This is a genomic window from Aminobacter sp. MDW-2 (genome assembly GCF_014250155.1).
In the GTDB taxonomy this organism is placed as follows: Bacteria; Pseudomonadota; Alphaproteobacteria; order Rhizobiales; family Rhizobiaceae; genus Aminobacter; species Aminobacter ciceronei.
This window is the reverse complement of record NZ_CP060197.1, coordinates 5,206,122-5,260,613: the sequence shown is the minus strand read 5'-3', so window position 1 is coordinate 5,260,613 and position 54,492 is coordinate 5,206,122. Positions and strand designations below refer to the sequence as shown.

Below are 54,492 nucleotides of genomic sequence, written 5' to 3'. Positions count from 1 at the left end.
TATGTCGAATGGGCAAGTTCTGGGCATGCGCGTTCGGTGGTGCCGTGGACAAGTGTCTGTGGCCTTAAGGATGCGCAAGCCGTGGCGTCGATCATCCTGAAGGAAGGCGATAGAGGCCTCGGATGTGAACAGACGTGCGCGACCTCCATTTCCTTCGCCATCGATCTCGGCTGTATGCTGCTCGACAGTTACGTTGGATCAGCCGCCAGCAAGGTCATCGATATCTCGGCCAATGGCACCAACAATGACGGCTTGCCCGTTGCAGTGAGCCGACGGCGGGCGATTGCCAAGGGTTACACAATCAACGCAATCGCCATTCCCGAGATGATACTCAGCGTTGTTTACGATCTCACCGAATATTTCGACAACAATGTCATTGGTGGTCCGAGAGCATTTGTCATCGCGCCATCCACGACAACCGACTACGCGGCAGCGCTCCGCCGAAAACTCGTTGCTGAGATCAGTCTGTCGATCCGGCCACCCAGCAAGGAAATGGTCGTCGTCCGAGAGTAACGTCCCGGTCGCGGATCACTCCTCGCACCTCTTCTTTCGAATTCTTGTGGATGAAATTTCCGGCATTCGGTAGCAAAACCACCAGTTCTTACCCTATCCGATCCGTGTACCTGCGGCCGATAAACCATCAAGGATTCGCTCGGAAGCTCGACCAAGGAGAGAACGCTCTCGCCAGATGGAACGAGCTCCAGGCCGATTTCATCGATCTGCTGATCGACCGGAACCACCGTTCAGGGCGCTTCATGGAGGAGTACTACTTTAGCCAGTGTCTGAAGCGGGTGCTCCATTTCGGTGACGACACCCGCGTCACGCTGCTGTAGCGGAACTCTGCACCTGTTACGTTAGTTTGGGTTGCAACAAAGCCTTCCCGAAGAGCGCTGCGAATCCCAGGAACGCGACCGACCATGCCGCTCCTGCGATCTCGATCAGATGGAGTTCCGGGAGAAAGACGGCCGCAATGCGCAAACCTGCAGCCGCGATGATGGCCGCAAACAGGAAAGCTGCTCCGTGTCCTGCCTTTAGCGGCCGCCCGGTGTGACCCAGCGTGGCGCGTACCATGACGGAAAGTGTCATGGCGCCGATGGCTCCGCCGCCAAGGGCATGTATCCCCGCTGCGACAGGCAGGCTCTCGGGAAGCACGATAGAAGCCGCCAGGAGAGTGAAACCCACCGGAATGAATCCATAGGCGAGGTGGAGGACCAGGACCAGTGGATCCTTGATGGTCCGGTCACCGGCCCATCGCGCCAGGCGTACCGACTGCAAAGCGGCCGCCATCCCTAGCGCAACGGCCGTAACTACGCTGGTTGGAGCGAAGCACCATGAGGCGAGCGCAAGCGCGCCGACTGCAAGAGAGACCACGTCGAAGCGATTGAAAGGCACGGGAAGGCGTCCCGGATTCTGCCGGACAAGCCAGTTCCGCGTAAAGCTCGGTATGATCCTTCCGCCGATGATCATGACCAGCAGCACCGCGGCGCTCATGCCAAGCCGTCGGCTCGTGTCGGAAAGGCCGAGATAATGAGCTTCAAGGTGGAAACATACGTTTGCTGCCAGAAGCATAGCCAGCGGCAGCAGCACTTTCAGATTGCGCCAGTTTCGGCCCGCAACGATTTCAATGGTGGCCGCCAGAGCCACTGCGCCAAGGAATGCCGCGTCCACCATCGCCGCCACTTGCCAGCCAATGGCAGACGAGAAAAACACCGCGAGGCGGCCTGCGATCCAGATCACCACGAGACCCAAGAGGGGAAATCCCTGAACGGGCAGGCGGCCCGTCCAGTTCGGAATGGCAGTGAGCAGGAAACCAGTGACGATCGCCGCCAGATAGCCGAACAGCATCTCATGAACATGCCAGTCCAGTGGCGCCAGAAGGCTGTAGGTCTCAAGGTGGCCAGCATAAAGCGGGAGCCAGAACAGGATCGAGAGTCCCGCGTACAACGACCCGAGCAGAAAGAATGGCCTGAACCCGTACGACAGTATTGCTGGTCCTTTGTAGGACCGTAGTCTTGGAATTCCCATTCTTGCGACTTTCAAAAAAAGAACCGGGCGGTCAAGAAATGTCCGCCCGGTCGGCCTCAGCGAGGGTAATTGAGGCCAGGAGGAGAGCGTAATTACTTGGCGGCTACCGCCTGGCCGAAGAGTTCGGCGAACGCTGCCTTGGCCTTCCCGGTCTGCTTGACGGCCTTGGCCGCATCGGCGTTGACTGGCTGGCCGACAACCACGAGGGCGACCATGCCCATGCCGTAGTGGGGAGTGCACTTCACCCCGTAGACGCCTTCCTTGTCGAGGGTCACCGTGATCTCCTCGTTCATCTTACTTTTGAAATCGGCGGCGCCTTCAGGGATCATGCCCTTGATGGACTCGGCGTTGTGCGACTTATCGGTCGGCACGAACTTCACTGTGTCGCCAGGCGCTGCCTGAACGAAGTTCGGCTGAAAGACCATTGCGCCCTTTTCGCCCTTGTTGAGCATTTGGACCACGTGTTCCGCAGCATTGGCGCCGCCAGCGAATACGAAGAGCGAAACGGCAGTCGTGAGGTGGAGGAGGAATTTCATCATATGCCTTTCTAGCGATCTGTGGCTGCGTCAGCAGTTGCCTCTCACTACTCCGATTGCCGTCGAGGGAATTTGCGATTGCGCAAATTCGGCAAGAAAACCTTGGAAGTGGCGCGACCTCGGGATGGCTAACTACCGAAGACGGTTGAAGTTCGATGTTTGTGGGAGGTTTGGCCCCTCGGAGAAGGAATTCGCGGATGGTAGTTCGCGCGACGCGAACCGTCTTTCCCCCAGAGGGTAACGGGCAAGACTCCCGCAAGACGATTGACACAGATCAATCTATTTTTTCTTCTTGGGGTACACAGTGCCGTACGCACGATAGCCACAAAACCGCAGCAGTGGAGGTAGTTTTGTACACGAACATTCTCATAACCACGGATGGCTCGGAACTTGCGCAGAAGGGTGTCGACCACGGCCTGACGTTAGCGAAGAGCCTTGGCAGCAAAGCGACTGTGATAACGGTGGCGGAGCCCTACCCACTGCACAGCCCCGCTACAATCGGGTCATGGACTGAAGCTCAGCAACATCATGCTGATGCTGCCTTGAATTTGGCAAAAGAAGCGGCCGCTAAGATGGGCGTGACCATCGAAGTAGTGCTGGCGTCGCATACATCGCCCGCGGAAGCGATCGTCAAAACAGCACAAGATCGGGGATGCAACCTCATCGTTATCGCATCCCACGGCCGACGTGGTGTGAGCAGGCTTTTGCTCGGAAGCCAAACCGCGGAAGTTGTCCACCTCTCCAAGATTCCGGTGCTTGTCGTACGGTAGAGCCGTGCGAACTACCCAGGCCTGCAGTGCCGCGCCGACGCCAAGCGCCAGCGCGGTCTGCCATTGCACGGAGCGCCGAAAGATAGCTATCGCCTCTCTGAGGAGACGCGTCCAAGCGCTATTGATTTGTCGCCAAGTTTCGAGCTTCGGCGCGGGCAACAATTAGCTGTCGCAGCTGGGCTTCGTCCATCCCGCTCGCCGGAAGTTGGGCGATTATGTCAGCAACGGCCGCAACGACAGAAATTACATTCGGTGGACTGATGAGGTCGAGATAACGGTCGACCGCATCGAGGGCCTCTTTCTCATATTTGTCCATCTTTGGTCCTGTCAGCGGATCGCGCTAAGGCAGTGAACCGTAGCAGCCGCGAACTTCTGGGCGCGATTGCGTTCCGATTCAGTCGGAAGCCGTTCGCCGAAATCGAGATAGCAGTCCAGGAGCAGCTCGCAAAGTGCCGCCATCCCCAGCGAGCCTGCGCTTGGTGTGTTTTGCAGCAGGGGCGAATGGCCAAGCGGCGATCTCGCCAGGCTATCCGCGCGCATCCGTGCTTGGCGCGCAAGCTCCCGCAGCCGTGTTCCCTCGGCGGCAGTTCCGCGGGCAGCTGCGACTTCAAGCTGTTCGGAAAGGCGAAGCTCCATCTCGTCCCAAGCGAAAGCCGTCCTTCTGGATGCGGTCCGCTGCTTGTGAAACGCCAGCCTTCGCTCCCGGCGCAACGTGGCTACGTGCCCCAGCTCCTCCCTCGCCATCGTCTCCGCTGCCTCCCGCAACTCGTTTGTCGGTGCGCGCGCGGCCATGTAGGTCCAGAAGACAAAGGCGCGCTCTTCGTTGCGCACCGCCATCGAGAACGCCCGATAGCCGTTCAGCAGCTCGGGTGCGATGGTTCCCGCTCCCTCATCGTCGAAAACGTCGGAGAGCTGCCAACTGATCCGTGATTGTTCTGGCTGCTTGCCGCTGACCTGGTGGGACCAGTGCGTGACGTTGTCGATGTGTTGCCTTTCCTCCGCGGCCAATCTGTCAAAAACGCCGGCGAGATCGGTCCGGCCTTCCTTGCGCATTCTGGAAGACAGTTCTGAATAGCCCGAGGCGGCCTCCTGCTCCATCGCATAGGCGAGGGCGATTAGCTCGTCCATCGTATCGACGGACACATAGGGCTCCCATTTCAGAACCGACATGAACTTCCTCCCAGCACGAACTTTGGAACAACCTAGAACGGGATGCTGACCTTCAGTTTGCGCTGGATCAAAGACGCGCGGGCTTAAGCCGTCTTTATCGCTCTCGAGCCAGCGACCTGCATGCGGTTGCAGTCTCGTCGCGTGGGCAACCACCCCGTGGGCAAAAGACGAGCCTTGGCGAAGTCGCTAGGCCGAACCGGAATTCGATCGTGACAAGCGCATTTCTCCCCCAAGCCAAGAAGGCAGCCGCCAGAACCTTGATGGCCGCCTTGGCAGTTACTGCAATCGCCTTCGTTATTTTTGGGCAACGGGCTGACGCTTCAGCGGCGAGCCGGGTTGCCGAATTCTTGCCCAAGGCGCAGCCCGGCGAGTTCTTCCAGGGCGCCGAACGGTTCGGCGAACTTGCAGGAGAGCCGCCGCTCGCCCCTGTATATCGAGGCGACGACATCCTGGGGTACGTCTACCTCAATTCGGATTTCACCAGCGCGGTCGGCTATTCCGGCAAGCCGATCCATATCCTGGTCGGCATTGACAAGCACGGCGTTGTCCGTGGGTTCAAGCTCGTTGACCACAAGGAGCCCATCGTCCTCATTGGCATCCCCGAGAAAAAGGTGGTCGCCGCGCTGAACGCGCTCATAGGCAAGGACATGGGGCGGGTAGCAGCGGGCGCTGAGCGACCGCCCCAGGTGGACATCGTCAGCGGCGCAACGGTTACCGTGCTCGTGATGGGCGACAGCATCGTGCGGTCGGCGGTTAAGCTGATCCGAAGCAACAGACTGGGGGAAGCAGGACTGGCGTCCGCTCCCGCCCACGCTGCGACGACGAAGCTCGACCTGTCCAAACGCGAAGTCCACGATTGGGAGGCTCTCGTCGGGGACGGCTCGGTCCGAAAACTGCAGCTGTCGGTGGGCGAAGTTACCGAGGCGTTCAAGCAGGCTGGCTTGGCGCAGGCCGCCGCACGGCCTGAATCGAACACTCCAGGCGACCGTTTCATCGAACTTTACATCGCTCCAGTCAGTGTACCGTCGATAGGCCTCAGCCTGCTCGGCAAGAGCGGGTTCGAGCGGATGCAGTCGATGCTAAAGCCTGGCCAGCAGGCGATCGTTGTTGCCGGGGACGGGCTCTATTCGTTCAAGGGATCCGGATACGTCCGGGGAGGCATTTTCGACCGGATCGAACTCCTCCAGGATGGACAAGGAGTACGCTTCCGCGACCGCAATCACTCCCGCCTCGGCGATCTGGCAGCGGCCGGCGCACCGCGGCTGCGAGAGATCGCATTGTTCGTCGTGCCGCCGGAGTTTTCGCTGGACCTGACCGAGCCTTGGGAACTGCAGTTGCTGGTGCAGCGCAGCTTTGGCGCACGCGAGAAGGCGACGCTTCCCTTCAACGTCGGCTATACGCTGCCGAAACAATACCTGACCGTGAATGAGCCGCCGGCACCGCCGGTGGCTCAGTCACAGCCTTCGACAGCCGCATCGCCCGCAGCCCAGCCTGACGCCAGCGCCGGAACATTTCCAGACGAAGAGCCGCTCTGGGTCAGGATGTGGAAGATGAACACCGTGTCTATCGGCATCACGGTGTTAGGGCTTCTTGTCCTTACCGCCATTTTCTTTTTCCAGGATTGGCTTGTGCGGCGGCCGAAGCTTTTTGGCTGGGTGCGTCGCGGCTTTCTGTTGTTCACGCTCGTTTGGCTCGGCTGGTACGCCAATGCGCAGCTGTCCGTAGTCAATGTGCTGACCTTCACAAACTCCCTGATTACCAACTTCAATTGGGAGTTCTTCCTTTCCGCGCCCCTCGTTTTCGTCTTGTGGGCGTCGGTCGCGGCAGGCCTGCTGTTTTGGGGGCGCGGGCCGTTCTGCGGCTGGCTTTGTCCCTTCGGCGCCTTGCAGGAGCTAACCAACAATCTGGCCCAATGGCTGAAAGTGCCTCAGCTGAAGGTGCCTTTCGGGCTGCATGAGCGGCTGTGGCCTATCAAGTACATTATCTTCCTAGGGCTGTTCGGGCTCTCCTTCTACTCCGTCGCGCTGGCAGAAATGTTCGCGGAGGTCGAGCCGTTCAAGACGGCCATCATCCTTAAATTCGCGCGGGAATGGCCATTCGTGATCTTTGCGCTGACGATCGTGTCACTCGGACTTTTCGTCGAGCGGTTTTACTGCCGCTACCTCTGCCCGCTGGGCGCAGCGCTCGCCATCCCTGGCCGGATCAGGATGTTCGAATGGCTCAAGCGCTATCCGGATTGCGGCTCGCCGTGCCAGCGCTGTGCCAAGGAATGTCCGGTGCAGGCTATTCATCCGGAAGGCCAGATCAACGTCAACGAATGCATCTACTGCATGCATTGCCAGGAACTCTACCACGACGACCATCGCTGCCCGCACATGATCCAGGTGCGGCTGAAGCGCGAAAAGTTCCAGGCGCTTTCGTCGCCTTCCTTGCGCAGCGACAACGATCGCGGACCTGCAAAGCCTGTAATCACCCATCGGGGCGCTCCAATTCCCCCAGCGCCGGGGAAAGCCGAGCCGACGAAACAGCCATGAGCGAAAAAAGGAGGCTCAAATGTCAGACGAGCAAATCAACAGACTGAATAGGCGACAGCTGCTGGGCACTAGCGTAGCCGCGGGCGCAACCGCCGTGAGCGGAGCCCTGACGCTGGCAGGCGGAGCCGTATCGCCCGCCGCCGCTCAGTCCTCTTCTGCTGCGCCGAGCGGCGAAGGCGGAAGTTATGAGGTGAAGCCCGGCGAACTCGACGAATACTACGTCTTCTTTTCCAGCGGCCAATCGGGCGAGGTCCGTATCGTCGGCGCACCCTCGATGCGCGAAATGATGCGCATTCCGGTCTTCAACCGCTGCAGCGCCACCGGATGGGGCCAGACGAACGAGAGCCGCAAGGTGCTGACCGAAGGACTGCTTCCCAACACGAAGGAGTTCCTGAAGGACAAGGGCGGGATCTACCTCAACGGCGACCTGCACCATCCTCACCCCTCCTTCACTGACGGAACCTACGACGGCCGCTATCTGTTCGCCAACGACAAGGCCAACACCCGCGTCTGCCGCATTCGTCTCGACGTGATGAAATGCGACAAGATCATCCAACTCCCGAACCAGCACACCGTCCACGGCCTCCGCGTGCAGAAGTATCCGAAGACCGGATACGTCTTCTGCAACGGCGAAGACCGGGTGCCGATCCCCAACGACGGCAAAGTGCTCGACGACCACAAGCAGTATCACGCGATCTTCACAGCCGTTGACGGCGAGACGATGAAGGTGGCCTGGCAGGTGATGGTCGACGGCAACCTCGACAACGTTGATGCCGACTATCAGGGCAAGTACTGCTTCGCCACTTGCTACAACTCGGAAGAGGGCGTGAACCTCGCCGAGATGATGGAAAAGGAGCAGGACTGGGTCGTCATCTTCAATCTCAAGCGCATCGAGGATGCCGTCGCCAAGGGCGACTACAAGGAGATCAACGGCGTTCCGGTGATCGACGGTCGCAAGGGCTCGCCTTACACCCGCTATGTTCCAGTGCCGAACAGCCCGCATGGCATCAATACCGCGCCCGATGGAATCCATGTCGTCGCCAACGGAAAGCTGTCGCCGACTGTGACGGTCTTCGACGTGCGCAAGTTCGACGAGCTGTTCGACGATAAGATCCAGCCCCGTGACACCGTCGTCGCCGAGCCAGAACTCGGACTCGGGCCGTTGCACACTGCCTACGACGGCAAGGGCAACGCCTACACGACGCTCTTCATCGACAGCCAGGTTTGCAAGTGGAACATCGACGACGCCAAGCGGGCCTTCAAGGGGGAGGCGGTCGACCCCATCCGCCAGAAGCTGGACGTCCACTACCAGCCCGGCCACAACCACACCTCGATGGGACAGACCAAAGAGGCCGATGGCAAGTGGCTGATTTCGCTGAACAAGTTCTCGAAGGATCGCTACCTCAACGTCGGGCCGCTGAAGCCGGAGAACGACCAGCTCATCGACATCTCCGGCGACCAGATGGTCCTGGTGCATGACAACCCGACCTTCGCGGAACCGCATGACGCAACCCTGGTGCACCGCTCCAAGGTCAATCCCGTTCATGTATGGAACCGTGAAGATCCGTTCTTCGCCGATGCGGTCAAACAGGCGAAGGCTGACGGGATCGACCTGATGTCGGCGGCGGAAGTCATCCGCGATGGCAACAAGGTGCGCGTCTACATGACGTCGGCGGCGCCGGCGTTCAGCCTCGAGAGCTTCTCGGTAAAGCAGGGCGACGAGGTCACAGTCTACGTAACCAACATCGACGAAGTGGAGGATCTCACCCACGGGTTCAGCATCATCAACTACGGCATCAATATGGAGGTCGCGCCGCAGGCGACCGCGTCGGTCACCTTCACCGCGAGCCAGCCAGGCGTGTACTGGTATTACTGTTCGTGGTTCTGCCATGCCATGCACATGGAGATGAAGGGCCGCATGTTCGTCGAGCCGCAGGGCGCTTGACGGCCATGACCCGTTCGGGAGCATTCACAGCGATGGGGGCGGCGGCGATTGTCGCCGTCCTCTCTGGCCCAGCCTGGTCGGCCAGCATCGTGGTCCCGGCGGGGAACGGAAACGTACAGGCCATTGTCGACGCGGCGTCGCCGGGCGACGTCGTGACGCTCTTGAGTGGCGAGCACAAGGGACCGATCGAGATCCGGAAGGCGGTGACGCTGGAGGGCGTTCCCGGAGCTGTCTTGATGGGAAGCGGCCACGGCAGCGTCGTGACCTTGCGGGCGCCGAATTCGGCTGTGCGCGGTCTCGAGATAAAAGGTTCGGGCACGGACATGGAAGCGATGGATGCCGGAGTGTTCGTCACCAAGACGGCGAGCGCGGCCATCGTCGAGCGCAATACGATCGTCGGAAATCTCTACGGAATCTATCTCCACGGTTCCCCGGACGCGGTCGCCAAGGGCAACCGTATCGTCGGGATGCGCGAGGGCCGCACGAATGAGGCCGGGAACGGCGTCTCGGTCTGGAACGCGCCTGGAGCCAAAGTCATCGACAATGACATCAGCTTTGGCCGCGACGGCATATTCTCAGTGACAAGCAAGCGAAACGTCTTCAGCGGCAACCGCTTCCGCAGCGTGCGTTTCGCGATCCACTACATGTACACCAACGACAGCGAGATCAGCGGGAACGTCTCGCTGGGCAACGCCGTCGGCTACGCGATCATGTATTCCAGCAGGCTCAAGGTCACCTACAATCTGTCGGACGGCGACCGAGACCGGGGCCTGCTGCTCAACTACGCCAACGGCTCGCAGATATCGGGCAACGTCGTGCGTGGGCGTCCCCAATCGGAGGAACGATGGAGGACGGCTGGACAGCAGACTAGCGAGCATGGCCTGCCGGCCGCTGCCGCCGACGCGCCGTCGTCTTCCGCCATGCGAATCGGCCCGGAGAAATGCGTCTTCATCTACAATGCCAACAAGAACGTCTTCCGCGAGAACTGGTTCGAGGGCTGCGAGATCGGCATCCATTTCACGGCCGGGTCCGAAGGCAACACCATGTCCGGCAACGCCTTCGTCAGGAACCGCAATCAGGTCAAGTATGTCGGGACCCGGGATCTCGACTGGCAGGTTGACGGACGCGGCAACTATTGGAGCGACAATCCGGCCTTCGACCTCGACTCCGACGGCATCGGCGACGCTCTCTATCGTCCCAACGATTTGATCGACAAGGTCCTGTGGACGGCTCCCCAGGCGAAAGTTCTCGTCAACAGCCCGGCGATTCAAGTTATCCGATGGGCTCAGGCGCAGTTTCCGGCGCTGCTTCCGGGCGGCGTGGTGGACAGCCGACCGCTGATGGCGCCTCCAGAACTGCGGGGAGCAGCGCGATGAGCAGCGAAACCGTAAGTGTAGAACGCGTGGCAAAGTCCTATGGCCGCCATGAGGCCGTGAAATCTGTATCGCTCGCGTTGAACGCAGGCGAGACCATAGCGCTGGTGGGGCACAACGGCGCCGGCAAAACCACCCTTATCAAGCTCATGCTGGGCCTTATCCGGCCGAGCGCCGGCAATGTCCGAGTGTTGGGGGAAAACCCGGCGGCAGGCGAATTTGCCGCGCGCAAGAGCTTGGGTTACCTGCCGGAGAACGTTTCGTTCAACATGGCGCTGACAGGGCGCGAGACGCTGGCGTTTTACGCTCGGCTCAAGCGCGCGGCCCTCTGCCAGGTCCCGGAACTGCTGGATCGGGTGGGGCTGAGCGCGGCGATGGACCGACGGGTAGGGACCTACTCCAAGGGCATGCGCCAGCGGCTGGGGTTGGCGCAGGCGCTTCTCGGAAGTCCGCAAGTTCTGCTGCTCGACGAGCCGACGACGGGGCTCGATCCGTCGCTGCGGCGCAGTTTCTACGCAATCATCGATGAGCTGAAATCCCAAGGAACCACCGTCCTGCTGTCGTCGCACGCCCTCACGGAACTCGAGGGAAAGGCCGACCGCGTAATCATCGTCAACCGCGGCATCAAGATCGCGGACGGCACGATAGACGAACTGCGCCATATCGCGCGGCTGCCCACGCGCATCCGCCTGAAGCTCGCAGACCGCGAACCCGGCACGGTCGAGCGCTGGATCAGCGACACGGGCAGGTGGCAACGGGTCAACGGCCACATGCTGGAAATCGACGCGGCCCCGGAAGACAAGATCCAGCTCCTGCGCAGAGCTGCCGCAGAAGGCGCGCCCGTTGCCGATCTCGACCTGATCCCGCCGACCCTTGACGAGCTCTACGCGCATTTCTTGAGCACGCAGGACGCACTGCCATGAAAAACATACTGATCCTCGCCCGGAAAGAGGTGCAGGAGGCCCTTCGCAACCGATGGGTCCTGGCGACAACGCTGTTGCTGGCCGCGCTTGCGCTGACATTGACGTTCCTTGGCAGCGCACCGACGGGCATTGTCGCCGTCGGCGCACTTGACGTGGTCATCGTCAGCCTTTCCAGCCTGACCATCTTCCTCGTGCCGCTAATCGCTCTCCTGATCTCCCACGATGCCATCGTCGGCGAGATGGAACGGGGCACCATGCTGCTGCTGTTGAGCTATCCGGTTGGCCGCTGGCAGGTGATTATCGGGAAGTTTGTCGGGCATGTGGCGATACTGTCGTTCGCTACCCTTCTCGGCTATGGCGCGGCCGCCGCGGCGCTGGCGGCAACTGGTGCGGCCATCGACGCAGCAAGCTGGTGGGCGTTCCTGTCCATGATCGGCGCCTCGGTAATGCTTGGCGCTGGGTTCATCGCGATCGGCTACCTGGTGAGCGCGCTGGTGCGGGAGCGCGGGACAGCCGGAGGAATAGCGATCGGCGCCTGGCTGCTTTTCGTCCTCATCTACGACATGGGGCTGCTGGGGGTGCTGGTGGTGGATCAAGGCCGCAACCTGAGTGGCGGTCTGTTGGATACGCTGCTCCTGCTCAATCCAACCGATGTCTACCGCCTGCTGAATCTCGGATCCGGCAGCGCAGGATTGCTGTCTGGGATGGGTGGCATTGCACAGAGCAGCGCACTCACGCCCGCCATTTTGGTCGCGGCCCTTGCCGGATGGACGATCATCCCCTTGGCGATGGCCACGGTCGTGTTTTCGAGGAGAGAACTATGAGACTCGCCGCTGTTGCCTGCACGTTCGCTGCGGTCCTTTTTCTGGCAGGCTGCGGTGCCGAAGAACAGGCGGAGACGCCGCAGCCTTTTGCCCTGACGGAAAGCGCCATCGGCCACTATTGCGGCATGAACGTCCTGGAGCACCCAGGACCCAAGGGACAGATCGTGCTGGGTCGCATAGCTGAACCGATCTGGTTCTCGTCTGCGCGCGATGCCGTTGCGTTCACCATGCTGCCAGAAGAGCCAAAGAACGTCGCTGCTATCTTCGTCTCTGACATGGCAGCAGCTCCGACCTGGGAAGAGCCGGGCCCAGAGAACTGGATTGACGCCAGGAAGGCATTCTTTGTTATCCGCAGCTCCAAACGGGGCGGCATGGGTGCCGAAGAAACGATTCCTTTTTCGTCTGAAACCGCAGCCCGGGTTTTCGTGTCGATGCACGGCGGTGAGATCGTAGATTTCGCCAGGATTCCACCCGAATACGTGCTTGGCAAAAGCCAGGCGGGTGGCTGACATGGCCTCGTTCGTGAACCGTCGTCGCGCAATCGGGATATTGGCTGCCGCCTCGGGCTTGAGTCTAGTGCCGTTCGGTTCCGCTGTCGCAGTCCCGGCCCACGCCGTGGATTGGCGCGGGCAGGCGCTGGGTGCGCCCGCTGAATTGAGAATTCACCACCACGACCGCGCGCATGCGCAGGCGTTGGTAGAACAGGTCGCTGCAGAGGTCCGGCGCCTCGAACGAATCTTCAGCCTCTATCGCGAGGACTCGATCCTGGTTTCGCTGAATCGGCAGCACTCGCTGGTAGCTCCGCCTGAGGAACTGGTCGACCTGCTTGCCAAATGCCGCGGTTATTGGACGTTGAGCGAGGGCGCTTTCGATCCGACGATCCAGCCGCTCTGGTCAGCCTACCAAAGACACTTCTCAGTTCCCGATGCCGATGCGACAGGCCCATCGGACCGCGTTCTCCGAGAGGCGCGGAGCAAGGTCGGGTTTGACCGAGTCGTTTTCAGCCGCGACCGCATTGAACTCGCCGCTGGCATGGCGCTCACCCTCAATGGCGTTGCCCAAGGCTACATCACAGACCGCATCGTGACGCTACTGCGGGCTGGAGGCATAGGTTCCTGCCTCGTGGACATGGGCGAGTGCCGTGCCGTCGGCATGCGCCCGGATGGCAACGGCTGGCAGGTCGCGATCGCCGACCCGGATGACGCGGGCCGCCAACTCGCGGTCTTGGATGTCGTCGACCGAGCGGTAGCGACGACGAGTCCCTCTGGGTTCCATTTCGACAGCAATGGCCGCTTCAACCATCTCCTGGACCCGCGAACTGGCCTGCCGGCTCATCGCTACAGGAGCCTGACGGTGGTCGCCGTGGAAGCCGCCGACGCAGATGCCCTGTCAACGGCTTTCAGCCTGATGGACACAGCCTCCATCGCTGCGGCTGCCAAGAAGATTGGAAGGATCGACGTCCGCATCGCGCAAGTCGGCGGTCCCGAACTGGTGATGCAAACATGACGGAGCGGATATTCGAGCATGGGCCCGCCCAGTGCCCGAGATGCGTATCGGAACTTGCAGCGACATCGCTGAAGGTCAACCGCTGTTGCGGAGGTCGCGCGGAAATTTCGGGGATCGTGAGGACGGTTATGGCGTGGCCGCGTCGGATCGCAGCCCGGTCCTGAGGGGAGTTCAATGATCGGCGCATCCCTGTCGCGATGGACAGTGTCGTACTTCGCCGCCGCCTTGTTGGCATTGCTTCTGGCGCTGGCGCTGATGGCTGTCGGTTACGGTTTCCCTCACGTTCCAGTCGAATCGCCGCAGACGCTTGTGGTCGTGCATCTGGCCGTGCTCGGGTGGTTGAGCCTTCTGATGTGCGGCGCGCTTTTTCAGTTCGTGCCCGTGCTGATAGCTCGTCCTCTTTACAGCGATGCTGCACCCTTGTCGGCTCTCGTTTGCTTGGTGTCAGGCTTGGTGGCGCTCTTGCTCGGCTTTCTGGCGCTGGAGGGAAGAATAGCCGCGACGCCATCGTTTTTGGCTGCTGCGAGCCTGCTTCTGGTGATGGGATTTGGGCTGGTGCTTGGGAACCTGCTTGTCACGCTGTTGAAAGGTCGCCCACTACCCATCCCAGCACGCTTCGTGGTTGTCGGACTGGCAAGCCTCGCTCTGACTGCGGCCTTAGGCGTTACGTTCGCCCTCGTGCGGGGAGGCATTGCGGACGAGGAGCATCTCGTCGAACTCGCTTCGGCAGGCATTCCCATTCACGCTATAACCGGACTTGGAGGCTGGCTTGGATTCTGCGCGATGGGCGTGAGCTACAAGTTGCTGGCCATGTTCATGCTGGCGCCCGAGCTCGACAGGCGCGGCAGCCGCGCGGCGCTTTATCTCGGGACATGCGCCCTCCTGATTGGCATGCCTGGAGCTGTCGTTGCCGTCTGGTTTGGCGGGAGTCGCGATCTGGTGCTACTCGCAGCCGGTGCCCCAGGCCTGGGTGCCATGGCGTTCTACGGCCGGGATATTCTCCACGTCTATCGTGCGCGCAAGCGTCGAACAATCGAATTGAACGCTCGCATGGCCACCCTTGCCTTCGTTTCCTTGGCGGCCGCAGTCCTGCTCGCTGTGATCGCCACGCTCCTGTCGGAGATGCAGAGGTATTCCGCCCCGATCGCTTTTCTTTTCGCATTCGGCTGGCTTTCGGGGCTGGGGCTGGCCAAGCTTTACAAGATCGTAGCATTTCTGACGTGGCTCGAATGCTACGGCCCCGTTCTAGGCAAGATGCCGACGCCTCGTGTGCAGGATCTCGTCGTTGAACCACGGGCCGGGAAGTGGTTTCTGCTGTACTTTATTGCGGTATGGTTGGGCGCTGCGGCGCTTGTATTTGGGTACCCTGGGGCATTTCAAGCGGCTGCGGCGGCCATGCTCGTCGCGACCCTTGGCATTGTAGGCGAGCTCGTGCGCGTCAGGTATTTGGCCGACGTGCCCAAAGCTGGAATGCCATCAGGTGTTCGCAGGCCGCCCATGCTGTGGTCCGCGGCACAATGAGAGAAGGTTGACATTTATGACCACGACATTCGTAGACCTCGATGTACGGCCGCTGCTTGCGGCGGGCGACGAACCATTCGGCAAGATAATGGAGACGGTGGCATCGCTCGGGCCCGACGTTGGCCTCAGGCTTGTCGCGCCCTTCAAGCCCATTCCGCTGTTACAGGTGCTTGCTTCAAGAGGGTTCGACTACGAAGCAAGAGAGATCGGCGACGGGGACTGGGAGGTCCTGTTCAGGCCGTCTGGCGAACACGGGCCTGTCGGTTCCGCCGAGGAGGTGTCGTCGGAAAGGTGGCCGGAGCCAGTTCGTCACTTGGACAATCGCGATCTGGAGCCGCCAGAGCCGATGGTGCGCATCCTGGCCGAGGTTGAGCAAATGGCGCCAGGAGAGGTCATGTCGGCCCTGCTCGGACGTGAGCCAGTCTTCCTGTTTCCCGAGTTGGAGAAGCGGGGGCATCGTTGGAAGGGAGGCTTCGATTCCGGCGGTACTACCTATCGTCTCCTGGTTTGGATCAATGCGAAGGAGCGGGTTGGATGACGGTCGAAGCGACCGACGCGCTTGCCGGCCGGGTGAAGCAGGCGCTTCGTTTGGTGATAGATCCGGAGCTCGGTGACAATATCGTCGATCTGGGGCTTGTCTATTACGTGGCGGTTCACGAAGGAGGTGCGGCTTACATCGTGATGACGACCACCACGCGCGGATGTCCGGCGGCCGCCTACCTCAAGAACGGGGCTCGAGACAGCGCCAAAAGCGTCCCCGGCATTGGGTCGGTCGAAGTGTCTCTGACATACGAACCGGAGTGGAGTCCGTCGATGATGACCGCCGGCACAATGAGTCGGCTCGGCATTGCAGGCTAACGACCGCAGTACCTAAGGCGTAATCTCGATGCTCCCTTCGAGCTTCTCGAGCTCGAAGTCCGAGATCAGCACTTCGACCTGCACGACCCAGATTCCAGGAACGGGCAAGACCAGCCCGTCTACGCACCACTGGTCCTGGCACCTTCTCGCCCGGCGGCGCATAGGTCCGATTCCGGCTTCCGAATGTGTGGCTACGAGCTCGACTTGCCGCGGTTCAACCGGACCTGCCGCAAGAGCGATCGATACGCTGACCTGACCCGCGTGGCCGGGCGAAACGGTGACATCGGCCATGGCCGTCCCTGTGTGGACGTGCACCATCGCGATGTCCGCCGCGGCCATCGACAGTGTTCGCGGTGGCGGCGTAAAGCGCCAGACGGCGGCCACGGCAAAGATCAGAACGACAACAAGCGTCTCTGCCGCAATGGACCGTACCAGTTGGCGCGTGGCTGGCGGGACAGTCAGTTTCCAGCGATTTAGGATGGCAAGGCCGAAGAGGGCCGTAAGCAACGACAATTTGACCAAGAGCACGCGCCCATAGGCCGTGTTGACCAGTGCTGCAAGTTGCTCCAGCTGCACGCTGGCCATGACGATGCCAGACACGAGAATGGCCGCAACCAGGTACGGAATTGTCCTTGAGAACCGCAGGAGCGCATTGGCTGCCTCCGGGCGGCGACGGGCCAGCACAAGCCCGAGCGGCATGAGCGCGCCCGTCCAATACGCGATGCCGACGCCGTGCGTGAACACCATCGACCGCATGAGCCATCGGGGCTCCGCCGATGCGGCGTGGCCGCTTTGCGAAAGCGCAATTCCCACGCTAATTAACGCAGCGAGTGAAAGCACCCGCGCCTGCAGTCCAATTGACAGTACGCTGCCGAGGGCCATAGCCAAAACAATGACCGCGATGATGATTGTCGGTCCAAAAGCCGTGTTCATCGCAGCATGCCACGTGTCCGCCTCCAGCACGCGAAACATCGGGGCGCCGAGGGCATCGAGCCCCTGTGAGCCAGCGGATAGCCCGCACCCCGCGATGCCGAAGGCCGCCAGCATAACGACAGGAATGCGGCCTGACGGATCGCCTCTCGTGATCCACGATATTGCGAACGCACCTCCAGCCCCGAGAAACAGGGCTAGGTACATCACCACCTTCCCAATCCAGATGGATATACGGACGGAACGGCCACTGTCTTCGAAATTGGGCATTGAGGCAGTGCTTGGAATGCCTACCGAAAAGACAACCGAGCCTCCTATCGGGTGCCCGTCGGAGGAGACGACACGCCACGACAAGACGTAGGTGCCGTCAATAGGCGATGAAGGAAAGAAGATTCTCAAGCTTCGGTCAGTAACCTCGAAATCCGCAAGGTTGAGCGAAGTGCGATCTGGCTTGATGAGGTTGAGCAAGAGCGGCGAGACTGGTTCGCTGAACCTCAACGTCAGGAGCTCGGGCGGCCGCTCGATCACGGCGCCGTCGGACGGATTCGTCCCTACCAGGGACGCGTGAGCGAATGCAGGGACTGCGGACATGAACCCGATCAGGACGGCCAGCGTCAGAGAACGAAGCCGGCCGCTTGATATGGCCTTCCAAGCGCTGAGTGTGTGTCGGGTCATGATCGGTTTCCCGACGAAGCGAGGCGCGCCGAGCGCGCCTCGCTTTGCGTCATCAATGTCCGCCGACTTCGTGCAGCAGCTTAATGGCGGGAGCCGGCCGCTCGAGGTCGTCGGCTTTCTGCCCTGCCGCAGGAATCTCGATCCAGCGTTCAGCGGCGCCCTCAGGGCACTCTTGGACGACAGGGAAATAGAGTGGCTCGCCGGCCGCGAGGTCCGTCGTGAGGAAGGCCCGCAACGTGAATTCATCGTACTCGTCGTCAGCCAGGCTGCCGTCTGTCCAGACGACTTCCGTGATTCCTTCGCTGGTCGCTGTCCCGTGAAGGTCATACGACTTTGCGTAGGAACTTTTCACTTTCTCCAGCGTCCAGCCGGCCTTCGGCATCGGCTCGACCGCAATGACCCCCTCCGGGATCTTCACCCGTACGACATTCGTTGGCTTTCCTTCGCAGCCGTGGGGTACGCGAAGCACGGCCTTGTACGTCGAGCCGACAGCGGCCTCCTTGGTTTCGAGGCTCACGTGAGCAAGAGCATTGCATGCACCAATCGATGCCACCGCAGCGGCGACCAGAATTTGTTTCAACATCGGTTTTCTCCAGATTGCCGGGTTTCCGGCCGAGTTTCAGTAAAGGTGTTGTGTTGTGACGTATGGGGGTCGTGCGAGCGGGCTGACCTCGGAGGAGCTATCCGCCTCGGTCTGCGTGCGTCGGCCGCACGAAGGATTGACAGGGACGTAGGCTCCGTTGCCGCGTCAGTTGCGGTGCTCGCCAACCCCTTTGGCCATCGCCTCTACGAAAGATTGCTTGTTTCGTAGACTTGCCTGCAACGGCGTGCCGTTGTCGTTGCCGACGCTCTTTGCGGTAATGATTGCCGCTTCCCAACGGTTGGTACCGATCCCTCGGCCCTCCGACACGCAAAGCGAATGCGCCATCGCGAAAATCAGCGCGGCTGCAAAGCCGATGATGCCGATCCGCTCTTCCAGGCTACGGAGTCGTGAGGCTCGAGGGAGGTTGACCGGCGAACTCTTGATGGAACGGAATGGCTTGTTCATGGGCGTCTCCTCGGACACGAACACGCGGATCCATGGCCACGCCAAGGTTGTCAGGCGTGGAGGCGACATCGCAAATCGAGAGGATTGTCCGCGGCGATCAGGTCCGCAGCGGGGGCGCGCGTGGATGAACGGCTCCGTCAGCCGACAGCCGCGCCGGGCGGTACAGCCAAGGTCGGGTACCTGTGGAAACGCTGACATGTGGCTCGAAGAAAATCCAACCGCTGTCCGTCGGCACACCCGTTGGCTGCACCGACATGTTGCAGCTGATCGTGCAGCATTCCGGCCGCTGCGAATTCTCTCCGTCTGAGCCGCCCGAATGAATTCCGCCATCGCTTGTGACGCAAATCGAGTTTCCGAATGCGTCGAGCTGAGGATGCGGCCCAGCGGAGCCGATCGCGAACGCGCTGCCTATCGACTGCAGAATGAGCACGCAGGCCGCTGCTATCGCGACCCTGCAGCTCGTTTTTCTGCCCCGATGCTTCACGCTGTTTCCTTCAGGATCTTCGAGTGGCTCGTGGCCATCGATCGAACATGCGGCTGATATAGCCCGTCTCCCGTTCGCGATGTTTGTCCCCGGTCAAATTGGTGAGCGAATTGAGCTGCACACGGGTGCTCAGGCAGCGGACACGCCGCGGTATCGGCCAGGCTTGTGATTGATAGCCAAGATCATGTTGACGATCGTGGCGCCGAGAACCGAGAGCGCAAGATGGGTTGTCGTTAGGACAAAGCATGCTGCCGTCAGAATCGCCAGATCGATGGCTAGTTGGACATAGCCAGCCCTCACGCCCCAAGTCTCCTGAAGAAAGATCGCCAGGATGTTGACCCCGCCAAGTCCAGTTTTGTGACGAAACAGCATGAGAAGTCCGGTGCCGGAAAGCGCGCTTCCGATAACCGTTGCATACACCGGATCGAGGAGGGAGAAGTCGACCCATGACGTCGTAAAGCGTGAAAACACGGAAACAAGCAGCACAGCAACGAAAGTTCGTAGCGTGAATCGCCAGCCCATGCGCCTGAGCGCGAGCGCATAGAACGGTACGTTGATGAGGAAGAAAATGAGCCAAAAGCCCGTGTTGGTGACGTACTGCAAAAGCAGCGCCATGCCTGCCATTCCACCGACAAGCAGCATGGTCTTGCCGTAGATCATCATGCCCAATGCGACAAAGAGCGTGCCCAGGATCATCGCCAGCGCATCTTCGTAGAGCTTGTGCGGTTCGGCTCCTTCATCCATCGCTTCGTACCCGGGCTCTGTTGATTTCACCGTTTCCCAGAACCGGAGGCACGGTATCGCCCATCGAAGCAGGCAAATCACATTGGCGGGAACGGTTCGTTGTGCTGGCGCAAACAGCACCGACGGGGAATGAGAGGCGCGATCTCTCCTAGGGAGTTGATATAGCGCAAAGTAATTGGCCGGGTTCTGTGGCCTCGTGTTGCCTTGGAAACAACCGCGGCGCCCATGCAGACATCCCAGGACGGATCAGTGACACAAGCGGTTCGAGGCGATCGATCTGTGTCGATGTCTCGGATATCGGCCAATGGCCCCTGTCAAAAGCCAGGCAGTCTCGCGCGCGAAGTAGCCTTGGCCGTCACCAATGCCATCCTGGACCATTCTCTGAAGCCAGGCACCAAGCTCTGCGAACAAGCGCTGGCGGAAGTATTCGGTGTCAGCCGAACGGTCGTCCGCCAGGCCATCATTCTGCTCGGGACCGAAGGACTCGTCGTGATTGAACGTTACCGAGGCGCGTTCGTTTCCAAGCCCGACTTCAACGAGGCGTTGGAAGTCTGCGAGTCCTTGGTCATGATCGAACAGGCGGCAGCAGCCTATCTTGTCAGGCATCTGGGCGAGGCCGAATGGTCCGAGATCAAGCGCCGGGTTGCCGAAGCTCGGCGACCCGAGGAACCGGGCACGAGTGAGCCGTCATGTGACCAGGATTTTCATTCGCTGCTCATTGAATGGACGGGAAATGAGGTCGCTCGATCCATTCACGCCCGGCTTTTTCGCCGGATGGAGATTGTCAGATCCTTGGCTCGCCCTGATGCCGATTACCGAGTGCAGGCGGAGCAAAACTGCAAGATGGTGGATCTATTGGCGCGGGGCCAGTTCCGCCAAGCTGCCATCATGATAGAGCGGCGCCGCATGGCGCCCATCCGGAGCGGATATGCCGAACGCCTTTACGAGATGCGCCCAGACGATGCGCGGATCTGCCTCGCGGATTGGCAAAGTCGGAGCCTATCGACACCTACAATGTTGGCCGAGCGTGCCGGACCAAATCGGAACAATGCGTGACTTGCTGGCGTTCAGTATCCATCAGGCATCTCCCAACGACATCTCATTTCAAGTTCATCAGAAATTGCGCCTCGAGAGGAGCGCAACTAAAACTCAGATACTGCTGTCAGGGGAGGGGACAATGACGGAGCTAAAGTACGGTGGATTTTCGCTGGGCCGTATCAACGCGAAACGCAATCACCGCAAGGCCGAGGCCTATTGGCTAGGCTTCTTAGAAGGTGTCTTGGCAAGCGAGTCGATCGAGAACCTGGAAATCGACTCCATTCGAGCCGAAGCGGCGCAACTGCTCTGCCTGTTCGGTGACGAAGATGCCGCTGATCTCATTCAGGATCTGGACACCGCCTACAACGACTACCACGGCGAAATCTACGGCGTGATCTCCGGCATTGTCGACTATCGCTCGAGGCCTTTCGACCAAGCACCAGAGCCTAAGGACCACTGTAACCGCTTCTTTGGCTTCTGCGCGGGTATTGCCTGCGACGGCCGCCTCAAGGTCAACGAGGTCGAGAAGCTGATTGGCATGATTGACCAGGACACCGAGTTCTTGGACGACGCCAGGATAGCGGGTTTGCGGAAAGTTGCTGCCGAAGCAATCTCCGACAGGCAGCTGTCGGCGGAGGAAGAAGAAGACATCAGCGAATGGATTGCCCGGCTGGTCGGCGACAGTTGCGCCGACACGGGGCTGCCAACCTATGGAAACAGTCCATCGATTGACGGAGTTCTCAGGGACCCGGCCACGGTTGTGTTCGAGAACGCAGCATTCGTGGTGACCGGGGCGTTCAGCATGGCCCCACGCAAGGTCATCGAGAGTTGGATCGCCAGCAGGGGAGGAGTCGTCACCAAGAGCATCTCCCGCAGCACTGACTATTTGATCGTCGCTGCTGTCGCTTCGCGTGACTGGCTTCACAGCCACCAAGGAACGAAAATCATCGAGGCGAGGAAGCTCCACGAGCAGGGAGGCCGCCCTCATTTTGTCGACGAGCTGACGTTCCGAAAAGCTCTGGAGCTTTGCGGCATTCGGTAGCAAAAACCACCAAGTTTGCGGATCGAGCACCTTGCGGGCCTCAACTTCCTCGATCAGAGCTTGGAACTGGTCGAGCAAATGGGGCTGCGCGTAATTCGACTATCCGTTGATAGCGAGAGGAGCCTTAGATCGCTCGTCTCGTCTCGTCTCATTCGTCGTCGGCAGCCAGGGTTGCCTCAAGATCAACATCGACATCCCCGACCAGTGCTTGCATCCGATCATGCAGCGCCCCGTCGAACGCCTTCAGCCGCTCCGGGTGCGCTTGAATATCTGCTTCGAGAAGATTCAGAGATGCGCCCCGAGCGCCGGATCGGCGGCCTCGGGCAGCCCCTCGTCGCCCTTCCCAAGCTTCAGATGCTTTGCATCGGTGCACTCCTGGCTTCTTTTCCGGTGATTTGGGCCAACGCCTATCCCTGGCCCAGGTTTGTTATGCGGACTATGCGGGTTTGGCACTGCACCTGCAGTTTTGAGGCTCGAACAGAAATCGCGTCACAATGCACTCACACGTGTCAAAAATCCAGATTCATTGACTAGGGCCGCGGATTACCTAATGCCGAACCTTTATCCATGGAGGTGGCTTGTCGGCTGCTGCTTGATCCGGAGGCGGCCGCTCAAGCGCCCGAATCTGGCAGAGTTTCCGCTATCTTCTTGGCCCCGATCAGTTCAAGACAGTAGGGAACCGCCGGAAATACGGCGGCAAGGCAGATGCTGATCGAGGCAGGCTTGCCCGGCAGATTTATGATCAGGGAACGCCCTCGAACGCCCGCCGTTTGACGCGACAAGATGGCGGTCGGCACTTGCTCCAGACTTACCCGTCGCATCAATTCGCCGAAGCCGGGCAACTCTTTCGTCAAGACCTGCTGAGTAGCTTCCACTGTCAGGTCGCGCGGGGCAGGGCCCGTGCCGCCAGTAGTCAGGACGAGGTCGACGCCGTCTGTGTCGCATAGTTCGAGAAGCACATTTCTGACACTTTCGACCCCATCCGGAACGATCCTTCGGACGAACTCACATGGACGTGCCATCGAACGCCACAGCCATTGCTCCACGGCCGGACCGCTCAAATCTTCGTACTCGCCGCGGCTTGCCCGGTCGGAGACAGTGACGATCGCGATCCGCGCAAGGGCGTTTTCTGAATTCAACGTCATCAGGTGCTTTGGCCTTCACTGTGAAAACCCGGCTTGCCGCTGAGGTACCCGTCTACCATCCCTCCCGGAAGATCGAGGCACGACAAGGCAAATCTCGTCGAGGCCGGCGATTGGGCGCCGTCAAGCAGGCCGCGATAGGCTTCGGCGACCGCCACCATGTCGGCAGTATGGGGAGATAGGCGCAAGCGCCGGATGCCCTGCGCGCGCAAGTCCTCAGGTGTAGGACAGAAAGCCTGCACCTGGTTGGAGAGTGTCTGAACGCCGTTGACGGCAAGAAATTCCTGTCCGCCGATCGTATCGACCGCAAGGCCGTCAGGGTCCTGTTCACACGTAAACTGGCAGGAATCCTTGTGAAGATTGTTCAGCCTCGCGTGATAGCAGCGACCAGAAAGGGCCAGCGGCAGTCTCCCGAATGCGAAGATCTCAAAATCGACGTCGGAACAGTTGCGGGCAATGCTGCCGATGGCATCCAACGAAAGTTCGACCGGGGGGCAAATGGTGCGTGCGCCACGCGCAGCGAAAAACCGGGCAGTGGATTCGTTGTAGACATTCACGAACGGCCCAATCACGAAGGCCTGTCCGGAACGGGCTGGGATGGCCGTCACGTCGTTGATTTCGACTAGCCGCCCCTCGCTGCACCAATCGTTTACGGCCCTGCGCTCCCGAACCGTGGCAGGTGCGGCAAGCGTGGAGAGCACGACTTCCTTGCCGCCGCGCTCGAGCCGCTCGATTACTTCGGGCCAAATCGAATCGGAGAACGGCATTCTCTTTCCGCAGACGACTTCGCCGACATGCACCCTGTCGACGGCAGCCTGATCCGCGATCCGCCTGTAGAAATCCGCCAACCGATCGGCTGGCCAGTGGAAAAAGACCGGGCCAAGGGTCAATGCAATTCTTGGCATTACGCTCATCTCCACGTCTTCTTGTAGGCGCCTTCGGTCTGCCGTCCTCCCTCGGACATGCCAGCCAGGATCCGGTCGATCTCGGCCGCATCGCCCCCTGCCTCGACCGCGTCGACGGCCCTCCGGAAAGCACGGACCACCTCGGTGACGTATGCTTTGCCGCGCTGGCGACCCTCGATCTTCAAGGCTGTGACTCCGGCCGCTTTCAGTCCCGCAAGCACTCCGCCAGCGTTCAGGCTGACTGGGTCTTCGAACAGGTAGGATGTCTTGCCGCCGGCCGTGAAGCGGCCCTTGCACAGGGTTGGATATCCGGTCGGCTGACTCTGGGCATAGCGATCGATAGTAAAGCCGGCGAGCCGCGCCGCAGTCCCCTCGGCGTCATCCTCATAGGTGACGTGTTCCGGCGGCGAACAGACGCCGCTCAGATTGGGGGACTTTCCGGTGGCGTAGGAAGACAGGTAGCAGCGGCCTTCGACCATGACGCAAAGGCCTCCGAACACGAACGCCTCGGTCTCCACGTCGATCATGCGATTGAGCGCGGCTATCTCCTGGACTGAAAGCACTCGCGGAAGGACAACGCGCCTGACACGGAACGCGTCGACATAGAACTTGACGGCCTCTGGGGTCGATGCGGCCGCCTGCACGGACAGGTGAAGGCGTAGCCCTGGATGGCAATTCGCGGCATGGTCCAGGACAGCCAAATCCGCCGCGATGACTGCGTCCGCTCCGCATTGAGCGGCCTCGTCCACGGCCTTGTGCCATAGGTCCACGCGGCCAGGCTGAGCGAATGTGTTTATCGCGACGAGTACCTTTTTCCCGTGATCGTGGGCAAATCGCACGCCTTCTGCCAACTCGGCGGTCGAGAAGTTCAAGCCGGGAAAATTCCGGGCATTGGTCTCGTTGCGGAACCCGCAGTACACGGCATCGGCGCCTGCGACGACTGCTGCACGCAAGGTGGCTGGCGTGCCGGCTGGACAGATCAATTCCATTGGCTGATTGCTCATGGTCAGGAACGCTCCCCTTGGTCCAATCCCCGACACGCAAGCCGCCTGGCGGCACGAAGGCTGCCGAGTATGGCGTTGTCCGCGAGGCGCCCCAGGGCACCGTGGAGACCCAGCAGGTCCGCTGGCCGCAACTCGGCATCGTCAATGGCATTTCTAAGCGCCAGCACAGCTTCCGTACGGCCGCCGATTGAGACGATGCGCCTGAAGAAAAGAGCGTCGCCATCAAGACTGCCATCGAGCAACCCCAACAGCATCAAGATGGGGCCACTGATAAAGACGGCTGCGGACGATGTCTCCGACTTGCCGACGACACGGACAAGAGAGCGCTCCCCGTCCGGCACGACAAGAAAGGCAAAGGAAAGATCGGTTGGATCGACGAAGAAGCACGCGGACTTATGCTCGCCTAGTCGATCGAAGAGGTTTGGCTGCCTTTTGGCAAGGTCGCGGAGGGCCTTCGTTAGAAGGGTTCCGAGCGGCAGAGCGCCGATTTTGGGAAACAGGATTCGGGCGAGCGGCAAGGAGCCGTCCCTTTGTTCGTCGGCCATGCTGTCTCCCTCGGTGAATCCGCTTTGCTGGCGGTCTTAGGGACGAAAGCCACGGCGCTGTTTGTCGAATCTCAAAGAACAAACAGATTCCTCCTTGGTCCGCGCGATCGAGCTTAGAAGTCTCCCAAGCGAGGACGCGCAAGGAAGCCGTCTTCGATGCAGTCTGGAGCTAGGCTGCGGACATCCGCCTCGTCTCTCGGAATGAACTGAAGATCGAAACCAGTTCCCGCAATCGCCGCCGGAAGGAGGTCGGAGGCCGCCAAAGGGTGCTGCAAGGCACAAAGCAGTTCGGCCCGTGCAAAATCCCTCTCGCCCGCCCGATCAAGCCGCGGCTTCTCGAACGGCAGTCGTCCTCGCTGAATGCTTCCTTGAAAGCAAGTCGACCGCAGGGAGACGATTGCCGCTTCCAACAGTCGTGCGCAGTGCGCTCCAATGTGCATTCGCCACCCATGCTCCGTTGCAGGAAGGCATGGATACCGCCCCTCGACCGCGCGCGCTTTGTGCCAACGCAAAGAGCGTCGCCGGATGTTTGTGAAAGGTCAAAGACGGGAGCCAGTCACCGTGGCAAACGTGCGCCGTCGCCCGCGTCGCGCGACGGGATTTGTACTTATGCATCATAGATCGCTGCCGCTTTTCAATGACCTCTCCTCGTTCCTGTCGCACCTGGACGAGCGAGGAGACGTACGGCATGTCCAGGCACCTGTTTCGATGCACCTCGAAGCAACCGAGGTGCATCGGCGCACGATCGCCAAGGGCGGGCCAGTGCTGAGGTTGGAGAAGCCGATCGATGCGCAGGGAAGGGTATCGACCTTTCCTGTCGTGACGAACTTGTTTGGGACGCGAGCGCGCGTCGCCGCCGGGTTGGGCACCGACCTCAATGGCCTGGACTCGTTCGGGAAGCTTCTCGCCTGGATGAGGTCCCCGCAGGCGCCAAGGACACTGGGCGAAGCGCGAGACTTACTCCCGGCGGCTCGCAGCGCGCTCCTGGCACGGCCAAGGATCGTAAAAGCGCCTCCCAGTTGGAGCGAAATCCCGCCCGACCTGTCCCTCCTTCCAGTCCAGACATGCTGGCCAGGTGACGCGGGCCCGCTGATTACCTGGCCCGTAGTCGTGACCCGCGCACCTGGAGCTGACGATCCAGGAACGTACAACCTGGGCATTTACCGAATGCAGGTGATCGATAAGGATCGCGCAATAGTCCGTTGGTTGCCGATGCGCGGCGGTGCGGCGCACCACCGTATGTGGGCGGCCCGCTGCATCGACATGCCTGTCGCAGTGGTTATCGGCGCCGATCCAGCAACGCTGCTCGCTGCCGTAATGCCGGTGCCCGAGGGCGTGACCGAACTTGCGTTGTCCGGCATGATCGGAAACAAGCGACCACGGCTGACCGCGTGCGGCAGTATCCCGCTACACGTTCCTGCAACAGCCGAGATTGTGCTGGAAGGCACCGTATCCGCCAAGGAAACTGCTCTGGAGGGCCCGTTTGGCGACCATACCGGATACTACAATGGCGCTGAGCAATATCCGGTGTTTCGCCTCAACAGAATCCGGGTCCGTGACCAGGCCTGTTATCTGACCACCTACACCGGAAGGGCTCCTGACGAGCCCTCGGTATTGGGCGACGCTCTTACTGACGTGTTCAAGCCACTTCTTCGGCAACAGATCCCAGAAATCCGTGACGTCTGGCTTCCGCCGGAAGCCAGCTCCTACAGGATCGCCGTTCTGTCCATCGCCAAGAAGTACCCGGGGCAGGCGCGTCGTGTGATGATGGGCTTCTGGTCTCTGCTGCCGCAGTTTTCCATGACGAAAATGCTCATCGTGGTCGACGACGACATCGACATACGTTCGTGGCCGGACGTGATGTGGGCAATCGGAACGCGCATGGACCCCTCCCGTGACCTGATGACCGTGGACCGCACTCCGATCGATCACCTCGATTTCGTGTCTCCGCTTGAAGGGTTGGGAGGGAAACTCGGCATCGACGCAACGCGAAAAGTCGGATCAGAGACCATACGGGACTGGGGAAGCGAATTGCGCATGTGTCCAGAGATCGATCGGCAAGTGTCGCAGCGATGGAATGAAATCTTCCCGGAGTTCGGATAACGCCATGACCAAGCGCATCATTTTGGGAATAGCGGGGGCCTCGGGTTCTGGCCTGGCCCTCGAAACCCTCCGGCAGTTGGCCAAGGCTGGAGCTGAAACGCACCTGGTGGTTTCGATGGGCGCCAGAGCAACCATCCAGCATGAACTCGGTGATGAGGGCCTTGCCCGCATCACCGAACTGGCAAGCCGAGTTCACTCGCCTCACGACATGACAGCTCCGATCGCCAGCGGGTCTTTCCCAAACGACGGCATGATCGTCGTTCCCTGCTCCATGCGCACGTTGTCCGCGATAGCGCATGGATTAGGCGATAACCTGCTGACCAGGGCAGCCGACGTCGCCCTCAAGGAAAAACGCCGACTGGTGGTCGTTCCCCGTGAGGCGCCCCTGCACGAAGGTCACTTGCGGTCGATGCTGACGCTGGCAAGGCTGGGAGCGACGATTGCGCCTCCGATGCCACCGTTCTACGTGGGCATGCACAGCATCGACGAGATGCTCAGGGAGATCGCAGCGCGGCTGCTGAACTGGGTGGGCGTTGATCCAGGCAGCGCGATGACCCGATGGAGCGACCTGCCACAAGGTCGGCTGCCTTCACGCGAAATGGACATCTGAGACTGCCAGGGGCCTGTTGATACGCGCCGGCCTTAGCGTACCCGTTCTTCAACCTGCCGTGCAGGCGGAACTGGCCTCGTCAAGATGAACGCAGCCGCGGCCAACATAGCCGTGGCCTGCATGGTGATCGCCACCAGAGGCACGCCAGCCAGCACCGATAGAGTCAGCGCCAGCACCATGGAAAACAGAGCAAGTCTCTTCGCGCGGCGTGAGATCGCGCCGTAAGCCCGCCAATCCCTGATAGCTCGGCCAACTTGCGGATGTGCCAAAAGCCGCGAGTGGAGTTGCCGAGAACTCCTTGAGTAACAGAACGCGGCGAGAACCAGGAAAGGAGTAGTCGGAATCAGCGGAAGAATGGCGCCTATCAATCCCGCGAAGAGGGCGGAAGTGCCAGCCGCCAGCCAAATCAGCTGGCGGATACGATGAAGTGTCACGACTGCGAAGGCTCCGCTCCGTCAGCAGGCAGGATCGCCAGGCTCCTCATGCACAGCGCGCCTTCTCCCGATGTGGCAGCCACTTCGTCGAAGAGCAGCGCCAGCTCCGTATAGACGCTGCGGTCGGGCTCTGCCGCAGCCAGTTCATCGACTTCGCGGAGCAGATCTACGATGGCCTCTATCCGCTCTCGGTGCTGCCTCGCCCGTACGAGGTGTTCGCGCTGGACGCGCCTTTGCTCGAGCGCGGTAAAGCGCGTCAAAGCATCATCGAGCCGGGCACGACATTCGCAGTCCAAGTCTACGCCAGCAATGACAGTCTTTATGCGGCGCACCACCGAGCCATCTGCATGGCGATCGACGCCACCGAGTGCGTTGTAACTCATTTGTCAGCTACCTTCGCATGTTCGTTGGAGTTCTATCTGCCGCCTTTGCCGACCGGAGCTGGGCGCGGAAGCAAAGCAGCCCGCGCCACCGCTTCCTTCAATTGGGGAAAGGTCGCCTGAAGGACCTCCCGGTCGGTCGCCTCTGAAGCACGGTGGAGAATCTCGACAGTATGAACCAGGGTTTCAGACTGATCGTTGGGGCGACCTGCAATTCGGCTGGCCGCAGCCTCCAACTCGTAGCTTGCTTTGTGAATGCTCGCGTAGTCGTCCGTCGCCAGCGCCTGCTCGACCTTAGACAGTGCCCTCCGCATCATGGCGCTTGCTTCTTCCACAGTGCGGGGAATTTCCACGGCATAGTGTTTTGCGGGCTGTCCCATAGTCCCGGCGGTCGGCAAGCCGACTGCTGCCGCCAAGAGAATAGCAGCGCTGATGCCGCTTCCCAGGGTGAGCTTCTGAACCCAGGCAGTCATCTCTGCTCCTTTGATCGCTATGCGTCGTAAATCAGCAACCGAGCAACGAATTGTGCCCGGGCGATTGATATCTACACCTGGGCCGCACTTTTCCGTTTGCGCTGGCGCAAACACGATGTTGGAGTTTGAGCCGTGCCCGGTCGACGGTTGCGCCCTGCCTCGGACCGCTCACGCGGCAATATCGCTCACTGCAGCGCGGTTGCGACGCGACGCCGACTGTGAAAAAATCTGCGAGCAACTGAGGGAATGTCTTGGGCCGAGTCGACCGTTCGCTGATTGCCGGGCTCCCGCTGTTCGCAGGAATTGCGCCAGAAGGACTCGACAGAATACTGGCGGGAGCGCGATCCACGCGATATGCGAAGGATTCGGCCATCTTCGAACAAGAAGAAGAGGCCCACGCGTTCTTCCTTCTGCTGGATGGGCATATCCGAGTTGTGCGAAGCACTCCTGAGGGACAGCAGGTCATAGTTAGATACATCAGTGCTGGCGAGATATTCGGAATAGCGTCGGCGCTCGGACGCACGACTTACCCGGCCACTGCGTTCGCAGTAGTGGACTGTGTCGCGCTTTCGTGGCCCACCTCTATGTGGTCAGAGCTGTCCGCTCAGTTTCCGAGCTTTGGCGCAAATACGTACAAGACAGTTGGCACCCGACTTCAGGACACGCACACGCGCGTCGTGGAAATGGCCACGGAACAAGTCGAACAGCGCGTGGCTCATGCCCTGCTGAGGCTCCTGGAGCAGACAGGGAAGAAGACAGACGAAGGAATCCTTATCGACTTTCCGATCTCGCGGCAGGACATAGCAGAGATGACGGGCACGACGCTGCATACCGTGAGCCGGCTGCTGAGCGCGTGGGAAGACAAAGGGCTGATACGGAGCGGACGTCAGAAGGTCACAGTGGTCGACCCGCATAAGCTGATGTTGGTTACCAATGGTCGGAGCGAACGGAGCTAGCCTGCGTTTGCCTGTCGATCAATTGCAGCCGCCAGCTGATTCAGAAAAGAAGTTTCATCCAACTCGTATTCTCGACAAGCGTCGGATACGGTATGAAACGACCCGATAGGGCAACCTACACACAGCATCCGATTTGCGAGAAACACCCGGATTGTGTTGGGCCAGAGTTTCATCACGTCGTCGACCGCAAGGTCCGGGTCAAAGCGCTTGCTTGAAGCCATCTCATTTTTCCCATGCATTTCGTCTTAGCATCGCCGATCCGGCCATCCTTTCGTTGCGCTCCGTCAATCAACGCGGAAGTTCGGCGTCGGAAAAGCGGGTGACGATTCGTGCATCTTTGCGCCTTCGCAACGACATCGGCTGACGCGTGACTAGGCTGCCATTCGCTGAACGAGACGGAGAACGACTATGGCGATGGTTCGCTGGGCCCCAGACGGCCCTGAGATTGATGCGACCGTGGCTGCTCGCGGAATGAAACTGGCTGTCGAGTACTTCCTAAGGCAGATCCAGCAAGGAAACATCAGGTGCTTGGTCGAACGGGGAGTTGGCGACGATGAAGGACGGCATCGCCTGTCCTTTAAATATCGCGATCGCGAGCTGCTTCTAATCGTTGCCGATGACGGTCAAGTCCTAAGCGAGGAGCTGACTATGGCGCCTCGCAAGTTCGTCTGGAAATAAGCAAGCCGATTTGGCTAGGATCTTCCCTGAGCTGGACCGTCGCCGTCGTCATCGTCATCAGGCGCAATCAGATCGATCAAGGCGGCCACTCGGCTTCCTGGCAGCGGCCGGCCTTCACCCACCCTACGGCTGGCGCGAGCGTTTCGGCCTGGCATCATCCTGATCGAACGCGCTGGAACAGGGTTCGCGCTCCTCAAGGATCTACCCCTAGTCTACCGGGACGCGTACCTCCCCAAGAGCACTCCTCGCAGCGACAAGGTTAGCCGTGTCGCCGGTGTGTCCTCGCTCATTGAGCAAGGAAGGGTGCTCATCCCGGAAGTTGCCTTGTGGTGGAGCGCGACGAATTCCTGAAAGAGGTGTTGGCCTTTGCTCATCTCAAGACCTCAGTTCAGCCGCTTGTCGGCCGAGCTTCGGTTGTCGACGGCGATACCATCGAAATACGTGGTGAACGCGTCCGTATCAACGGAATTGACGCACCGGAATCAGCCCAAGTCTGTAAGGATGCAAAGGGCGCGAACTATCGGTGTGGCTCAGTCGCAGCTGCAGCCCTTGCAGAGTATCTCGTACGATCCTCCCCAACCCGTTGCGAGTTCGTCGACCGTGATCGCTATGGCCGCTTTATCGGCAATTGCCGCCGCGCTGATGGCAAGGACATTGCTGAATGGCTGGCCCGCAACGGCTACGCGCTGGATTGGCCGCGTTATAACAATGGAGTCTACGCATCCCATCAAGAAACCGCCAAAGCCAAGCGGATTGGCGTCTGGTCGGGCAAATTCCAAACACCATGGGATTGGCGCGCTGAGCAACGAGGCGAGACTGCTGAACCCGCGATTGTCCATGTACCAGAGGAGCCGGCCACGACGACGCCGAGCTATGGCCTGGTGTCGTCATCCTGTCGGATCAAGGGGAACATCGCAGCCAACGGCGATCGCATCTATCACATCCCAGACCAGAAATTTTACGCGAAGACAAAGGTCACTGCCTCAAAAGGCGAGCGCTGGTTCTGTTCAGAAGTGGACGCGCGGCAAGCCGGCTGGCGGCCCGCCCGCCAGTGACATGAGCTAGTCCGGTGCCTGGTTATAGTGTCCTGGGCGCTTGGGGGATTAAGGAACATTCGCCTCACCGGCAGCAAGGATGAAATCGAATACCGCGCCGAGAAGGTCAAAAAAATGTGGTGCTGCGGACAGAGTTCCTGAAGAAAGCATAGCCGGTCCAGATCAAGCCCGATTGCTAAATGTGTAGGATGATGAAGACCAGTGCAGCTATGGGTAGCGCGACACACAGGGTGAGAAGCGTGTCGCGGCCAACGGCTTCCCAATAGCGGCGGCGCGCAATCGCTCGCCACTGGCAAAGACAACCGCGGTTTTCGCTCCCGCAATCTCGCTGGACTCGGACGTACCTTGCAAATTGCGGGATCGCGGCGGCGGTCTCGCGACCCCGCACTCCGGATTGACGGCTACTTTGCCGCTACCGTGATGCGGCCTTTCATGTTGGGGTGAAAGCGGCAGTAGTAATCGATCGCCTCCGCCTTCTCGACGACGAGACTTCCCGACTTCTTGACGGGAAGCACCACCTCCCAGCCGCCCTTCACCGTGGCTGTGTGGGCAAATCTATCTTTGTTGACCCACTCGATGGTGTCGCCAATCTTCGCGCTGACCTCGGTCGGCGTGAACGCCATCTTGTCGACCGTGACGGTTATGGTTTCGGCCAGAGCCGGAACGGCACCCATGTTCAGCACCAGTGCGATAGTGACCCACGACAGCATGGCCTTATCTCCCCTATTTGAGTTCAGCCCCGACGTGCTCGGCATGCTGCTGGTGGCCCTGGAATAATTTGAGCCCGGTTTCCAGCAGGCTCTTCAGTTCGGCGTTCTCGGCTGTCGGGATCAGCAAGGTCTCAAGCGCGCCGTTGACCTGCTTGTGGTAGGCAACTTCGTTGTCGAGATAAGCCTTGTCGAACACCGCACCGTCGAGCTTCTCGAGCTTCGCGCGCTCATCGGCAGAAGCCTGGGTCAAAGCCTTGCTGGTATCGTTGTCCTCGGGCGTCACGTTGAGCTTCTTGACCAGATCGAGCGCCTGCACATTCACGGCCTCGTGATCGCGCACCATGGACTCGGCAAAGTCCACCACAGCCTTGTTCTTGGATTTCGAAATGGCGAGCTTGGCCATATCGACGTCGAGCACGCCGGCCGTGTAGGCGATATGTGCGATCTGCGGATCAGTGGGTTTGTCGGCTGCCTGCGCGAATGGCGTGGCGCCGAACAGGTGGAGCGCGGCCAACGCCGCGATCGATCGAATGTACATGCGAACCTCCTTGACCCGGGAATACCAAAGGGCGTCGGGCCTTGCTTCCAGTTGACGATCATTGGATGCTGGGCGGGGGAAAACGTTCCCGGAAAAATGCAAGTATTCCAGCATGATCGAAGGGTGGTGTTGGACGCACTTATTGCGGGAAGCCGAGTTGCTTCATCACGGCGGTGGCAAGGCGTTCGCAACGCTGGCCCGCAAAGGGGAACGCATCCATCAGGACGGGCCCGATCTGTTCGTCCAGATGCTTGCGCACGAGCGTCCGAGCGCGGTGAAGCCTCGTCTTAACCGTCTCCGGTCGTATGCCGACCAATTGAGCTGTCTCTTCGATGCTCAGACCCTCGATCACTCTTGCGACAAAAACCGTTCGATAGACATCGGGAAGGCTGTCGGTCGCCCGTTCGACGAGTTGCAGGATCTGCCGTTGCGCCATGGTCCGCTCCGGGTCGTCGGTGCTTGCGTTGAGAGGAAATTGAATGATTTGGGCCTCGGCGCTGCCCGGCTGCGAGAGGTCGGCTGCACGCCGCTTCTTGCGCAGGCGCCCCAGCGCCTCGTTGATGACGATGCGAGAAAGCCATGTCGCCAGCGTGGAATCTCCGCGAAAGTCCTGCAGATGGGCAAAGGCGCTGACGTAAGCTTCCTGGACGATGTCCTCGGCTTCGCTGTTGTTGCGGACGACACCGCGGGCGAGGCGATAAAGCCGCTGGTTGTGGGTCTTCATGATCGTGCGGAACGCGGCGTCATCGCGCGCCATCGACCGATGCGCCAATTCGAGGTCGTCAGGAGCGGCGACGATTTCAGTCAGGTCGTTGCGAGCGTGGGGCATAAGGACCTCCTTGTAGCCCGATTAGATGCTGTTCGGCGCAAAAGGTTCCCGGCAACAAGTGGCGGCAGGGCACCCGCGGCCGTCACGTCGGTCGCAAGGATCCCGTTCCGCATCTTCCGCGACTGGACGGTCATGGCAATGCGCCGCGAGCCAAGAATGGACCGGCCCTCGGGGGGACATGGTGCCGAGGCGGGCCGCGATGTTGCGGTTATGAACACCTGCTTTTCTGATCCGTCCTGTAGTGACTGCCGCCCTCGTCTGAGATCACCCCAGGTGCATGCTTCGGTCCGTGGTCAGCGCGGGGCTGCCAACATGATGCTGGTTCAATGTAGTTCCGATGCGCCCATCTCATTGGCGTGCTTGATGTGGATCGGCTCAAGTCCGGACCACCGCATCATCGGAACCGCGTCCCTGGGGGACCTCGAGGGCCTACTGTCAGGCAGGCAACGGTTGCGAACTCAAGTCTTCAGGCCGCAAGTGGCACCGTCATGTCCGACTGGAAGTCGGTGTCATCGACCCACATCCTATGAAGGATCACACCGGTGCGCCGGGCCAAGGCAACCATGGCGCGCTTCCGGCCACGGCGGCGAGCGACCTGTGCTGCTCCCCAGGTTCTCAACCATGTCGAGCGGCCTCGGTGCATCATGACGGTCGCAGCTTGACACAACGCCCGGCGCAAGTTGACGTCGCCGGCCTTGGTGATGCCGCCTGAGACGTCGCGCTCGCCTGACTGGTTGCGCGACGGGGTGAGGCCGACCCATGGCCCTACCTTCTTCGATGAAGTGAACCGGGCGGGATCATCAATTGCCGATCGTTAGGTCAACGCCACAACTGCACCGATCCTTGGCATGGACATCAGCCGACGGCATACCGGGTCATACTGAGCAAGGTTGCGGACGTGACGCTCCAGTCCTGCCAATTCATGCCGCAAGGACGCCCGCGCCCGAAGCATCGGTTCTGTCGCGGCTTCGAGCATGGGATTGCCGAGCGCCAGTTCGCGGATGCGAAGGTCGAACCTGCCGCGAGATATGGCGCCCACCTTGAGCCCGAAGTTCCGCAACACCCCACGCAGAGACATCTCCAAAGCGATCATGCTCTGCTGAACGGCCTTGCGAGCTCCGAGCACGGCGCGGACCTCTTGCGATGAGACGGATTTGCAGTGAACGGTTCGGAACCACCCGAGGTGGAGCAGCCGTGCAATTCCCTCGGCAATTCGCCGATCCGTCTTGATCGGCATTGCTTTTAGCGCTCCTCTTGCCTGGGCTTCCATCAGCACGACGTCCAAGTCGGCTTCGGTCAACCCGCGATGCAGCCACTGCGACAAGGGGCAAGCCTCAAGGCCAATGGCGGCAATGGTACTCTGCTGTTCCCTGATCCAGCACACAAGCGCTTCGGGCTCACAGGCAATCTCCGCCTCCTTTACGATGTTGCCCTGCTCGCCGACCAAACAGATCGCGGTCTTCGCCAGCGACACATCCAATCCAATGAACAGTTTCATCCCGTAATCCTCCTGTAAGATCAGATACGGGAACGTCGCCAGCTGACCGGTCAGTGCGGATTCCGATTCAAACCGGCCGGGTATTCCGATTTGAAGCCGGCCACCATTCCGGAATGAAGCCGGCCGGGATTCCGATCAATAACCGGCCACTTTCGAGGGACTGAAGAGCACCACCTGGGTCAGCAACTGCGGCATGACGCTCCTTGTATCGAACAAGGAAAGCGTAATGCCCGCAAAGAGGAAGCTGACCATGAGACAATTGAGACAAATGCTCCGGCTTGCCGGGGACGGAACCAGCGCCCGGGACCTCGCGCTGACGCTCGGGGTGGCGCGTAGCACCATTCAGGATAGCCTCAAGCGTGCCGCGGCTTCAGGCCTGAACTGGCCGTTGCCGGGTGAACTGACCGACGATGCTCTTGAGGGCAAGCTGTTCGCACGGGCCGGGGTCAAGCAAGGCATGCGGCGGCGGCCTGAACCGAACTGGGCCGACCTTGTCGTTGAGCTCAAGAAGCCGGGCGTTACGCTTCTCATTTTGTGGGAGGAATATCGCGCCGTTCATCCCGGCGGCTATGGCTACAGCCGCTTCTGCGATCTGTTTCGCGGTTTCGAACGACGGCTTTCGCCGACGATGCGGCAGCATCACGTCGCCGGCGACAAGGTCTTCGTCGACTATTCGGGCAAGAAGATCGCCATTGTCGACCCGCGCACCGGCGAGATCCGCGAGGCGGAGATCTTCGTCGCCGTTCTCGGGGCCTCCAACTTCACCTACGCGGAAGCGACGTGGACGCAAACCCTGCCGGACTGGATCGGCGCCCATGTGCGGATGTTCCGTTCCTTCGAGGGCGTTCCCCGCCTGATCGTGCCCGACAATCTGAAGTCCGGCGCCAACCGGGCCTCCTTCTACGATCCGGAGATCAACCGCAGCTATGGCATGATGGCGTCGCATTATGGCGTCGGCGTCCTGCCGGCGCGGCCGAGACGCCCGAAGGACAAGGCGAAGGTAGAGAATGGGGTTCGTTTCGCCCAGACCTGTATCCTGGGCCGGATGCGGCGGCAGACCTTCTTCTCGCTCGCCGAGGCCAATGCCGCGATCGCGGAAGCTCTCGATCGCATCAACGATCATGTTATGCGCCGTCTTGGCGTCAGCCGCCGCCATCTTTTCCAGACGGTCGAAGGTCCCGCGCTCGCCAGCCTGCCTGTGGAGGATTACGAGTTCGCCGAATGGCGCTTCGCTCGTGTCGCCACCGACTACCACGTCGAGTTCAGCAACTTCTTCTATTCGGTGCCGCACGGCCTCATCCGCCAGCAGGTCGATCTCAGGGCGACGACCCGGACGATCGAGATATTCCACCGCGGCAAGCGGATTGCGGCTCATCAGCGCCGATATGGACCGACCCCGACCACATGCCTAGTTCCCACCGGCGATACGCCGAATGGACGCCGGATCGCTTCCGCCGTTGGGCCGCTTCGGTCGGACCACAGACCGAGGGGCTGATCGTCGCCATCCTGGCCAGCCGCCCGCATCCCGAGCAGGGCTTCAGAACATGCCTGGGGGTTCTGCGCCTGTTTCGCGACATCGAACGTGACCGCGTCGAGGCCGTATCCGCCCGCGCCATCGAGATCGGAGGGCTCACCTGCAAGGGCATCGCATCGATCAGGGCCAATCACAAAGCCGCAAGACCCGCCACCGAACCCGCCGCCGTCATGGACCACGCCAATCTGCGCGGCCCCGGCTACTTCCATTGAGGAGATATCGATCATGCTGACCCATCCCACCCTCGACATGCTTTGCGAACTCGGCCTTCATGGTATGGCCAAAGGCTTCCAGGACCTTGATGCGCAACCCGAAGCCCGAGCCCTCGAACATGGCGAATGGCTCGCCATTCTGCTCGAACGAGAGGCGACGCTGCGGCGCCAGAAGCGCTTCGAGGCACGCGCCCGCGCCGCAAGATTACGGCACGACGCACAGGTCGAAGACACCGACTTTCGCGTCGCCCGGGGGCTCGACCGCGGGGTCTTTCTCAAGCTGGCCAGCTGCGACTGGATCCGCCAGCGGCATGGCCTCTTGTTGACCGGCCCGGCCGGCGTCGGCAAGAGTTGGCTTGCCTGCGCGCTTGGACCTTGCCAGCGCCTTCAAGACTCTGGCGTATCGGCCGTCACCCCTTGCCGACCGATCTTCTCATTCTGGACGACTGGGGACCGGAGAAGCTGAACGACGATCAGCGGCGCGATCTCCTTGAGATCGTCGAAGACCGATACGAGCGGCGATCGATCATCGTCACCAGCCAGGTTCCCGTCGACCGCTGGTACGAAATCATCGGAAATCCCACCATCGCCGACGCCGTCCTCGATCGCCTCGTCCACAACGCCTACCGTATCGAGTTGTCCGGGGAGAGCCTGCGAAAACGGCGATCCATGTCACCACCGGATTCATCGCCTGCTTGACCTTCAACCGAACTCGAACCAAGCATCCAAAACGACCCAGGTTCAGACCCAGAAAGTGGCCGGCTTCAAATCGGAACGGTGGTCGGAATGAAATTGGAATAGGTGGCCGGCTTCAGTTCGGAATGCATGGCCGGCTTCGTCGGAATCCGCACCGGTCAGCGTGCAAGCGATAACATGAAGTGCGCGACGCGGGCCCCGTTACGGCATCTCATTGATCCAGAAGATCATGGTTGCTGCGATCCAGATTGCCGAAAAGAACGTGTGTTCACAGCGGTCGTAGCGCGTGGCAATGCGGCGCCAGTCCTTGAGTTTGGCGAAGAGGTTTTCGACCTTATGGCGCTGGCGGTAGATGGCCTTGTCGTGGGGGAATGGGATCTTGCGGCTTCGGCTTGATGGGATACAGGCAACGATGCCCTTGTCGGTGAGTGCCTGGCGGAACCAGACACTGTCGTAGCCTCGGTCGGCGATCAAGTGGGAGGCGGCCGGCAGTTGGTCAAGCACCATGGCAGCCCCCTTGTGGTCGCTGACCTGACCGGCGCTGAGCTTGCGGATGATGGGCCGTCCGGCCTGATCGCATACGGCGTGCAGCTTGGAGTTCAGCCCGCCCTTGGTGCGTCCGATATGGCGGGGAACAGCCCTTTTTTAGAAGGCTTGCCGCTGTCCGGTGAGCCTTCAGATGGGTCGCGTCGATCATGATCCGCTCCGGCTTGGGGCCATCCTGACTGAGCGCCATGAAGATCTTGTCGAACACTCCCAGCCGGCTCCAGTGCATGAAGCGGTTGTAGAGCGTCTTGTGCGGTCCATAGGCCTTTGGGCGCGTCCTTCCACTGCATGCCGTTGCGGATCAAATAGACAATCCCGCTTACCAGACGTCGGTCATCGACACGCGGCACCCCATGGGCCAACGGAAAATGCGGCGAAAGTCGCGCAATCCGCGCATGGCTCAGCAGAAACAAATCAACCATCAGGACCTCAAATGGAGAACCTGAATCACAGATCAAACCAAACTAATAAGTCCTGACCCTAGGTCAATACCGTTACTCAGCATCGCAGAGATGGGGCCGTCTCAACTCGGAAGTTGAAGTCTGCTAGCAATAGCAACGAGCCATCTGCGAATCTCTGCTTCATTGATGCCCGCTGCTTCCTCTTTCAACAGCAGTTCAACAGGTTCCGAGTGCCTACGCGCCTTGGCCAGCAACTCTCGACCATCGGCCGTGATTCGGAGACGATGGATGCGCTTGTTTTCTTGCGCCAGGGATTTCGAGATCAGTCCTCTGACAACAAGGCGCTGGACGACTTCATGCGCGCTTTGAGGCGTTAGCATCGAAAGACGAGAGAGTTCAGCACTCGAAATATTCGTATATGAACTGATCATCGTTAGTGCTGAATACTGCGCAAGGCTGAGACCGAGATCTACGAGGCTGCGGTCAACAGCTTGCTGTGCGGCGGTACTTGCTTGGCGCAAAAGATAAAGCAGGTGTCCCTCGAGACCTCGCCTGCCTTCGCCAATGGCTGGGATACTCGTTCCATCGCTTCGCTTCTGCACTATGTTGACTCCAATATCAGGGACCTGATAAATAAACGACTTCTGCGATAATCACTAGGGCGGCTATGAACCCGAACCGAACAGTTCCCGTCACGCAACGAACGCGCGTGAGACGTTTCCACAAACGCGGCTTCTACGATCGAGAGACAATACTGACCATATTGGACGCCGGCTTTCTGTGCCACGTTGGCTTCCTACATGACGGGCAACCATTTGTATTGCCGACGCTATATTGGCACGACTCCGAGAACTTGTACTTTCACGGTTCGACTGCAAGTCGAATGGTGAAGGCTGCTGCTGCGCAAACCATCTGCGTGAACATCACCCATCTCGATGCCCTCGTACTAACGCGCTCCGCATTCCACCACTCCGCCAACTACCGCTCGGCGACTATCATTGGCAAAGGCCGCTTGATTTCCGATCCGGAGGTGTGCGCGATGCAGTTGCGTCTGATGATGGAACGCCTCTTTCCTAGACGTTGGGATACATTGCGGCCAGTTACATCCAAGGAACTCAAGGCAACTCGCATCATTGCAGTTTCTTTGGCAGAAGCATCGGCCAAAATTCGTGTCGGTTCGCCGGATGAGGACAGCAACGATCTCACGTGGCCAGCATGGGGAGGCATCGTTCCTATTCGCTCGGTCGTCGGCCTACCCGTGCCTGACACGATCACTGAAAATCAACGGATCGATGAACTCCCGTGTTGTGCAGTTCAGCCGTGATACCACCAATGTCCACCCAAAGTCGTAATCATCACGTGGAACTCCAAATTCTCGGTTCCGGTGGACCAATGCACGGTGGCGGGCGCGGTAGCGCGGCATACCTGCTCAGGTTTGACGGCATTCCCCGACTCGTCGTCGACATGGGCGGCGATACTCCTCACGCATTGGCTCGAGTTGGAGTACGCCCAGGAGAGGTTCAGATACTATTAGTTTCGCATCTCCACCCCGACCATGTTTCGGGCTTTCCGGACTACTTCTGGGGGGAACTCACAGCTGGGCGCTCCGCAGCACTTCAGTTGATTGGACCACCCGCAGGTAATGACTTCCCCGACATTGAGACTTTCTGGAAAAAACTATTTGGGACGGCTGGTGCCTATCCATGCATGTCAGCGCTCGTGTCTAACCCTAGTTTTCCGATCCACTTCATCACAGCTTCCACGGGCGATGTGTCACTTGCGGCAGATGAACAACTAACGATCTCATCTTATAGTGTTGAGCACGGGCAGGCGCCGACGCGAGCATTTCGTATTGATAGCCTTGGATGTTCGATCGTTTTTGCGGGCGACCAGACCATGCGCGATCCTGCCTTTTCTAGTTTTGCAAAGGGCGCAGATCTAATGGTTGCCCACCTAATCGCGAACGGCGGAATCGCGGGGAAGCCTCTATCAGACGTTGTGGCACTACCCGAGGATATAGGGCGTGCGGCAAATAAAGCGCATATCAAGCATCTCGTTTTGTCTCACCTTATGGGAGCGCCAAACGACGATAACGGCGGCAATCAATGGTCCCTAGCTGCACTGGATGATGCCGTGGCGGATGTGCGTCGGCAGTTTCCAAACAGAATCAGTGTGGCGGAGGACTTGGATCGGTTCTCTGTCGGCGGATGAGGGGCCACTTGGCAGGCCATTCTTATCGCGCTGAAACGGTGGTTGCTTGCGCAAGAGCGCATAGCATTTCGCCGTTGGCTTCAGTGGCGTATACTTCATGTTGCTGCCTGTGCTCATCGCGGATTGGCAGGGTAATCTCGACACAATCGTCCCAGCTGTGGAAAGTGCCGCGCCCATCCATTTGCTGAAAGGCTGGTGCTGAAAGGCTGGCGATCAAAAATCTGATGTGCAAGAGCATGGATATCACGCATGGTTTCGGATCTGCCTCAATTCGCGACGGCTTGGATATTCATACGGCATTGCGCGCCCCAACCTTAATTACGCTCGCTGAGCCCAGATGTATGACCGCTGTGTTTCGACTTCCGCGCCTGCATATGGCTCTCGAAGAAGCGCTTCCCTTACTGTGAAGCCCGCTTTTTCAAGTGCCTTGCAGATCTCCCCAGGAAGAAAGAACTGGAAATCTAGATCCACGGTTCTTCCCAGAAATTCCCTGACGTGGCATCGCTCCTCACCGACGTGGAAGGCAAGGAGAAGCCAACCTTGCGGGGTCAACACACGGTGCATCTCTCTGAACGCATCGCGCAATTGGTCTCGCCTCAGATGAACGATCGAGTAAAAGCACGATATTCCTGCGAATGTGGCCTCTAGAACTCCATCCAAATCCAACATATTGCCTTGCTGGAACGTAATTCCTCGATATCGACCGCGTGCTCCAGCGACCATCCGGGGGCTAATGTCAATGCCCACGACCGAGCTTGCGCGGCGAGCGAGATACGCTGCGACATGGCCAGGACCGCAACCAAGGTCGCATAGGGTTCCACTGCGCGTGCGATCGACCAACCAATCGAGCATCAGTCGATCGAATGCCTTCCGTTCTAGCTCGTCGCAGAAATGAACAGCGTATCGATCGGCAATATGGTCGTAGTTTCGTGCAACGTGGTCCTCTGCGCCATGTTCGTGCTCCGCGGTCATGCGTCCACGTCTTGCCGGAACTGAGCAAGTCCAACGGGTAGTGGCTCCCAGGGCGCGCGCGCTTCAAGGTGTATTGCAATGGTCGGCTCAAACTGCGACGGATTATCCAGAGTGCCCGCATACAGGATCATCGTGTCCGGAGCGGATTGCGGCTTTGCGAAGAGGCGCGTTCCGCACTTGGGGCAAAAGAATCGCGAAATCGCCTTGCCCGTGCCGCCGCGTTTCGTGTGCTCCGCCATCCGGCCGGTTACATCGACACTATGAGATCGGACGCCCAAAAATGGGACCCGGCCGGTCCCGGAAACGCGACGACAGTCGCGGCAATAGCAGAAGCCCGCGAAATCCGGTTGGCATCGGGCGACGTAACGCACCTGACCACAGAGACAGCCACCCGCGAGGTTGGGATTGTCACCTGGGCTGGCACACTCAACTTCGGCGTCGGTATATTGCTCCATGCGAAATACAGCCTTACCGTTTCGCTTCAGCAGCGGAGGCCAATGCCCGCAGGGTTCTTATCCAGCCGGTCGCGAAACAATCGCGATCCTCGTCGGAAACCAGACCGGCAACTTGATGCTGGAGCGTGACACGTGTTGCGTCGTCCTCCGGGACGAGGTCCATTCGCCAGTATCCTGAAACAGGGCCGCATAACCCCATGGCGCCACGCACGGTCAACGTTCGGGCCGGATAGAACTCCTCGACCACGCCCCAGAGGGTTCCTCCGCCCTGAACATCGAATGACGTGTCAGGCGCCTCAAGCGTTCCGAGCCGCCCTCCAACATGCGCCTCGAAAACCAAGTTCTCACTTTCCGGCCAGCACCTAGGCCACCAAGCAGCGAGGCGCATGAGCGCGTCCCAAGTGGCCGTCGCATCGCGGCGAACCACATGCTCTGCACGAATGTCGATGCCCAGATCCATTATTCCTCCTGCACTCTCCGCAGCCGCTCTCAATCCTGTCAGCATCGCCGCCGCCGAGGCCGACAGCGGCTTCAGCCAGCGATCATAGGCCAGTTGCAACGGAACCGGATTGAGGTGATTTAGGCGCTCCCGTCCCCGACGTTCCACCAATACCAACCCGACTTCTGCGAGGACGGTGAGATGGCCCATGATCGCGTAGCGTGATGTCGGAAAATAAGCGCAGAGTTGCTGTGTCGTCATCGGGCCATCGCTCATCAGGTCCAGCAGCGCACGTCGTGAGGGATCAGCAAGCGCGCGCCAGATCGGTTCGGTTTCGGGAATGACTTGACGACCCATATGTGATTAATTACAAACATATTGATAGCTGTCAAGGTCGAGGTACGCAATGCTGTCATCTCGGTTACGAGCGATTGTCGACGCGCTTCCATTGCGACGCGGCATGAGAATTTTGGAAATTGGATGCGGCACTGGCGCGATGGCGCGCGAGATCTCTGAGCGCATCGGCGACGGATACGTGCTTGGTATAGACAGGTCTGGCGGCGCAATCGCGAAATCAAGATCCATTCGTCTTGCGCCGGAAGGAGGCGTAACGCTTGAATTTAAGTGTATATCTGCCGAGGAGTTTGAATTGCCTCCCGGTGAGGATTTATTTGATCTTGCTGTTGCTATTCGTGTCGGTGCGTTCGACGGCCGATATCCAGAAGTCGGTCGGATTGCAATTCCTCGCATCTTCCAGGCGTTGAAAGACAGCGCAAAGTTCTTTGTTGATGGAGGTACGCCTATCAAAGAGCTTTATCTTACAGACAGTGTGAAATGACCAGATCAAAGCTAAACCAGGCCGTTCGCGGCTCGGACTAATGGGAAGGTAAGCAAGTGCGGGCGGAAATTGGTTTCATCGAGTTCCGTCACCTTCGGTGTTTTTTGGCCGCATCTGAGTGTGGCAGATTCCGGAAGGCGAGCGGCGCACTGGGGGTTCGGGAATCTGCGATTAGTCGTGACGTTCGCGGTGTCAGCCTCACGCTAGCGGGGCAGCGGTTTCTACTCGGAGCGCGAAAAGCAATTCGGCAGATTGAGGATGGCGCAAGGGCGGTCGCTGATGCTGGGCGCGGTGAGACCGGGCACGTAAAGATCGGCCTGTATTCGTCAATTGCATCGGGATTCCTCTTCGATCTCCTGCGGGCCTACAAGGGCGTCTATCCAAGCATCTGCGTTGAACTAATCGAAGGGGATTCCTGCGACCACGTTTCGGCAGTACGGCAACTTCAGTTGGACATCGCCTTCATCACGGGCACCATGCAGTGGCAGGATTGTGAATCCGAGCAACTGTGGACCGAGCGAGTCCTTGCAGTCATGCCCGCCGACCATCCGCTTACACAAATTGCGGAGATTGATTGGGGTGATATGGCCGAACATTCCTTCATGGTTACGGACGCAGCACCGCGACCAGAGATATGTGCTCATCTGGTGCAGCGCCTCGCTCACTTCGCACACCGACCTGAAATTGTCTCGCAATGCGTCAGCCGGGACCGCCTTCTATTATTTGTTCCAATCGAACGGCGCCTCACGCTAGCCAGCGAAGCCGCTACCGCAACTTTGATCACCGGCGTGGCATTCCGACCAATAGCAAACGAAGTGCTTCCATTCTGCGCAACCGGGTCACGCAAGAACGACAATCCAGCGAGCAGGAGGTTATTGAGGCTGGCTCGCTCGATGGCGTCGGCGGCCAAGGCCCGCAGTGCGCAAAAAATCGAGAACGCTACTGCCGCTGAACCTCGTAAGACGGACGATCGGACCGACACCATGTTACATGAGGCAGCGTGAGATGCCTGATCGAAATGCCTTGCTGACCAGTCCGTAGGAGGAACGCCGAGATATGAACGCAGCGTCGTCGTCAGAAGGAAAGCGCTCAGTCGACACATCGGCAGTACGCATCGGCGCTCTGATCCCACTAAGCCGCCCTGGTTGGGTCGAAGCAGGCCGGCACCTTCTTAGCGGACTTGAACTGGGTGTATGCGACATCAACCGCGCCGGAGGAATTATCGGACGCCCCCTTGAACTGTTGGTGCGCGACACGGCGGCCGATCCACAGCGCGCTATAGCAGTTGTTGATGAACTGGACTCGCTGGGCGTTGCAGCCTTGGCTGGCGAGTATCACAGCGTTGTCGCTCGCGCGGTCGCCTCTAGAGCTGACTCCATCGGCCTGCCATTCCTCTGTTCGTCGGCGGTTCTCGACGCTCTCACCGACCAGCCAACTAATTGGGTAGCGCGGTTGGCCCCGATGCAATCCTACGGATGGCAGGTCTATGCAGACTTCCTCATCAATGCTGGTCATGCCCGAATTGCTGTCGCAGTCGAACCGAGCGCCTATTGGGCGTCGGGCATACGCATTCTCCGCGATTACCTAGGACCGCGCGGAGGCGACGTCATCGAACTCGACATGCGCACGCTCTCACCGGTGGCGTTGTGCGACGAATTAGCTTCCATTCGTACCAAGACGCTGCTTCTTCTCGTGGGTTACCCTGAACCGGCGATATCGATCGTTGAGTCGGTGCGCCGCGATTCGCGACTCGCAGGAGTCACGATTGGTGCTCCGGCAGGGCAACCGGAGTTTGGCGGGTGGACTACACAACAACAGGTCGCCGGCACAGCGATTCCGTTCTTGCGCTACTTGCCGGAGCGCTTGGGTTCCCTTGGCGTCCGCGTCCAAGCCGCGCTCCGCGAACGGTTGGGCGAAGCGCCTTCTTTTGTCGCCTTCGAGGGCTATGATACGATCGCTGCTCTCGCCGAGGCGATGCGCTCGCACGGAACCGGCAGGGCGCGCATTGCCGAATCTTGGTCAAGCATCGCGGTCGATGGCACGCGAGGGATAATCTCCTTCTCACGCGTGACGGGTACCGGCGTATGGCAGTGGGCTCGCCCGCCGGTTCAGGTCGTCGACCGAGACCCCGCGAGCCCTGATTCATTCAGAATCCGATACGCCCGTTGAGGGCCGTTTGCACGCTATGCAGTTGCTCGGACAAGCGAGGCACGACTTTGGCGCGCTTGATCTGAACCCGCGGGTTCAGCGCCCTGAAAATGTCCAGCGTGAGTAATGCGGCGGTCGGACTCGAACCGATATATCCGTAAGGAGGGCGGATCATGAAGGGAGCCGTGTGTACCATATGCACCGCAGCGCGGTATTGTTGGTGTCCACTGGGCAGCCTCCAACACGATTGACCGCGCCTACGCGGCACCTGGAGGGGTTGCCGGCGACCGTCCGATGTGTACGCCCCGGCCCGCTCTTCTTCGCCGGATTACTGTCGCCAAACTATGATGACATATAGAAGGTTCAATGGAAGGACTTTTGAACGTTCACGTCGCGATGCGCTTGCCGCTCAAAGGATTCATAACGAGGTGACGAAATGCTTGCGCCCGACCCCGGCGCACCTTTGTGCATTGGGCCAGAATGAAAGCAATCCCATGAAGATCGTTCCCTACGTCCCCGGCCACGCCCACGACTGGCTGCAACTCCTGAACTTGACGCGAGCGGCGCAGCTCGACATGGCGGAGTTCGCAGCCCGTGAGCTGCGCTGGCCGACTGAGGACTTGCGCTTGAGGTTGGTGGCACGTCTTGATGGAAGAACCGTCGCCATCGGACAGCTTGCTGTCGCACCATATTCGCCTCCTGATCACCTGTCGGTGCTGATCTGCACGAGACAAGAAAGCCGATTATCCGGCTTTGGGTCAGGGCTGCTGGAGGAGTTGGAGCGCGAGGCTCGCGCCATGCGCTATGTGGGTTTGACCGCAACCATTCCCGAGATAGCCGCCGACGCGCTCGATTGGGCGGAGCGTCGCGGTTTTCGTCGTTATGCTGTCCGGTTCGACAGTATCCTCGACATGGTCGATAGTAACACAGAAAACCTCCAAAAGTCAGCCGGTCACACGATCGACGTGAATCTGCGCAACATGACCGCCGCAACAGAATCAGACTGGCATGACGTGCTGAGCCTGTTTCGCGCTCTCCTTGCCGAGGCTCCCGACATGGAAGGTCTGCCGAACTGGACCATGGCGCGCTGTCGCGACGTACTGCGTGACAATCCTGCGGCGCGAGATGACTGGGTGATTGTTGCCAGGTCAGGAGGGCGCGCAATCGGGCTGACAGTTGGGCACGCCATGGGAAATGATATCTATTCCTTCTTTACTGGCGTTTCGAGAGAGTGGCGCGGAAAAGGAGTCGGCCGTGCGTTGAAGCAAGCTCTGATCGCCGCTGCCCGCGAACACGGTATCGCAACAATGCGAACCACGAACCTCGACCGCAATCGGCCAGCGATGCAACTCAACCGCAGCCTTGGTTTCCAATGTTCTGGAGGATATGTCGAAATTCGAAAACGGCTGGCGTAAAGTAACGCTGCTGCACGGAAAGCCGAGGTACGATATTGGGCGCGCTTGCCATCTGAAACTGGCGGTGTTGATTGCCCACTGAGAACTGCCCCGGGTCAGCTTTCAGCGCAAATCAACAGTCCAGCTTAGACTGTGACCAGTTCGGCCAGCTTCGCCGCTACATCTGCCATCGTGGACTCCGCTGTGTTTAGCCCGTTTCGCGAGGCCAGTAGGGGACTTACTTCGCGGAGAGCGTCATGTTGTCTGATGCACGATGGGCACTAGTCGCTCGCCCGCCAGTAGTGCCGAAAGTTCCTTATCGGCAACACCCCTTTAGGGAGGGTGCTTAGCATAGCGGGAGTCACCAACACAATTCCCCCTCGCGAATTGGCCAATCTTATCAATGGAGCGCATGAACGGCTCGCCTAGGCCAATGTCCTTCTCGCTGAACCAAACCCGGACTCCGCGTGCTTCAAGAAGGTCGTTAAGGTCTTTGGCAGCTTTCTGTCGATCGTCCCAGGCATGGCAGAGGAAGACGTCACGGAGTTCCGGTCGCTTGGAGGCCAGTTCCTCAACGTTGGCCCGGACGGGGGTAAGCTCCCGCTTCCGCAGGGGTGTAGAATACAACCGAACTGGGCTTCGACCAACTCGTTCTTACACGAGCGGTCCCACCTCTGCTGCTTCGGCCACCTCCTGCTTCCCGATGAGTAGTAGGACCCATCAATGCGTCGTCTCCGAAGACCCAGGCCCAGGCCTCCTTCAACTCTGCCAGCGAAGCTTCCGTCAAAATAAGCTCCGCGATCATGGCGTCGTCCACGCGGCCGAGGACCGAGACGACATCTTTGCGTGTCATGGTCATCGCTTCCTCCGTCGCCCGCCTCCAGTTCGTATCAGAACACCACCGCAGCAACCGCAAGAAGGCTGATAGCCAGCACGGCGAGGCTGGGAACCAATACTGCGGCTCCTGAAGCCACGGCCAGCGCCGCCACCCAACCGAACGGCCTGTCACTTGCTCGAGACATCTTCAAAGCCTTTCGTTTCCGTTGCTGAACAAACGCCGTTGGCAGCCGTGGCGTTCCCTTGCCTGGCAGGAACACCCTCGTGGTTTTTGCATGCTTGCTGACTAAGAGGAGCGTCAGCACCTGAAAGCAAGACCCGTACCGCGGCCCCATCCAGATCCTCGTACTGGCCACTCCGTAGCGACCATAGGAAGGCTGCCAAGCCCACCAAGCCCATGCCTAGGGCAATTGGAATCAAAAAAGAGAGATAACTCATGCAGCCTCCGCTGGGACTAGGCGGCGAAAGCCCGCAAAGCGGGAGGATGAAGCCGTTTCGTGCGGGAGCCGCAAGGCATTGGCGACGACTAACATTGACGACGTCGACATGGCAACAGCTGCTATGAGCGGAGTTATTTGCCCCGACATCGCTAGGGGCAGGGCCAATACGTTGTAGGCCACAGCGAGCGCGAAGTTCTGCCGCACGAGCCGGGCGGCATTGCGGGCGATGCCCGTCGCGTGAGGGACACCTTCAAGGCTGTTCAGCAGAAAGACGAGATCGGCAGAAGTACGACCGATGTCCGCCGCCGAAGAGGGCGCCATGGAAACATGTGCTGCTGCCAGTGCCGGAGCGTCATTCAGGCCGTCGCCAACCATCAGAACGCGGCGGCCGGAGGCGGCCAGATCTCTGAGTCGGTTGACCTTGCCCTCAGGCAAAACTCCGTGGCGGACCTCGGAAATTTCAAGCGCATCCGCGACCCTCCGGACAGCGGTCGCAGAGTCCCCCGATAGGACCTCCGTCGCCAATCCCCAGCTTTCCAGCTTCCTGACAGCTTCCACCGCACCGGGACGAAGATTGTGGGCGATCGTGAACGAGCCTGCGAGCGTGCCGTTCTTCGACAGCCAGGTCATGGATTCATGGCTGGCATTGCCTGGCAGGCCCGAAACCCATTCCCGCCTGCCGAGGCGAAAGACACTCCCGTCGATCCGACCTTCAATTCCGTACCCGGACACCTCACGAAAATCCCTGACTTCGGGCCCTGTCGACGCGAGAGCGGCGACCGCGCATGAGGCTGGGTGTCTGGACAGGGCTGCGAGTGCGGCAGCCGCCGGCACGTCGTGCAGGGCAGCCGTGTGACGTTCGACGCGCGTGACGCCCGTTGTCAGAGTTCCGGTCTTGTCGAACACGACCGTGTCAGCTTCGGCGAGCCGTTCCAGCGCGCCGCCGTCCTTGAGCGTGACGCCGAGGTCAAACAGCCTGCGTGCGGCCACAACCTGGACCATGGGCACAGCCAAACCCAATGCACATGGGCAGGTGATTATGAGCACCGAAACGGCGGCCGTAACCGATGCATGCCAATCGCCCGTGATTGCGATCCAGGCCGCGCAGGTGGCGAGGGCCAACAAATGGACGACGGGGGAATACAAGGCCGCGGCTCGATCCGCGATGCGGCGATACTGTGCCCGCCCGTCCTCCGCCGCATCCATCAACTTCGCCATGTCGGCGAGGAAGGAATCCTTGGCACGCTTATCGGCACGAACCGTCAACGCGCCATCGAGGCTGAGCGCGCCAGACAAAACGGCGGTTCCAGGCTGGACACGTGTTGGCGTCGCTTCTCCGCTGACTACCGAAAGGTCAAGGCTGCCGCGCCCGGCCACTATCGTGCCGTCTACCGGAACCCGGTCGCCGGGGCCGACCGGGATGATGTCGCCCGGCTCAACTTCCATGAGACCGCAGAACTCGCGGCTCCCGTCAGCGCGTATCACCGTCACGCCTCGCGGTATCAAGCGGCTGAGGCCGGAAACTGCCTTCCGTGCTTTGCTCCTCATTGCATAATCAAGCGTGCGTCCGGCGAGCAGGAAAAAGATAAGGGAAGTCACGGCGTCGAAATATGCGTGCGGCCCTCCGGCGAATGTGTCGTAGAGGCTCAACGCCAACGTCAGCAAGATCCCCACCGAGATAGGAAGATCCATGCTGCTTGTGCGGCGCTGTACCGACTTCCATGCCGAAATGAAGAATATTCTTCCGGAGTAGGCGACCGCAGGCACTGCCAGCAGTGCAGAAACCAGATGAAATGCATTTCGAGTCTGCGTGTCTGCACCCGACCACACCGACACTGACAACAGCATGATGTTCATTGCGGCAAAGCCCGCCACTGCGGTGGCGCGCAGCAGTCGCGACATCTCGGGGTCACGAAGGTCATCTCCCGCTTCCGCGAGGCTGCAGTCGTATCCGATGGCAGCCAGGGCTTCCGTTACAGGAGGGGCATGGTCGCCACGCCACCTCACGGTTACGCGGCGGGACGTAAGGTTCACGCGAGCCGCGAGAACTCCTTCTAGGCCTTGCAGGGCCCCTTCGATTGACGTGATGCAGGTGCCGCACCTAGCTTGGGGTACCGAAAGGTTAGTCTGAAAGATGCCATCTCCCAGATAGCGTCGCGCCAGCAAGATTTCGCCAGCGGTCGCGCTGCCGCAACGCGCCAGTTGCAGCGCTGCCTCCGCTCCCTGGGCGCAGCAGCTCACTGTCAGGTCTCCGGGAGCGCCACGGCCCTATAGGCGTGCCAGGTGGCATGGCCGAGCAGGGGAAAGATCAAGATCATCCCCACGAGCCCTGTGACGACACAGACGGCGAAAAGAACCAGCAGGATTGCAGCCCAGCCCAGCATTGCAGGCAGATTGTTCCAGACGAGTTTCATGCTTGTGCCCATCGCGGTCAGCGCATCGACGCGCCGATCAAGGAGTAGGGGCACTGCAAAGACGCTGATGGCATAGGCAAAGGCAGCAAAAAGGCCGCCGATCGCTGTCCCGACGACGATCATTGTCCACCCGTACGCAGTCCCAAACAGCAGGCCGACGATGTGGTCTAGCCCCGGAAACGCCGTAACTCCAAAAAAAAGCGCGTAGAGCAGAACCGCGGCACGCATCCAGAGCAGAAGGAGGCAGCACAGCAACAGCCCGGCAAAGAAGACCTGCGCGCCTGCCCTTGGACGCACGAGGAGCATGGATCCGAAGCTGATCTCGCGTCCTTCCTCGATGGCCCGACTTTTTTCATAGAGGCCGACCGCCAGAAAAGGAGCCACGATCATGAATCCCGCCAGCGCCGGAAAGAGAATGTAGTCCCGGCCGAAAGCAACGAGCGTCCAGACGAAGCAGGCCGACAGGACGAAAACACCAATTCCGTATCCCAAGCTAGACGCCGGGCGTGTCCAGAAATCCCGCCAGCCCGCTGACAGCCACCTGAGGCCAATGAAGGGCGATAGACCGCGGTTGAGCCGCGGGTCGCGCGTCTCGCCGATGCCAGAGGTTTCGCTGAGCAGCCAGTACGACTTTTCGGTGTCGCTCATCTCTTCGCCTCCTCAACATGCCGACTTGGCAGCGCGATAGCCACCTTCGCCCGCGGCCTTAAAGTGCTTGACGCAGTCCGGCTGAGAATCGACTGCAACATAGATCAGGTGAGCATTGGCTCCGGCGAAAAGCAGCAGCCCTGCCGGGACCAGCATCCAGAGCATGATGCTGCGGTACCGTCTTTTCGACTGTACGGTCATGGCTGTTGCGTCCCCAGGTCATGCACATAGAGCGCAATCGTGCGGATCTCAGCCGTCGTCAGCCTTTCATCCCAGGTGGGCATATGGCCTTGGCGTCCGCCGTGCACCGACGCAATGATGGTGTCGAGGTCGCTTCCGTAGATCCAGTGCGTATCCGTTAGGTTTGGCGCGCCGACATCCCTGTTTCCCTTCCCGTCTTCTCCGTGGCAGGCAGCGCACGTTGTCAAAAAGACTTCTCGCCCCGCTTCGATCCGTTTGAGATTGTCCGCGGTCGAGTAGTCCGGATGGGAAAGTGAATAGACGTAGGCGGCCACGCTCCGCACCTGATCCCGGTCGAGCACCTCGTCCCGCCCAAAGGCTGGCATCTGCCCGACGCGGCTTTCCGGATGCCGGGTATTGATGCCGACACGCATTGTCTGCTCGATAAGCTGGGGTCCACCACCCCATAGCCAGTCGTCATCGGTGAGGTCCGGGTAGTTTGCCCGGCCTTTGCCGTCCCGACCGTGGCATGCGGCGCAGTTATCCCCGAACAGCTGCCGCCCCGTGTTGCGGACCGTCTGCATCAGCGCCTCGTCCGCCTGGATGGCGTCGTACGGCTCCTTTTCGAGGCGTGCCATCCAGGCAGCGCGTTCGCGCTGGCCGTCGACGACACGCGCTTCGACAGTCTGCCTCTGGTCGACCCCTAAGAGGCCTCGTGTATAGGTCGTCCCGAGTGGCCAGGCCGGCACCAGGAACCACCAGGCGATCGCCCACAGGTGCGTCACGATCAGGAACAGCAGCACCCCCCGCGGGACCGGGGTGTCCAGTTCCTTGATGCCGTTCCATTCGTGGCCTGTGGTCTCACGGCCGCTGACGGGATCGCGTTCGTTCACTTCCATGGCTTGTCGTCCTCGCCGAGGATGCTGTTCTTGGCCTGATTGAAACGCTTCCGGTTTGACGGCCAGAATGTGTAGACCACCACGCCGACGGCCAGCGCAATCAGGTAGAAGAGGCCCCAGCTCTTGGAAAAGGCGACAACCGAGTTGTGATCCAGGTCCATTCCGAAACCCTCCGCTTACCCTTCCGGGTTAGGTTTTCCCTCTGGAGCCGCGGTGTTTTCGTATGCGGCTCCGGTCAGTCTTCCTAGGATCTGCAGATACGCCACGAGCGCGTCCATCTCGGTGACGTCGGTCTTCACGCCATCAAAAGCACTGACTTGAGTTTCGTCGCCATATCGTGTGGCAACCCCGGCAGCGAAGTCGGTGTCCGGCGTCGCTTGACCGTAAGCATCGCGCGCCGCGTTCTCCACCATTTCGTCAGTATAAGGAACGCCCAGCGCCTTCTGCGCCGCGAGGTGAAGCGGGAGGTCCTCCATTTTGAGAGAGGTGCGCGCGAGCCAGCGATAAGCAGGCATGTTGGATTCTGGAACGACGTCGCGTGGGTTTGTCAGGTGGGCGACATGCCAGAAGTCGGAATACTTGCCGCCGACGCGAGCAAGATCGGGCCCAGTCCGCTTGGAGCCCCAGAGCATCGGGCGATCGTACTTTGACTCGACGGCAAGCGAATATGGGCCGTAGCGTTCCACCTCGTCGCGCAGCGTACGGATCATCTGGCTGTGGCAGGCATAGCAGCCCTCGCGGACGTAGATGTTGCGCCCGGCAAGCTCAAGCGGCGTGTACATCCGCATGTCCGGGGCTTCTTCGACAGTCTCGTCGATTGTGAAGAGTGGGGCGATTTCGACGATGCCGCCCACGCTCGCGGCTGCGATGATTGCGATCACCAAGCCAATCGCTGAACGCTCGAGTTTGCGGTGAAAGATCTCAGGCATTCATCATTCTCCCGCCACGGCAGGAGCGATCGGGACGTCCGCATTGAGCGGGACCGCCAACGGCGCAGACCGAACCGTCATCCAGATGTTGTAGCAGCCGACTACTGCACCAATCAAGAAAAGCAGCCCTCCAAAGGCCCGCGCGATGTAATACGGGTACATCGCCACCAGTGAATCGACGAAGGAATAAGCGAGGGCGCCTTCTTCCGTATAAGTCCGCCACATCAGTCCCTGGATGATGCCCGAATTCCACATCGCGAAGACGTAGATCAGCGTCCCGGCAATCGCGAGCCAGAAATGCACTTCCACGAGGGCTGCTGAGTACATCCGCTCGCGTTTCCAGAGGCTTGGCACCAGCGTGTAGAGCGATCCAAAAGTGATCAGCGCCACCCAGCCCAGCGCGCCGGCGTGGACATGCCCGACGGTCCAATCTGTATAGTGGGACAGCGAATTCACAGGCCGGATAGCAAGGAACGAGCCTTCGAAAGTCGAT

At 60.1% G+C, this 54,492-nt stretch carries 58 protein-coding genes and 5 pseudogenes (2 of these 63 running past the window's edge); 28 read left to right on the top strand and 35 right to left on the bottom strand.

Annotated elements, in window-relative coordinates; all coding sequences use genetic code 11:
- Both H5P29_RS25995 and H5P29_RS25990 read left to right on the top strand, forming a co-directional pair.
- Positions 1–513, top strand: the 3' portion of a protein-coding gene (locus H5P29_RS25995) for a DUF1194 domain-containing protein (protein WP_067964967.1). The gene continues 234 nt to the left of window position 1, outside the view; the window shows 513 of its 747 coding nt (coding positions 235–747); its start codon lies beyond the left edge, outside the window; its stop codon occupies positions 511–513.
- A 50-nt stretch (positions 514–563) separates the two neighbouring features.
- Positions 564–833, top strand: coding sequence for a hypothetical protein (locus H5P29_RS25990; protein ID WP_067964965.1), 270 nt, complete (start codon positions 564–566; stop codon positions 831–833).
- Between the two features lie 16 nt (positions 834–849).
- On the opposite strand, the gene H5P29_RS25985 is transcribed toward H5P29_RS25990, so the two are convergent.
- Positions 850–2,025 (bottom strand): NnrS family protein, encoded by a 1,176-nt coding sequence (locus H5P29_RS25985; protein ID WP_067964963.1) that lies wholly within the window; start codon positions 2,023–2,025, stop codon positions 850–852.
- A gap of 92 nt (positions 2,026–2,117) precedes the next feature.
- Entirely contained in the window at positions 2,118–2,561 is a 444-nt protein-coding gene (locus H5P29_RS25980; RefSeq protein ID WP_067967011.1) for a pseudoazurin, read from the bottom strand.
- 350 nt (positions 2,562–2,911) lie between these two features.
- On the opposite strand from H5P29_RS25980, the gene H5P29_RS25975 reads away from it, so the two are divergent.
- A complete protein-coding gene (locus H5P29_RS25975; protein ID WP_067967008.1) occupies positions 2,912–3,331 on the top strand; it encodes a universal stress protein in 420 nt (139 codons plus the stop codon).
- Between the two features lie 118 nt (positions 3,332–3,449).
- Here H5P29_RS25975 and H5P29_RS25970 read toward each other — a convergent pair whose 3' ends face one another.
- Together H5P29_RS25970 and H5P29_RS25965 are read right to left on the bottom strand one after the other, a co-directional pair.
- Positions 3,450–3,647: a hypothetical protein gene (locus H5P29_RS25970; protein ID WP_067964961.1), complete on the bottom strand. Its 198-nt coding sequence runs from the start codon at positions 3,645–3,647 to the stop codon at positions 3,450–3,452.
- An 11-nt stretch (positions 3,648–3,658) separates the two neighbouring features.
- On the bottom strand, positions 3,659–4,501 hold the full coding sequence (locus tag H5P29_RS25965) for a ferritin family protein (RefSeq protein ID WP_067964959.1): 843 nt from the start codon (positions 4,499–4,501) through the stop codon (positions 3,659–3,661).
- A gap of 260 nt (positions 4,502–4,761) precedes the next feature.
- Between H5P29_RS25965 and H5P29_RS25960 the strand changes: the two genes are divergently transcribed.
- The 10 genes from H5P29_RS25960 (at position 4,762) to H5P29_RS25915 (ending at position 15,985) form a co-directional block, all read left to right on the top strand.
- On the top strand, positions 4,762–7,035 hold the full coding sequence (locus tag H5P29_RS25960; protein WP_067967006.1) for a NosR/NirI family protein: 2,274 nt from the start codon (positions 4,762–4,764) through the stop codon (positions 7,033–7,035).
- Between the two features lie 19 nt (positions 7,036–7,054).
- Complete coding sequence (gene nosZ / locus H5P29_RS25955) at positions 7,055–8,980, top strand: TAT-dependent nitrous-oxide reductase (protein ID WP_067964956.1); 1,926 nt, start codon at positions 7,055–7,057, stop codon at positions 8,978–8,980.
- A 5-nt stretch (positions 8,981–8,985) separates the two neighbouring features.
- Entirely contained in the window at positions 8,986–10,356 is a 1,371-nt protein-coding gene (locus H5P29_RS25950) for a nitrous oxide reductase family maturation protein NosD (protein ID WP_154386983.1), read from the top strand.
- Positions 10,353–11,276 carry an ABC transporter ATP-binding protein gene (locus H5P29_RS25945; protein WP_067964953.1) on the top strand — a complete coding sequence of 308 codons (924 nt, stop codon included), beginning with the start codon at positions 10,353–10,355 and terminating at the stop codon, positions 11,274–11,276. Before H5P29_RS25950 ends, H5P29_RS25945 begins: the two co-directional genes overlap by 4 nt.
- On the top strand, positions 11,273–12,100 hold the full coding sequence (locus H5P29_RS25940) for an ABC transporter permease (protein ID WP_067964951.1): 828 nt from the start codon (positions 11,273–11,275) through the stop codon (positions 12,098–12,100). Before H5P29_RS25945 ends, H5P29_RS25940 begins: the two co-directional genes overlap by 4 nt.
- Positions 12,097–12,609: a nitrous oxide reductase accessory protein NosL gene (locus H5P29_RS25935; protein ID WP_067964949.1), complete on the top strand. Its 513-nt coding sequence runs from the start codon at positions 12,097–12,099 to the stop codon at positions 12,607–12,609. Before H5P29_RS25940 ends, H5P29_RS25935 begins: the two co-directional genes overlap by 4 nt.
- Position 12,610: 1 nt before the next feature.
- A complete protein-coding gene (locus H5P29_RS25930) occupies positions 12,611–13,606 on the top strand; it encodes an FAD:protein FMN transferase (protein ID WP_067964947.1) in 996 nt (331 codons plus the stop codon).
- Between the two features lie 174 nt (positions 13,607–13,780).
- The gene (locus tag H5P29_RS25925; protein ID WP_067964944.1) at positions 13,781–15,127 is read left to right on the top strand and encodes a hypothetical protein; all 1,347 of its coding nucleotides are present in this window, start codon (positions 13,781–13,783) and stop codon (positions 15,125–15,127) included.
- Positions 15,128–15,143: 16 nt separating this feature from the next.
- Complete coding sequence (locus tag H5P29_RS25920) at positions 15,144–15,665, top strand: DUF2249 domain-containing protein (protein ID WP_067964942.1); 522 nt, start codon at positions 15,144–15,146, stop codon at positions 15,663–15,665.
- Positions 15,662–15,985 (top strand): metal-sulfur cluster assembly factor, encoded by a 324-nt coding sequence (locus H5P29_RS25915; protein ID WP_067964940.1) that lies wholly within the window; start codon positions 15,662–15,664, stop codon positions 15,983–15,985. The genes H5P29_RS25920 and H5P29_RS25915 overlap by 4 nt, the downstream gene beginning before the upstream one ends.
- Before the next feature lie 12 nt (positions 15,986–15,997).
- On the opposite strand, the gene H5P29_RS25910 is transcribed toward H5P29_RS25915, so the two are convergent.
- From H5P29_RS25910 to H5P29_RS25895, 4 genes are all read right to left on the bottom strand, one after another.
- Positions 15,998–17,590 carry a copper resistance CopC/CopD family protein gene (locus H5P29_RS25910; protein ID WP_083948675.1) on the bottom strand — a complete coding sequence of 531 codons (1,593 nt, stop codon included), beginning with the start codon at positions 17,588–17,590 and terminating at the stop codon, positions 15,998–16,000.
- Between the two features lie 52 nt (positions 17,591–17,642).
- Positions 17,643–18,173 carry a YcnI family protein gene (locus H5P29_RS25905; protein ID WP_154386984.1) on the bottom strand — a complete coding sequence of 177 codons (531 nt, stop codon included), beginning with the start codon at positions 18,171–18,173 and terminating at the stop codon, positions 17,643–17,645.
- A gap of 165 nt (positions 18,174–18,338) precedes the next feature.
- Entirely contained in the window at positions 18,339–18,638 is a 300-nt protein-coding gene (locus H5P29_RS25900) for a hypothetical protein (protein ID WP_154386985.1), read from the bottom strand.
- Between the two features lie 613 nt (positions 18,639–19,251).
- The gene (locus H5P29_RS25895) at positions 19,252–19,866 is read right to left on the bottom strand and encodes a YitT family protein (RefSeq protein ID WP_067964934.1); all 615 of its coding nucleotides are present in this window, start codon (positions 19,864–19,866) and stop codon (positions 19,252–19,254) included.
- A 348-nt stretch (positions 19,867–20,214) separates the two neighbouring features.
- Here H5P29_RS25895 and H5P29_RS25890 point away from each other — a divergent pair, with 348 nt between their 5' ends.
- Both H5P29_RS25890 and H5P29_RS25885 read left to right on the top strand, forming a co-directional pair.
- Positions 20,215–20,922 carry a GntR family transcriptional regulator gene (locus tag H5P29_RS25890; RefSeq protein WP_067964931.1) on the top strand — a complete coding sequence of 236 codons (708 nt, stop codon included), beginning with the start codon at positions 20,215–20,217 and terminating at the stop codon, positions 20,920–20,922.
- Positions 20,923–21,043: 121 nt separating this feature from the next.
- Positions 21,044–21,946 (top strand): BRCT domain-containing protein, encoded by a 903-nt coding sequence (locus H5P29_RS25885; protein WP_169808361.1) that lies wholly within the window; start codon positions 21,044–21,046, stop codon positions 21,944–21,946.
- A gap of 148 nt (positions 21,947–22,094) precedes the next feature.
- Here H5P29_RS25885 and H5P29_RS32690 read toward each other — a convergent pair whose 3' ends face one another.
- The 5 genes from H5P29_RS32690 to H5P29_RS25865 form a co-directional block, all read right to left on the bottom strand.
- Entirely contained in the window at positions 22,095–22,319 is a 225-nt protein-coding gene (locus tag H5P29_RS32690; RefSeq protein WP_246787002.1) for a type II toxin-antitoxin system PrlF family antitoxin, read from the bottom strand.
- Between the two features lie 238 nt (positions 22,320–22,557).
- The gene (gene mog, locus H5P29_RS25880; RefSeq protein WP_067964925.1) at positions 22,558–23,091 is read right to left on the bottom strand and encodes a molybdopterin adenylyltransferase; all 534 of its coding nucleotides are present in this window, start codon (positions 23,089–23,091) and stop codon (positions 22,558–22,560) included.
- Positions 23,091–23,993: a U32 family peptidase gene (locus H5P29_RS25875; RefSeq protein ID WP_154386990.1), complete on the bottom strand. Its 903-nt coding sequence runs from the start codon at positions 23,991–23,993 to the stop codon at positions 23,091–23,093. Before H5P29_RS25875 ends, mog begins: the two co-directional genes overlap by 1 nt.
- Positions 23,994–23,998: 5 nt before the next feature.
- Positions 23,999–24,997, bottom strand: coding sequence for a peptidase U32 family protein (locus H5P29_RS25870; protein WP_067964922.1), 999 nt, complete (start codon positions 24,995–24,997; stop codon positions 23,999–24,001).
- Positions 24,998–24,999: 2 nt separating this feature from the next.
- Positions 25,000–25,542, bottom strand: coding sequence for an SCP2 domain-containing protein (locus H5P29_RS25865; RefSeq protein ID WP_067964920.1), 543 nt, complete (start codon positions 25,540–25,542; stop codon positions 25,000–25,002).
- A gap of 432 nt (positions 25,543–25,974) precedes the next feature.
- On the opposite strand from H5P29_RS25865, the gene H5P29_RS25860 reads away from it, so the two are divergent.
- The gene (locus tag H5P29_RS25860) at positions 25,975–27,645 is read left to right on the top strand and encodes a UbiD family decarboxylase (protein WP_312871016.1); all 1,671 of its coding nucleotides are present in this window, start codon (positions 25,975–25,977) and stop codon (positions 27,643–27,645) included.
- Positions 27,646–27,649: 4 nt separating this feature from the next.
- Positions 27,650–28,255: a UbiX family flavin prenyltransferase gene (locus H5P29_RS25855; RefSeq protein WP_067964915.1), complete on the top strand. Its 606-nt coding sequence runs from the start codon at positions 27,650–27,652 to the stop codon at positions 28,253–28,255.
- Positions 28,256–28,287: 32 nt separating this feature from the next.
- On the opposite strand, the gene H5P29_RS33000 is transcribed toward H5P29_RS25855, so the two are convergent.
- Genes H5P29_RS33000 through H5P29_RS25840 form a run of 3 tightly spaced genes read right to left on the bottom strand, consistent with a single transcriptional unit; the run spans position 28,288 to position 29,542 of the window.
- Positions 28,288–28,689 (bottom strand): YbaN family protein, encoded by a 402-nt coding sequence (locus H5P29_RS33000; protein ID WP_067964913.1) that lies wholly within the window; start codon positions 28,687–28,689, stop codon positions 28,288–28,290.
- Positions 28,686–29,072: a hypothetical protein gene (locus H5P29_RS25845; RefSeq protein WP_067964911.1), complete on the bottom strand. Its 387-nt coding sequence runs from the start codon at positions 29,070–29,072 to the stop codon at positions 28,686–28,688. The genes H5P29_RS33000 and H5P29_RS25845 overlap by 4 nt, the downstream gene beginning before the upstream one ends.
- A gap of 32 nt (positions 29,073–29,104) precedes the next feature.
- Positions 29,105–29,542 carry a DUF6746 family protein gene (locus H5P29_RS25840; protein ID WP_067964908.1) on the bottom strand — a complete coding sequence of 146 codons (438 nt, stop codon included), beginning with the start codon at positions 29,540–29,542 and terminating at the stop codon, positions 29,105–29,107.
- 251 nt (positions 29,543–29,793) lie between these two features.
- On the opposite strand from H5P29_RS25840, the gene H5P29_RS25835 reads away from it, so the two are divergent.
- Complete coding sequence (locus H5P29_RS25835) at positions 29,794–30,498, top strand: Crp/Fnr family transcriptional regulator (protein ID WP_067964906.1); 705 nt, start codon at positions 29,794–29,796, stop codon at positions 30,496–30,498.
- On the opposite strand, the gene H5P29_RS25830 is transcribed toward H5P29_RS25835, so the two are convergent.
- Positions 30,495–30,719: a DUF1858 domain-containing protein gene (locus H5P29_RS25830; protein ID WP_067964905.1), complete on the bottom strand. Its 225-nt coding sequence runs from the start codon at positions 30,717–30,719 to the stop codon at positions 30,495–30,497. The two genes, H5P29_RS25835 and H5P29_RS25830, sit on opposite strands and share 4 nt — an antisense overlap.
- 187 nt (positions 30,720–30,906) lie before the next feature.
- On the opposite strand from H5P29_RS25830, the gene H5P29_RS25825 reads away from it, so the two are divergent.
- Together H5P29_RS25825 and H5P29_RS25820 are read left to right on the top strand one after the other, a co-directional pair.
- Entirely contained in the window at positions 30,907–31,176 is a 270-nt protein-coding gene (locus H5P29_RS25825) for a DUF6522 family protein (protein WP_067964903.1), read from the top strand.
- A 329-nt stretch (positions 31,177–31,505) separates the two neighbouring features.
- On the top strand, positions 31,506–32,231 hold the full coding sequence (locus tag H5P29_RS25820) for a thermonuclease family protein (RefSeq protein ID WP_246787001.1): 726 nt from the start codon (positions 31,506–31,508) through the stop codon (positions 32,229–32,231).
- 401 nt (positions 32,232–32,632) lie between these two features.
- On the opposite strand, the gene H5P29_RS25815 is transcribed toward H5P29_RS25820, so the two are convergent.
- From H5P29_RS25815 to H5P29_RS25800, 4 genes and pseudogenes are all read right to left on the bottom strand, one after another.
- Entirely contained in the window at positions 32,633–32,941 is a 309-nt protein-coding gene (locus tag H5P29_RS25815; protein WP_154386986.1) for a cupredoxin domain-containing protein, read from the bottom strand.
- A gap of 13 nt (positions 32,942–32,954) precedes the next feature.
- Positions 32,955–33,479: a DUF4142 domain-containing protein gene (locus H5P29_RS25810; RefSeq protein WP_067964898.1), complete on the bottom strand. Its 525-nt coding sequence runs from the start codon at positions 33,477–33,479 to the stop codon at positions 32,955–32,957.
- A 139-nt stretch (positions 33,480–33,618) separates the two neighbouring features.
- Positions 33,619–34,308: an RNA polymerase sigma factor gene (locus H5P29_RS25805; protein ID WP_067964896.1), complete on the bottom strand. Its 690-nt coding sequence runs from the start codon at positions 34,306–34,308 to the stop codon at positions 33,619–33,621.
- Between the two features lie 466 nt (positions 34,309–34,774).
- Positions 34,775–35,806 (bottom strand): annotated as a pseudogene (locus H5P29_RS25800) (IS110 family transposase).
- 226 nt (positions 35,807–36,032) lie between these two features.
- Between H5P29_RS25800 and istA the strand changes: the two are divergent.
- Together istA and H5P29_RS25790 are read left to right on the top strand one after the other, a co-directional pair.
- A pseudogene (gene istA, locus H5P29_RS25795) lies at positions 36,033–37,552 on the top strand (IS21 family transposase).
- A gap of 13 nt (positions 37,553–37,565) precedes the next feature.
- Positions 37,566–38,251 (top strand): annotated as a pseudogene (locus H5P29_RS25790) (ATP-binding protein).
- 198 nt (positions 38,252–38,449) lie between these two features.
- Here H5P29_RS25790 and H5P29_RS25785 read toward each other — a convergent pair.
- Positions 38,450–39,216: pseudogene (locus H5P29_RS25785) on the bottom strand (IS5 family transposase).
- A gap of 101 nt (positions 39,217–39,317) precedes the next feature.
- Complete coding sequence (locus tag H5P29_RS25780; RefSeq protein ID WP_083948671.1) at positions 39,318–39,797, bottom strand: MarR family winged helix-turn-helix transcriptional regulator; 480 nt, start codon at positions 39,795–39,797, stop codon at positions 39,318–39,320.
- A 65-nt stretch (positions 39,798–39,862) separates the two neighbouring features.
- On the opposite strand from H5P29_RS25780, the gene H5P29_RS25775 reads away from it, so the two are divergent.
- Complete coding sequence (locus H5P29_RS25775) at positions 39,863–40,519, top strand: pyridoxamine 5'-phosphate oxidase family protein (RefSeq protein WP_083948670.1); 657 nt, start codon at positions 39,863–39,865, stop codon at positions 40,517–40,519.
- An 8-nt stretch (positions 40,520–40,527) separates the two neighbouring features.
- Positions 40,528–41,406 (top strand): MBL fold metallo-hydrolase, encoded by an 879-nt coding sequence (locus H5P29_RS25770; protein WP_083948669.1) that lies wholly within the window; start codon positions 40,528–40,530, stop codon positions 41,404–41,406.
- Between the two features lie 318 nt (positions 41,407–41,724).
- Here the strand turns inward: H5P29_RS25770 and H5P29_RS32995 are convergent, their stop codons facing one another.
- The 3 genes from H5P29_RS32995 to H5P29_RS25755 form a co-directional block, all read right to left on the bottom strand.
- The gene (locus tag H5P29_RS32995) at positions 41,725–42,258 is read right to left on the bottom strand and encodes a class I SAM-dependent methyltransferase (protein ID WP_371818658.1); all 534 of its coding nucleotides are present in this window, start codon (positions 42,256–42,258) and stop codon (positions 41,725–41,727) included.
- Positions 42,259–42,374: 116 nt separating this feature from the next.
- Positions 42,375–42,833 carry a GFA family protein gene (locus tag H5P29_RS32990; protein WP_083948668.1) on the bottom strand — a complete coding sequence of 153 codons (459 nt, stop codon included), beginning with the start codon at positions 42,831–42,833 and terminating at the stop codon, positions 42,375–42,377.
- 13 nt (positions 42,834–42,846) lie between these two features.
- Positions 42,847–43,629, bottom strand: coding sequence for a helix-turn-helix domain-containing protein (locus H5P29_RS25755; RefSeq protein ID WP_067964878.1), 783 nt, complete (start codon positions 43,627–43,629; stop codon positions 42,847–42,849).
- Positions 43,630–43,732: 103 nt separating this feature from the next.
- On the opposite strand from H5P29_RS25755, the gene H5P29_RS25750 reads away from it, so the two are divergent.
- From H5P29_RS25750 to H5P29_RS25735, 4 genes are all read left to right on the top strand, one after another.
- Positions 43,733–44,110 carry a class I SAM-dependent methyltransferase gene (locus H5P29_RS25750; protein WP_246670894.1) on the top strand — a complete coding sequence of 126 codons (378 nt, stop codon included), beginning with the start codon at positions 43,733–43,735 and terminating at the stop codon, positions 44,108–44,110.
- A 56-nt stretch (positions 44,111–44,166) separates the two neighbouring features.
- On the top strand, positions 44,167–45,114 hold the full coding sequence (locus H5P29_RS25745; RefSeq protein WP_246787000.1) for a LysR family transcriptional regulator: 948 nt from the start codon (positions 44,167–44,169) through the stop codon (positions 45,112–45,114).
- A 52-nt stretch (positions 45,115–45,166) separates the two neighbouring features.
- Positions 45,167–46,279 carry an ABC transporter substrate-binding protein gene (locus H5P29_RS25740; protein WP_067964874.1) on the top strand — a complete coding sequence of 371 codons (1,113 nt, stop codon included), beginning with the start codon at positions 45,167–45,169 and terminating at the stop codon, positions 46,277–46,279.
- Between the two features lie 473 nt (positions 46,280–46,752).
- Positions 46,753–47,673 (top strand): GNAT family N-acetyltransferase, encoded by a 921-nt coding sequence (locus H5P29_RS25735; RefSeq protein ID WP_067964872.1) that lies wholly within the window; start codon positions 46,753–46,755, stop codon positions 47,671–47,673.
- Between the two features lie 312 nt (positions 47,674–47,985).
- On the opposite strand, the gene H5P29_RS32985 is transcribed toward H5P29_RS25735, so the two are convergent.
- The 9 genes and pseudogenes from H5P29_RS32985 to ccoN form a co-directional block, all read right to left on the bottom strand.
- Positions 47,986–48,279: a toll/interleukin-1 receptor domain-containing protein gene (locus H5P29_RS32985; RefSeq protein WP_312883617.1), complete on the bottom strand. Its 294-nt coding sequence runs from the start codon at positions 48,277–48,279 to the stop codon at positions 47,986–47,988.
- 492 nt (positions 48,280–48,771) lie between these two features.
- Positions 48,772–48,927: pseudogene (ccoS, locus tag H5P29_RS32685) on the bottom strand (cbb3-type cytochrome oxidase assembly protein CcoS); the annotation flags it as partial.
- Positions 48,924–51,170 carry a heavy metal translocating P-type ATPase gene (locus H5P29_RS25720; protein WP_067964865.1) on the bottom strand — a complete coding sequence of 749 codons (2,247 nt, stop codon included), beginning with the start codon at positions 51,168–51,170 and terminating at the stop codon, positions 48,924–48,926. The pseudogene ccoS and the gene H5P29_RS25720, both read right to left, overlap by 4 nt.
- A gap of 2 nt (positions 51,171–51,172) precedes the next feature.
- Positions 51,173–51,991 carry a DUF2189 domain-containing protein gene (locus H5P29_RS25715; RefSeq protein WP_067964863.1) on the bottom strand — a complete coding sequence of 273 codons (819 nt, stop codon included), beginning with the start codon at positions 51,989–51,991 and terminating at the stop codon, positions 51,173–51,175.
- 12 nt (positions 51,992–52,003) lie between these two features.
- Positions 52,004–52,192 (bottom strand): hypothetical protein, encoded by a 189-nt coding sequence (locus H5P29_RS25710; RefSeq protein WP_067964861.1) that lies wholly within the window; start codon positions 52,190–52,192, stop codon positions 52,004–52,006.
- Positions 52,189–53,070, bottom strand: a complete 882-nt coding sequence (ccoP, locus tag H5P29_RS25705; protein WP_067964859.1) for a cytochrome-c oxidase, cbb3-type subunit III — start codon at positions 53,068–53,070, stop codon at positions 52,189–52,191. Before ccoP ends, H5P29_RS25710 begins: the two co-directional genes overlap by 4 nt.
- Positions 53,061–53,231 carry a CcoQ/FixQ family Cbb3-type cytochrome c oxidase assembly chaperone gene (locus tag H5P29_RS25700; protein WP_067964857.1) on the bottom strand — a complete coding sequence of 57 codons (171 nt, stop codon included), beginning with the start codon at positions 53,229–53,231 and terminating at the stop codon, positions 53,061–53,063. Before H5P29_RS25700 ends, ccoP begins: the two co-directional genes overlap by 10 nt.
- A gap of 15 nt (positions 53,232–53,246) precedes the next feature.
- A complete protein-coding gene (ccoO, locus tag H5P29_RS25695; protein ID WP_067964855.1) occupies positions 53,247–53,999 on the bottom strand; it encodes a cytochrome-c oxidase, cbb3-type subunit II in 753 nt (250 codons plus the stop codon).
- A 3-nt stretch (positions 54,000–54,002) separates the two neighbouring features.
- Positions 54,003–54,492, bottom strand: partial view of a cytochrome-c oxidase, cbb3-type subunit I gene (ccoN, locus tag H5P29_RS25690; RefSeq protein ID WP_185910424.1) — the 3' portion only. 1,145 nt of this gene lie beyond the right edge of the window; the window shows 490 of its 1,635 coding nt (coding positions 1,146–1,635); its start codon lies off the right edge, out of view — the gene reads right to left on this strand; its stop codon occupies positions 54,003–54,005.

What these genes read in the sequence shown, in the direction of transcription:
- H5P29_RS25990 (WP_067964965.1), top strand. Translation starts at nt 564, where the DNA reads ATGAAATTTCCGGCATTCGGTAGCAAAACCACCAGTTCTTACCCTATC.
- H5P29_RS25985 (WP_067964963.1), bottom strand. Translation starts at nt 2,025, where the DNA reads ATGGGAATTCCAAGACTACGGTCCTACAAAGGACCAGCAATACTGTCG.
- H5P29_RS25980 (WP_067967011.1), bottom strand. Translation starts at nt 2,561, where the DNA reads ATGAAATTCCTCCTCCACCTCACGACTGCCGTTTCGCTCTTCGTATTC.
- H5P29_RS25970 (WP_067964961.1), bottom strand. Translation starts at nt 3,647, where the DNA reads ATGGACAAATATGAGAAAGAGGCCCTCGATGCGGTCGACCGTTATCTC.
- H5P29_RS25965 (WP_067964959.1), bottom strand. Translation starts at nt 4,501, where the DNA reads ATGTCGGTTCTGAAATGGGAGCCCTATGTGTCCGTCGATACGATGGAC.
- H5P29_RS25960 (WP_067967006.1), top strand. Translation starts at nt 4,762, where the DNA reads ATGGCCGCCTTGGCAGTTACTGCAATCGCCTTCGTTATTTTTGGGCAA.
- nosZ (WP_067964956.1), top strand. Translation starts at nt 7,055, where the DNA reads ATGTCAGACGAGCAAATCAACAGACTGAATAGGCGACAGCTGCTGGGC.
- H5P29_RS25950 (WP_154386983.1), top strand. Translation starts at nt 8,986, where the DNA reads ATGACCCGTTCGGGAGCATTCACAGCGATGGGGGCGGCGGCGATTGTC.
- H5P29_RS25945 (WP_067964953.1), top strand. Translation starts at nt 10,353, where the DNA reads ATGAGCAGCGAAACCGTAAGTGTAGAACGCGTGGCAAAGTCCTATGGC.
- H5P29_RS25940 (WP_067964951.1), top strand. Translation starts at nt 11,273, where the DNA reads ATGAAAAACATACTGATCCTCGCCCGGAAAGAGGTGCAGGAGGCCCTT.
- H5P29_RS25935 (WP_067964949.1), top strand. Translation starts at nt 12,097, where the DNA reads ATGAGACTCGCCGCTGTTGCCTGCACGTTCGCTGCGGTCCTTTTTCTG.
- H5P29_RS25930 (WP_067964947.1), top strand. Translation starts at nt 12,611, where the DNA reads ATGGCCTCGTTCGTGAACCGTCGTCGCGCAATCGGGATATTGGCTGCC.
- H5P29_RS25925 (WP_067964944.1), top strand. Translation starts at nt 13,781, where the DNA reads ATGATCGGCGCATCCCTGTCGCGATGGACAGTGTCGTACTTCGCCGCC.
- H5P29_RS25920 (WP_067964942.1), top strand. Translation starts at nt 15,144, where the DNA reads ATGACCACGACATTCGTAGACCTCGATGTACGGCCGCTGCTTGCGGCG.
- H5P29_RS25915 (WP_067964940.1), top strand. Translation starts at nt 15,662, where the DNA reads ATGACGGTCGAAGCGACCGACGCGCTTGCCGGCCGGGTGAAGCAGGCG.
- H5P29_RS25910 (WP_083948675.1), bottom strand. Translation starts at nt 17,590, where the DNA reads ATGACCCGACACACACTCAGCGCTTGGAAGGCCATATCAAGCGGCCGG.
- H5P29_RS25905 (WP_154386984.1), bottom strand. Translation starts at nt 18,173, where the DNA reads ATGTTGAAACAAATTCTGGTCGCCGCTGCGGTGGCATCGATTGGTGCA.
- H5P29_RS25900 (WP_154386985.1), bottom strand. Translation starts at nt 18,638, where the DNA reads ATGAACAAGCCATTCCGTTCCATCAAGAGTTCGCCGGTCAACCTCCCT.
- H5P29_RS25895 (WP_067964934.1), bottom strand. Translation starts at nt 19,866, where the DNA reads ATGGATGAAGGAGCCGAACCGCACAAGCTCTACGAAGATGCGCTGGCG.
- H5P29_RS25885 (WP_169808361.1), top strand. Translation starts at nt 21,044, where the DNA reads ATGACGGAGCTAAAGTACGGTGGATTTTCGCTGGGCCGTATCAACGCG.
- mog (WP_067964925.1), bottom strand. Translation starts at nt 23,091, where the DNA reads ATGACGTTGAATTCAGAAAACGCCCTTGCGCGGATCGCGATCGTCACT.
- H5P29_RS25875 (WP_154386990.1), bottom strand. Translation starts at nt 23,993, where the DNA reads ATGCCAAGAATTGCATTGACCCTTGGCCCGGTCTTTTTCCACTGGCCA.
- H5P29_RS25870 (WP_067964922.1), bottom strand. Translation starts at nt 24,997, where the DNA reads ATGAGCAATCAGCCAATGGAATTGATCTGTCCAGCCGGCACGCCAGCC.
- H5P29_RS25865 (WP_067964920.1), bottom strand. Translation starts at nt 25,542, where the DNA reads ATGGCCGACGAACAAAGGGACGGCTCCTTGCCGCTCGCCCGAATCCTG.
- H5P29_RS25860 (WP_312871016.1), top strand. Translation starts at nt 25,975, where the DNA reads ATGTGCATTCGCCACCCATGCTCCGTTGCAGGAAGGCATGGATACCGC.
- H5P29_RS25855 (WP_067964915.1), top strand. Translation starts at nt 27,650, where the DNA reads ATGACCAAGCGCATCATTTTGGGAATAGCGGGGGCCTCGGGTTCTGGC.
- H5P29_RS25845 (WP_067964911.1), bottom strand. Translation starts at nt 29,072, where the DNA reads ATGAGTTACAACGCACTCGGTGGCGTCGATCGCCATGCAGATGGCTCG.
- H5P29_RS25840 (WP_067964908.1), bottom strand. Translation starts at nt 29,542, where the DNA reads ATGACTGCCTGGGTTCAGAAGCTCACCCTGGGAAGCGGCATCAGCGCT.
- H5P29_RS25830 (WP_067964905.1), bottom strand. Translation starts at nt 30,719, where the DNA reads ATGGCTTCAAGCAAGCGCTTTGACCCGGACCTTGCGGTCGACGACGTG.
- H5P29_RS25825 (WP_067964903.1), top strand. Translation starts at nt 30,907, where the DNA reads ATGGCGATGGTTCGCTGGGCCCCAGACGGCCCTGAGATTGATGCGACC.
- H5P29_RS25815 (WP_154386986.1), bottom strand. Translation starts at nt 32,941, where the DNA reads ATGCTGTCGTGGGTCACTATCGCACTGGTGCTGAACATGGGTGCCGTT.
- H5P29_RS25810 (WP_067964898.1), bottom strand. Translation starts at nt 33,479, where the DNA reads ATGTACATTCGATCGATCGCGGCGTTGGCCGCGCTCCACCTGTTCGGC.
- H5P29_RS25805 (WP_067964896.1), bottom strand. Translation starts at nt 34,308, where the DNA reads ATGCCCCACGCTCGCAACGACCTGACTGAAATCGTCGCCGCTCCTGAC.
- H5P29_RS25775 (WP_083948670.1), top strand. Translation starts at nt 39,863, where the DNA reads ATGAACCCGAACCGAACAGTTCCCGTCACGCAACGAACGCGCGTGAGA.
- H5P29_RS25770 (WP_083948669.1), top strand. Translation starts at nt 40,528, where the DNA reads ATGTCCACCCAAAGTCGTAATCATCACGTGGAACTCCAAATTCTCGGT.
- H5P29_RS32995 (WP_371818658.1), bottom strand. Translation starts at nt 42,258, where the DNA reads ATGCTCGATTGGTTGGTCGATCGCACGCGCAGTGGAACCCTATGCGAC.
- H5P29_RS32990 (WP_083948668.1), bottom strand. Translation starts at nt 42,833, where the DNA reads ATGGAGCAATATACCGACGCCGAAGTTGAGTGTGCCAGCCCAGGTGAC.
- H5P29_RS25755 (WP_067964878.1), bottom strand. Translation starts at nt 43,629, where the DNA reads ATGGGTCGTCAAGTCATTCCCGAAACCGAACCGATCTGGCGCGCGCTT.
- H5P29_RS25750 (WP_246670894.1), top strand. Translation starts at nt 43,733, where the DNA reads ATGAGAATTTTGGAAATTGGATGCGGCACTGGCGCGATGGCGCGCGAG.
- H5P29_RS25740 (WP_067964874.1), top strand. Translation starts at nt 45,167, where the DNA reads ATGAACGCAGCGTCGTCGTCAGAAGGAAAGCGCTCAGTCGACACATCG.
- H5P29_RS25735 (WP_067964872.1), top strand. Translation starts at nt 46,753, where the DNA reads ATGAAGATCGTTCCCTACGTCCCCGGCCACGCCCACGACTGGCTGCAA.
- H5P29_RS25715 (WP_067964863.1), bottom strand. Translation starts at nt 51,991, where the DNA reads ATGAGCGACACCGAAAAGTCGTACTGGCTGCTCAGCGAAACCTCTGGC.
- H5P29_RS25710 (WP_067964861.1), bottom strand. Translation starts at nt 52,192, where the DNA reads ATGACCGTACAGTCGAAAAGACGGTACCGCAGCATCATGCTCTGGATG.
- ccoP (WP_067964859.1), bottom strand. Translation starts at nt 53,070, where the DNA reads ATGGAAGTGAACGAACGCGATCCCGTCAGCGGCCGTGAGACCACAGGC.
- H5P29_RS25700 (WP_067964857.1), bottom strand. Translation starts at nt 53,231, where the DNA reads ATGGACCTGGATCACAACTCGGTTGTCGCCTTTTCCAAGAGCTGGGGC.
- ccoO (WP_067964855.1), bottom strand. Translation starts at nt 53,999, where the DNA reads ATGCCTGAGATCTTTCACCGCAAACTCGAGCGTTCAGCGATTGGCTTG.